Source organism: Halomonas sp. SS10-MC5, assembly GCF_015992245.1.
In the GTDB taxonomy this organism is placed as follows: Bacteria; Pseudomonadota; Gammaproteobacteria; order Pseudomonadales; family Halomonadaceae; genus Halomonas; species Halomonas sulfidoxydans.
In genome coordinates, this window is sequence record NZ_CP065435.1 from 4016158 (window position 1) to 4072954 (window position 56797).

A 56797-nucleotide genomic window follows, 5' to 3' on the forward strand; every position below is an offset into this window, starting at 1 on the left:
CGATCCGGCCGCCGCCATCCAGCGTCATGCCTGCAAGGAGTGCGGCGTACACATGTACGGCCGTATCGAGAACACCGGGCATCCTTTCCACGGGCTCGACTTCATTCACACCGAGCTCTCCTACGACGAGGGCTGGGCCGGCCCCGAGTTCGCCGCCTTCGTCTCGTCGATCATCGAGTCCGGCGCCGACCCGGAGAACATGGGCAACGTCCGTGCGCGGCTGCAGGAGCTGGGCCTGCCGCCCTACGACTGCCTCTCGCCGCCGCTGATGGATGCCATCGCCACGCATACCGCCAAGGCCAAGGGGGTGCTTTGAGCGGGACAGGGCGCCATCTCACAGCCACACACCATGGGCTCGCCGAGTGCGGGCCCATGGTGTCGCGACGCCTACTGACTGGCTGGTAACTCAGTCTCCCAAGTAGGAAAGTGCGCCTGCCACCATGGCCTCGATCCCGGTCCTGAGGGTTTTCCCGTTGCCGGGAAAGTAGTAGGGCGAGTGAGGCATCTCCAGGTGGCGCATCTTCTCCCCCACGCTGGTCCCCGGTGTCGATTGCCAGCGATCCTCCGGCGTGGCGCCGATGAACCAGTAAACGTAAGGGATGTCGCCGCCGCCGAATCCGCCGGCGTCGGCATTGCCGAAGAGCGGGAAGTCCTCGCTGCCGTTCAGACGCGGCATCACATAGAGGCACGCTTCGCCGAAGTGTTGCGCATGGGCCTGGCGTACATGGGCCACCGCCGTCGGGTCGTTGTGCATGGCGATGGTCTCGTTGAGCACGCGGAACGTCGGCGGCTGCGGCGAGCGCCCGGCCTCGCACTCGGCGCGCACGATGCGCTCGATGGCGGCTACCACCTGGCGGTGCAGGGCGTCATCAAAGCTGCGGATATTGATCTCGAGCTCCGCGGAGTGCGGGATGATGTTGGCCTGGGTGCCGGCATGCAGCTTGCCGACCGTGACCACCACCGTCTCCTCGGGCGGCACCTCGCGGGCGACGATGGTCTGCAGGCGGGTCACCACGTGGGCGGCGATCACCACCGGGTCCACCGTCTGGGCGGGCATGGAACCGTGGCCGCCGGCGCCGTGCAGGGTCACCGCCAGGTTGGTGCACGCCGCCATGGCGCTGCCGGTGATATGCCCGACCGTTCCCGCCAGGGCCGGCATGTTGTGCTGCCCCAGGATCACGTCGGGGCGGGCGAAGCGCGCATAAAGGCCGTCGTCGAGCATGGCCCTGGCGCCGCCAAAGATCTCCTCGGCGGGCTGGCAGACCAGCATCAGGGTACCGCGCCAGTGCTCCCTGAGCGCCGCCATCACGCCGGCGGCACCGACCAGGCAGCTGCTGTGCAGGTCATGGCCGCAGGCGTGCATCAGCGGGACGGCATCGCCCCCCTCCGTGGTGGCGGTTTCCCGGCTGGCGAACTCCAGTCCAGTCTCCTCCCGGATGGGCAGTGCGTCCATGTCGCCACGCAGCATCACGGTGGGCCCCTCACCGTTGCGCAGCAGCGCCACCACGCCGGTGCCGCCGACACCACGCGTCACTTCATAGCCCAGCCCCTCGAGGGCGGTCGCGAGTCGCTCGCCGGTGCGGTGCTCCTGGAAAGGCAGTTCTGGGTACTGATGCAACTGCCGATAGAGCGCCTGGAACTCCTCGAAGCCGGCCTCCACCTGGGCGCGCACGGCGCCCTTGAGATCTCGATCGGGGGTTAACGTCGTCATCATGGCCTCCTGGCGGTTAGTGACTGGGGGTGCTGGACACTGGGTGGCCATTGCGCGAGGCGTGGCCGAGCCCCTGCCATGCCGCCACCACGCCCACGTTGAGCAGCATGGCCCAGACGCCGGCATGCCAGCCCAGCGGCGAGCTCCAGGCGAACTCCATCAGCAGGTAGGCCACGCTTCCCGCCAGGGCGCCGGCCATCACGCTGGCACGGCGCAGGCTCGGCAGGAACAGCGCGCCGATGACCATCGGGAAGAGCTGCACGATCAGCCCGTAGGCGCCGAGCAGCAGCAGCACCAGCGAGGCGGGGTTGGCCAGGGCGAACAGGTAGGCGACCAGCGACAGGCCCAGCACGCTCCAGCGCGTCACGCTCACCGTGGTGTGCTCGCTGGCATGTTTCATCACGGTGGGCCCCAGCACGTCGCGCACCAGCACGATGGCGGCGGTATGCGCCAGATTGGCACCGGTGGACATCGCCGCCGCCAGCGCGCCGGAGAGCATCAGGCCGATGACCCAGGGCGAGAAGTCGGCCACGTCGATGACCATGCGCAGCAGCACGGTGTCGGCACGTGTCAACGGCTCGTCGGCAAACACCAGGATGCCGGCGAAGCCGATGAACAGAAGAGGCACCAGCAGGTAGGCGTAGAGCGGGTAGAAGACGCTGACCTTGCGCAGCGTCCGGCCGCTGTCGGCGGAATAGAACTTCATGAACAAATGCGGCCACATGGCACCACCGAAGGCGCTCACCAGCACCGCCGTGCTGAAATAGCCCCAGTGCATACCGGTGGCCCCCGGCATGGTGAGGTACTCCGGCGCCGCCTGCTGTAGCTGGGCAAACATCTCACCCACCCCGCCATAGAGGCGCTCCGGAATCGCCAGCCCCAGGAACCAGGCGATGGCGATCATCATGATGCCCTGAACCAGGTTGGTCCAACCGATGCCGCTCAGACCGCTGCAGAACACGTAGGCCGCCACTACCACGAAGGCCAGCAGGGCGCCGAGCCAGAAGGGGATCAGTCCGCCGGTGGCGGCCTGGAACAGAAGGCCGGCCCCGGCGATCTGGATGGTCAGGTAGGGCACCAGGGCCAGAACACCGATCCCCCCTGCGAGCATGCCCAGCGACTTGCTCCGGTAGTGGTCGGCGATCATGTCACCCTGGGTCAGGTAGCCCTTTTCACGGCCGAGCTCCGCCACCCGCGGCCCCAGCGCCCATATGGTGATCGGAATCAGCGCCAGGTAGGCGAGGATGTAGAAGGCCGGCGAACCGTGCTGGTAGGCCCAGCCCGGCGCGCCGAGGAAGGCAAAGGCGGAAAAGATCTCGGCCCCGAGGATGAAGAACAGGATCACCACGCCGACGTGTCGACCGCCGGCCACGTAGCCCTCCAGGCTGGAATCCGACTGGCCGCGCGCCCGCAGCCCCACCCACAGCACCATGGCGAGATAGGCCAGGGTGATACCGACCACGATCAGGGAATCAGTCATGGCGGTTCCCTCCATGGCGCACCACGAAAGCCACCCACATGCCGGCGAACAGCACCAGCATCCACAGGGCATACCAGAAGAACAGGAAAGGAAGCCCCAGCACGGTGGGCTCGATGCGATTGGCAATCAGGGCGCCGGGCCAGATCATGGCCAGGGTACACAATGAGAAGTGCAGGCCCGTCAGGCGTTGGTAGGTCTTGGTCATGGGATCGTCCAGCTCGCCGCAGCGAGTCTTGTTATGGGTTGTACCTTGACTATGGGCCAGGCCAAGCGATAGAAAAAATATCGATAGTGAATCCCAGCCATATCGTTTTGGTATGAGCTTACTGGAGCCCGCCCATGGAATTCCGTCAGCTCCATTATTTCGTCGCCGTGGTGGAAGAAGGCTCGATTTCGGCGGCGAGCCGCCGGGTGCATGTCGCCCAACCTGCGCTGACCCGCCAGATCCGTCTGCTGGAGGAAGATCTCGAGACGCGCCTATTCGATCGCCATGCCCGGGGCATGCGCCTGACGGTAGCCGGCCAGGCACTCTACGAGGAAGCGCAGGAACTGCTCGACCGGCGCACTCGGCTCAGGGCGCGCCTCTCTGCGCTTGGACAGGGCGTAATCGGCAAAGTCAGCCTGGGCGTGACGGTGACGCACCTGTGGGTGCCTGAGGTGGCAGGACTGCTCGGACGCTATCGCGACCGCTATCCACAGGTGGCCTTCGAGGTCTTCCCGCTGCTCTCGGGGCCGCAGCTGGATCGGCTGCGGGAAGGTAGCCTGGATGCCGGCATTCTCTACCTCGATGAAAGCGGCCCGCCGGGGCTCGAGACCCGCCTGCTGCAGCACGACCACCTGATCCTCGCCGTGCCGGAAGCCTCGCGTTGGGCATGCAAGCCGCCGGCAACACTCCCCGAGCTGGCCGATGCCGACTTCGTGTGGGGCTTCCGCAGCGCCTCACCGATCTACTTCGACCGCATCCAGGCCCACTTCCAGCGCCTCGACTTTCACCCCCGGGTCGTGCAGTACGGCGCGGACAATATCGCCATCCTCAGCATGGTGGCCGCAGGGCTGGGCATCGCCATCCTGCCGGCGGCCAGCAGCTGCCACCCCATGCCCGGCATTCGTTTCGTGAGCCTGCCGGAGCTCGATGCCTGCGCCATGCCGCTGTGGTTCGCCTGGCGACCGGACAACGACTCGCCGGCGCTCGACAACCTGATCGCGCTGGTCGAGAGCTTCGACGCGCCCGCCGGGATGGCCGATTAGGGCCCGTCAATCCGGCACCCCCAGCGCGGCAAACAGCTCGGCGAGTTCCGCCTCCTGGCGCCTGGCCTGCAGCAATTCGGCGTCCTCCACCGCGAAACGGCCCGAGCCGGCGCGCAGGTAGGTCTTGCCGCTCGTGGCGTCGACGAAGCGGACCTCCGATACCCTGGCGAGGCACTGCTTGAGGAAGGTGCAGTTGTTGGCCACCGCAAGCACGTCGCCGCCGGGATAGACCTCCGCCGGGCACGTCGCCGCGGTGTTGATCTTCTTGTAGCGCTCGATGTCGACCAGGCCCAGCGGGTCCAGGATGTGGAGTACCTCACGGGTGCCGTGGGCGATGACCTCGGGCGGGGTATGCCTGGGCACGCTGTTGTCGAGAAACACGTACTTGAAGCGCGGTCGCGGGCTGTCCAGCCACTTGAAGAACACCCTGGGCATGCCGTCGTAGGCCTCCACGCAGTGTCCCAGGAAGTCCGACACCGCCTTGTAGCGCCCGCGCTCCAGCCCCCGCTGCCAGCCCCTCTCCACCGTGGCCTCCGGCGGGGTGATGACGAAGTACATGTGCATGGTGGAGACATACTTGGCATAGGTGCCATCCAGCAATTGCGGCACCGTCTCCGACGAGAAGCTGTCGAAGCGAAAGCGGTCGATCAGCAGATGGGGAATGGTGCGATCCCGCTGCGCCTTGTCGCGGATGTAGCGATCGAGCTTGGCATCGATCAGCTTGACCTCCTTGCCCGCCAGGCGGCCGGCATACTTGTAGGCTTCCCCTAGCGCCTCATAGTCGAGCAGCAGGCGGCGCCAGATATCGGGAGTGATGGTGCCGTACCGATCCGGTGGCAGGCCCAGGTCCTGCAGCGTATGTCTCAGCAGGTGGCGCAGGGAGCTCTTGCCGGCCGCCGAGGCGCCCTTGAGGCTGACCAGGATCGGCTCGTCGGCAAGCGGCACCCGATCGTAGCCCTCCTGCTCGATGGCCCGCTCGACGTGCGGTGCCACCAGCTGGCCGATCAGGCGGCTGCCGTAGTCGTTGCCGGCATGCCGGGTGATCAAGCGCGCCAGCACCTCGCGGTCCATCCCGATATGGCCCTGGGCCGCGGCAATCGAACTCAGCACCCGATAGGCGCTCTTGTAGACGGCCTGCTCCAGCTCGTCCTGGGCCGCCAGCCCCCTCTGCTTGATGGCCTGGATGGCATCGTGGTGGCGCTCCTCCAGCGAGCGGCGATCCGGTGGCCGCGGCTGGGCAGGCCGCCTGCCCAGCCAACGCGCCAGCAAGGAGACGGGTTCGGGATCACCCGCCTCCGGTTCCGGGGCGAAGGCCTCCGCCAGGATCTCCTCCGCCCTGCCCCGTATCGACGCGCAGAGTCGGTCGAATGCCTGCTGGAACGCCGGCAGCTGGGGAGTGAGGTAGTCGGCCAGGATCCTGAGCACGATGCGGCGGAAGTTGTGCCCCAGCACCTCTTCCTGTTCGCCCTCGTGCACCAGGATGTCGGCGGTGACCCGCACGATCAGCTCGTGCAGCACCAGGCGCTCGGCGCGGAACGCGACCAGCTCCTCCTCCTCGAGCCCGGTGAGCACCCGCAGCTCGGGGATCTCGGCCAGGTCGGAAGAGACGTTGGCCGTGCGATGAATGGTCTCCAGGGGCCGGTAGCGCCTGGGCAGGTCGGCCTCGAGGCCGGGGTTCCACGCCGAGTACTCGGCAGCAGCTCGATCAAGCATAGGCGCCACGCACGTGCGGAGGTGTCAGGCCGATAGCCGGCGGTCATGCCTCGACATTGGCCGAATTTCTCATGCGGGGCAATCACGGCTCGATCACGGCTTCTCCTCGGCGGCAGCCGCCGCCCGCCGTACCGGCAACGCCAGGGGCCGGTGCAGCACCAGGTAGGCCGCGCCGCCGATCGCCACGCCCCAGAAGGCCGAGCCCAGGCCGAACAGGCTCATGCCCGAGGCGGTGGCCAGGAAGGTGATGATCGAGGCCTCGAGATGCTCCTTCTCGGCGGCCGCCGCGCTGAGGTTGCCGGCGATGGCGCCGATCAGCGCCAGCCCCGCCAGCAGGGCGACGAAGGTCACCGGCAGCGAGGTGAACAGCAGCACGATGCTGCCCGAGAACAGCGCGCCGAGCAGGTAGAAGAGACCATTGGCCACGCCGGCCACGTAGCGTTTGCCGGGGTCGGGGTGGGCCGCCTTGCCGGTGCACAGCGCCGCGGTGATGGCCGCCACTACCGTGGTGATGCCGCCGAACAGCGCCATCGGCAGCGATACCAGGCTGGTGACGGTGAGGATCGGCCGGGCCTGGGTGTCGTAGCCGGCGCCGCGCAGGATCGCCATGCCCGGCAGGAACTGGCCGGTAAGGCTGACCAGCGCCAGCGGCAGCGCCAGGCTCAGGGTCGCGCCCAGCGTCCACTCGGGGCGAATCGGCTCGGGCGACGCCAGCCGCCACGAGACACCCGCCAGGCTGGCGCCCTCCAGCCCCACCGCCAGCACGATCCCGACCAGCAGCAACAGCACCAGAAAGTAGCGCGGGAAGAGCCGCTTGAACCCCAGGTAGGCGGCGAGCATGCCCAGCGCCAGCAGCGGTGCCTCCTCCAGCGAGGTGAACACGCCGACGCCGAACTGGAACAGGATGCCGGCCATCATCGCCGCGGCGATGCCGGGCGGGATCAGCGCGACGATGCGGTCGAAGGCGCCGCTCACGCCGACCACGAAGACGATCAGCGCCGCGGTGAGATAAGCGCCCACGGCCTCGTTCAGCGACAGCTCGGGAAACAGCGTGACCAGCAGCGCCGTGCCCGGCGCCGACCAGGCGGTAACCACCGGCACCCTGAGCCACAGGCTCAGGCCGATGCCCGACACCGCGGCGCCGATGGAGATCGCCCACACCCAGGAGCTCATCATCGGGGGGGAGATATCCGCGCTCTGGGCGGCCTGGAAGAAGATCGCCAGCGGGCCGGCGTAGGAGATCAGCACCGCCACGAAGCCGGCCGTCACGGCCGACAGCGACCAGTCCTGGCGCAATGACATGTTTCACCTCGCATGGCAGAAAGAGGGGATTTCGAACGGATAAAAAAGGCCCGTAGCGAGGGATCGACCACGGGCCAACGGAGGAAGGTCTGACCGCCCGCTAGCGCGCCGTGGCGGTCTCCCCCTGCGAGCCGCGAGACTCGCGGGAGAAGTCGAAGTCGCGGAATTCCACCAGCATGGAGAGGCCCGCCCCCAGCACCAGTGCCCAGAAGGAGGAGCCGATGCCAAGGATCTGGATCCCCGAGACGGCGATCAGGAAGGAGAACATCGCCCCCACCTCATGCTTGCCGGAGAAGGTCATGTGCATGGCCGAGCTGATCACCCGCAGCAGCGCCAGCCCGGCGACGATGGCGATGAAGTAGCTCGGCATCGCCTCGATCAGGCTGAACACGAAGCCGTAGAAGGGCGCCGCCGTGACGAAGATGATGCCGACGATCACCGCCGCCACCCAGCGCTTGTCGTGGCTGCCGGCCTCCGGCCCCGAGCAGATCCCGGTCATCGGCGCGGCGATGCAGGTGCTGTGCAGGTTGAAGAAGGCCGAGACCATGGTGCCGAAGCCCCCCAGCGCGGTGATCGCGTTGGCCGGTGCGCTCTTGTAGCCCATGCCCTTGACCAGCCCCACCCCGGCGGGCGTCTCCATGCCGACGAGAATCAGTGCCAGCGGCAGGCCATAGGCCAGGAAGGCCTCCAGGGTGAAGGCCGGCATGATGAACTCGGGCAGCTTGAAGGAGAACGTCACGCTCGAGAAATCGGCGCCGGAGAGCGCCATGTAGCCGACGCCCACCAGCAGCGTGACCACCAGCGGCGGCACCCGGCGCAGGTAGCGCGCGGCGAAGAAGAAGGAGAGGATCATGATCGTCGCCGGCACCAAGGCATTCTGCAGCGGCATCACCATGTTGGTGCCGAACTTGAGCAGGATGCCCGCCACCATGCCCATCACGATGGGCATCGGAATCAAGCGCATGACCAGGCTCATCCACCCCGCCAGGCCCACCACCAGCGCGATGGCGCCCGCGATCAGCGTGGCGCCCAGCGCCTCGTTGAGGCCCACCAGGGGAATGACGGCGGCGAACAGCAGCGCGCCGGGAATCGAGTTGGCCATCGGCAGCGGCAGCCGGTAGTAAGCCGGCAGGAACAGCCCGAACAGGCCGTTGATCATCAGGTAGCTGATCACCCACAGCAGGGTGAACTCCTGGGGGAGCCCCGCCGCGGTGCCGGCGCTGATGTGGATGACGCCGGCGCTGAGGCCGAAGATCCCGGCCACCACGCCGGCACTCAGGTTGTCGGCGTTGAGGTCACGGAGGAAGTCGCGTGGCGCCGTGGCGAGTCCGGCGCCCTTCTCGATATGTTTCACGTTGTGCTCCAGGGGTTTTTTTATGATTGAAGTGTTGGTGCGAGTAGTGAACGTGTCGCGTGCGGCCGGTCAGCCGCTGTCACCTCCCGCCACCGGCACCACGCTGCCGGTGATGTAGCTGGCGTCGCGGGAGGCCAGGAACAGGATCGGGGCCGCCATCTCGTCCAGGGTGCCGTAGCGCCCCATCAGACAGCTGTTCTTGGTCTGGTCGATGTGGGCCTGGAACCAGGCTTGCTCCTGCTCGTTGCGTGGCTCGGGAGTACCGCGCGAGATCCGCCGGGGTGGCGCCTCGGTCCCGCCGGGGGCGGTGGCCACCACGCGAATGCCATGCTCGGCATATTCGAAGGCCAGGGAAGCGGTCAAGGCGTTGACGCCCCCCTTGGCCGCCGAGTAAGGAATCCGGTGGATACCGCGAGTCGCCGCTGACGACACGTTGACGATGACGCCACCACCCTGCTCCACCATGGGGGGCAGCGCCGCACGACAGCACCACAGGGTGGGCATCAGCGAACGGGTAATCTCGGCCGAGATCTGGCTTTCGGTGAACTCGGTGAAGGGTTTGAAGTTGATCGCTCCCCCCACGTTGTTGATCAGGATGTCGAGACATCCGTAGTGCTCGACGGTCCTACGCATCACTTCCTCGGCACCCTGCCAGGTCTCCAGGTCGGCCTGCAGCGCAATGGCCTCGACGCCCTGCTCGCACAGTCCCGCCACCACTTCATGGATAAGGTCGGAACGATCCACCAGCGCCAGCCGGGCGCCCTCGGCCCCGGCGCGCTCGGCGACGCGCCGGCCGATGCCCTGGGCGGCGCCGGTGATCACCATCGTCTGGTCCTGGAATCGGGCGCTCATGCCACCGCCTCCTTCTTCGCCTCTTCCGGCGCCAGGCTCGGGGTGAACTTCTCGTAGTGGAAGCTGGCCGGCGAGATGCCCTGCTCGCGGAAGTGGGTGAGTACCGCATCCACCATCGGCGGCGGCCCGCACAGGTAGACGTCGACCTCGCCGTCGTGGAGCAGCTCGGGGGCCATGTGGTGGGTCACGTAGCCCTTGCGAGGGTGCGCGCTGGCCGCGTCGGCCACCACCGTGGTGTAGGCGAAGTCGGGCAGCGCCTCAACGAAGGCGTCGAGCTCGTCGAGCTTGACCAGGTGGTCGTCGACGTTCACGCCGTAGAGCAGGCGCACCGGCTGGTCGCAGCCGCGCGCCTGCAGCTGGCGCAGCATGGAGAGGAACGGCGCCAGCCCGGTGCCGCCGGCCAGCATCAGCACGGGGCGCTCGACCTCGCGCAGGTAGAAGCTGCCCATCGGCCCGGTCAGGGTCAGGTCGTCCTCGGGCTTGGCCGCCCCGGTCAGGTAGCCGCTCATCAGGCCATTCGGCACGTTGCGGATGAGGAAGGTCGCGCGGCGCTCGCCGGGCAGCGAGCTGAACGAGTAGGAGCGGGTCTCGTCGCTGCCCGGCACCTGGATGTTGACGTACTGCCCCGGCAGGAAAGTGAGCCCCTCGCCTTCGTCGAGATCGACAACGAGCTCGAAGCTGTCCTCGGAGAGGCGCTCGACTTCGGCGACCCGGCCGGGGAACTCGCCGACGCCGGTCTTGCACAGGGTCGAGGCTACCGGCACCTGCACCACGCAGTCCGACGACGGCACCATCTGGCAGGTCAGCACCTTGCCTTCGGCGGCCTCCTCGTCGGAGAGCGCCTCGTCGAGGTACTCGTCGCCCAGGTCGAACGCACCCTGCTCGCAGGTGCCCTTGCAGGTGCCGCAGACACCGTCGGAGCAGTCCATCGGCAGATTGACCTTGTGGCGATAGGCGGCGTCGAGCACCGTCTCGCCTTCCTTGCAGCTGATGAAGCGGGTCACGCCGTCTTCGAAGTTGAGGGCTATGGTGTAGCTCATGCTCGTCTCCTCCCACCGGGATCGCGGTCGCTCAGACGTGGTAGACGTCGATGACCTGGTGGATGTAGTCGTTGTTCAGCACCACCTTCTTGTAGGTGATCAGCGGCGCGTCGCCGGACACGTCCAGGGTGTAGAACGACGTGCCGAAGTAGGCGTTGGTCTGCTGGTAGCGGTGGCTCAGGGTGTGCCAGTTGAAGCGCAGCTCGACCGTGTCGCCCTCCTGCGAGAGCACCTCCAGGTTGGAGACCTGGTGGGTGGTGCGCGGCTCGGGGATGCTGGTCGCCCCGGAGCGCTCGGTCTTGATGCGGTAGACGCGGTCCTCGAGCCCCTCGCGGTTGGGGTAGTAGATCAGCGAGATCTCGCTCTGCGGGTCCTCGGTCAGCCGGTCGTCGTCGTCCCAGGCCGGCATCCAGAACACCGCGTCCTTGTGGTAGCAGGTCAGCCACTCGTCCCACTGGCGGTCGTCGAGCAGCCGGGCCTCGCGATAGACAAAGGCCTGAATATCGAGATAAGTCATGACGGTGCCCTCCCTCAGGCCGACGCGGTGGCAATGAACTGGCTGCGCTCTTTCTCGATGGCGCGCAGCATCTCTTCGACCCAGTGCTTGTGATGCATCACGTAGAGACCCTCGTCCTCGGGCGAGGCGCCGCTGAGCAGCGGCTTCATGTCGATGGCGCGGGCGTTGTCGTCAGCGCCCTCGATCCACTGCCTGGCACCGCGGGAGAGATCGTTCCACTCGGCGTCGAGGCCGGCGTAGCCGTTCTGGCAGGCGCGGAACTCCTCCAGGTCGTCCGGCGTGCCCATGCCGCTGACGTTGAAGAAGTCCTCATACTGGCGGATGCGCAGGGCGCGGTTCTCGGCCGATTCGCCCTTGGGCGCGAAGCAGTAGATGGTGACCTCGCTCTTGTCCACGGCGATAGGCCGGATCACGCGGATCTGGGTGGAGAATTGGTCCATCAGGTAGACGTTGGGGTAGAGGCAGAGATTGCGGGTTTGGTTGACGATGGAGTCGGCGCGCGCCTCGCCGAGCTCCTGCTCGATGCGCTCGCGCTGGGCGTAGACCGGGCGCACCTCGGGGTTGAGCAGGCGCGTCCACAGCATCATGTGGCCGTTCTCATAGGAGTAGAAGCCGCCCATGCTCTTCGACCAGCCGTTGGCGTCCACCGCCTTGGTGCCGCCAGCATCGTAGTTGCGCCGCTCCATGGTCGAGGCGTAGTTCCAGTGCACGGTGCTGACGTGGTAGCCGTCGGCCCCGTTCTCGGCGCCCAGCTTCCAGTTGCCGTTGAAGGTGTAGGAGGAGGTGCCGCGCAGGATCTCGATGCCCTCCGGCGCCTGGTCGACGATGTTGTCGATGATCTTGGTGGTCTCGCCGAGGTACTCAGTGAGCGGGGCGACGTCGGCACTCAGGCTGCCGAACAGGAAGCCGCGATAGCTCTCGAAGCGCGCCACGCGCTTGAGGTCATGGGAGCCTTCCTGCTTGAAGCCCTCGGGGTAGGCGCCGGTCTTCTCGTTCTTGGCCTTGAGCAGCTTGCCGTCGTTCTTGAACGACCAGCCGTGGAACGGGCAGGTGAAAGTGCCCTTGTTGCCACGCTTCTTGCGGCACAGGGTGGCGCCGCGGTGGGCGCAGGCGTTGATCAGCGCGTGCAGCTCGCCCTGCTTGTCGCGGGTGATGATCACCGGCTGGCGGCCCATGGTGACGGTCATGTAGTCGCCCGGCTCGGCGATCTGGCTCTCGTGGGCCAGGAACAGCCAGTTGCCTTCGAAGATGTGCTTCATCTCCAGCTCGAAGAAGGCCGGGTCGGTGAACATGCTGCGGTGGCAGCGGAAGATGCCGTTCTCGGGGTCGTCGACGACGGCGCCGCGGACGCGTTTCTCGAGACGATCAAGCTGTGCGGTCATGGCTCCAACTCCTCGTTGCTCTTGTCTTGGGTCGTGAGGCTCCCCTACCCACCGGCCCGGGGCCGGCGGGGGAGCGCTGCATATTGGGATGGGGTCGGGACGCGGCGGGCGCTCAGACCTCGGCGGTGCCGGCCAGCTGGCTGGCCTGATCCTCGGCGTCTTCCAGGGCCCGCGGACGCTTGTGGCGAACCTGCAGCTCGGGGGCCTCGGTGCGCGCCAGCTCGACATCGAAGACCACCTCGGAGAACGGGCCGTCCAGTTCGCGCCGGGCGATCTCGGCCGGGTCCTCGATGCGGTTCGCCGGGACGACCAGCTCCTCACGGGTGGCGAAGGCGAAGTCGTCGAAGGTGTAGGGGTCGCCGGCCAGGTTGATCTGGGTGGTCAGGTGGCGATGCCCCGGCGCGGAAATGAAGAAGTGGATGTGCGCCGGACGCTGGCCGTGGCGGCCCAGGGCCTTGAGCACCTGGTCGGTGGGAGCGCCTTCCGGCACGCCGTAGCCGGAGGGGATGATGCTGCGCGCGGTATAGCGGCCCTGCGCATCGGTGACGATGGTGCGGCGCAGGTTGTATTCGCTCTGGGTCTTGTCGAAGAAGGAGTAGCCGCCCTTGGAGTCGGCGTGCCAGATCTCGACCTTGGCGCCGGCCACCGGCTTGCCGTCGACGTCACGCACCTGACCGGTCAGCCACATGGTTTCACCGTCCGGGTCCTGGCCGTCGTCCATGCGCGCGAAGCCCTCGGCCTCGGGGGCACCGGCGACATAGAGCGGGCCCTCGATGGTGCGCGGCGTACCGCCGTTGCGCTTGGCCTCGGCGTCGATGGCGTCCTGGCGCATGTCGAGGTAGTGGTCGAAGCCGAGCCCCGGCGAGAGCAGGCCGAACTGGGTCTGGCCGCCCAGCGCATTGAGCAGGCTGATGGTCGACCAGTACTCCTCCGGGGTGACGTCGAAGTCGTCGATCAGCCGGTACAGGTCGGAGAGCAGGCGATGCATGATCTGCTTGGCGCGGTGGCTGCCGCCCTGCTCGTCGAAGCCGGAGACGGCCTTCAGGAAGTTCTGCACCTCGGTGGTATCGAAGATCTTCACGGTCATGGGTCATTCCTCGTTGTCGTTGGTTGCCCTACGGGGCTGGCGTGATGCGTCGTGGCTCAGCTGTCGTCGTCGCGGATGGAGGACGGATGGCGGCACAGCGGCTTGACGCCGATCTCCATCCACGGGAAGAGCGGCAGGCCCGCGACGATCTCCTGCAGCTCGGCGTTGTCGCGCACGTCGAAGATGCTGACGTTGGCGTAGCTGCCGGCGACCCGCCACAGGTGGCGCCACTTGCCGGCGTGCTGAAGCTCCTGGGCGTACGCCTTCTCGCGCGCCTTGATCGCGGCGGCCTCTTCGGCCGGCATCGACGGCGGCAGCTTGACGGTCATTTCCACCTGGAAAAGCATGCGTGAGTCCTCCGGTTACTTGCGGGTGAAATGGGCGAGCTTGCCCTCATCCAGGGCGATGCCCAGCCCCGGCCCTTTCGGCAGCTCCACGCCGAACTCGCCGTAGGCGAGCGGCTCGGCGACGATGTCGTCCCTGAGCAGCAGCGGACCGAACATCTCGCTGCCCCAGGCCAGCTCGGGCAGCGTCGCCCAGGCGTGCAGCGAGGCGGCGGTGCCGATGGTGCCCTCGAGCAGGGTGCCGCCGTAGAGGCCGATGCCGGCCGCCTGGGCGACCTGGGCCAGCGCCAGGGCGCCGCGCGGGCCGCCGGCCTTGGCGATCTTCAGCGCATAGGCGCCATTGAAGCCGGCCGCGGCCAGGGCGAAGCCGTCGTGAGCGTCGGCCACCGCCTCGTCGGCCAGCATCGGCACCTCGAAGCGGTTGGCCAGGCGCACCAGGCCGGCATGCTCGCGGGCGGGAATCGGCTGCTCGACCAGGTCGATGCCGGCGGCCTGCAGCGCGGCGATGCCGCGCACGGCGGTGCTCTCGTCCCAGGCCTGGTTGACGTCGACCCTGACGCTTGCCCGCTCGCCCAGCGCCTCCTTGATCGCGGCCACGTGGCGCACGTCGTCGTCCACGGCGTTGGCGCCGATCTTGAGCTTGAAGTCGCAATGGCGGCGCTGCTCCAGGCGCTGGAAGGCCTCGTCGATGTCGCGAGCGGTATCGCCGCTGGCCAGGGTCCACAGCACCGGCAGGTGGTCGTGGCGCGCGCCGCCGAGCAGCTCGGCCACGGGCAGGCCCAGGCGCTTGCCCTGGGCGTCGAGCAGCGCGGTTTCCAGCGCCGACTTGGCGATGGCGTTGCCGCGGGCATGGCGGTCGAGCCGGGCCCGCAGCGCGGCGACGGCGCCCGCCGGCTGGCCGATCAGCAGCGGCGCCAGGTAGGCGTCGATGTTGCGCTTGATGCTCTCGGGGCTCTCGGGGCCGTAGGCGAGCCCGCCGATGGTGGTGCCCTCGCCCAGCCCCTCGATGCCGTCGGAGTCGCGCAGACGCACGATGACCAGCGTCTGGCAGGCCATGGTGGTCATGGAGAGCTTGTGGGGGCGGATGGTCGGCAGGTCGACCAGCAGCGTTTCGATGGACTCGATGACAGATGACATGCGCACTCCGGCGGTTCGGTGTTTCGATACCATGGCAGTCTGCTTGCCCCGGCGCGGCCGAACCAATATCGTTTAGGTCGTCAGCCATACCCTGGAGGTATCATGGAGCTGCGTCATCTGCGCTATTTCTGCGTCGTGGCAGAGGAGCTGAACCTGACCCGGGCGGCCGCCAGGCTGCACATGGCACAGCCGCCATTGTCACGCCAGATCAAGCAGTTGGAGGGAGAGATCGGCGCCGAGCTGTTCGAGCGGAGTGCCCGTGGGCTGCGCCTGACGCCGGCGGGCCAGCTCTTCCATGAGCATACCCTGCAGATAATGGAGAAGCTCGACACCACCATTGCCGCGACCCAGCGCCTGGCCCGCAGCAAGCGCGTGATGTTCGGCATCGGCTTCGTTCCTTCGGTGTTCTACGGGCAGTTGCCGCTGCTGGTGCGGGAATTACGACAAAAGGATAACGTCGAGCTGGTGCTGGCCGAGCTGACCACGGTGCAGCAGGTGAAGGCGCTCAAGAGCGGGCGCATCGACATGGGCTTCGGCCGCATGCGTATCGACGACCCCGACGTGGAGCAGGAGAACCTGTTCGACGAGCCGCTGATGGCGGCGCTGCCCGACGGCCATCCGCTGGCCGATACCGTGCCGACCCTGGCCCAGCTCGCCGAGTATCCGCTGGTGTTGTTCCCGGCCCAGCCGCGCCCCAGCCTGGCGGATATCACCCTGGGGCTGTTCCGCCGCCGCGGGCTCAAGGTCACCGTGGCGCAGGAGGCCAACGAGCTGCAGACTGCGCTCGGCCTGGTCGCCTCGGAGATCGGCATCACCCTGGTGCCGGAGCAGGTCAAGCGCGTCCGCCGCGACGGCATCGTCTACGTCTACCTCGCCGACCCGGGCCTGACCTCGCCGGTGATCTGCAGCCGGCGCAAGGGCGAGGCGCCCTCGCCGATCATGCAGGAGGCCAATGCCATTCTCGAGGTACTGGTGGAGAACCGCCGCAGCGGACGCTATCCCTAGGCGTCCCCCTGGGGCGCCGGCCGCGCTGGTGCCTGCACACGCCGCCGCCCCGCGAAAAAGCTACTGGGGCGTGGCCACGGCCAGGCACGACGCCCGGTTGCCGTGGCGCGACAGCACCCGGAACTCATCCAGCGCCAGGTCGGCGGCGTCGAGCTGCGCCTTGAAGACGTCCTCGTAGGTCACGCGGCCGAAGTCGATGCTGGTAAACCGCTTGAGCAGGGGCTTGAGGCGCTCCATCGTGGGCGAAGGGCGCAGTTGGATCGTCTGGGTGAAATAGAGCTGCCCGCCCGGCGCCAGCAGCCCGGCGCTGTGGCGCAAGGCCCGCTCGGGCTCGGGCAGCAGCATGAAGCTGGCGGAGAAATAGACCGCCTGATAGGGCCCGCCGCGATGATCGTAGACCGATTCGAGCCGCACCTCGGCGCGCTCTGCCAGAGCAGAGTCGTGCAGCCGCTTGCGGGCGCGCGCGACGTAATCGGCGTCGATGTCGATGCCAACGATGCGCAGCTCCTTGCGCTCGACCGCCTCGGCGTTGGCCAGCAGCGCGCCGGCGGTGCCGATACCGACGTCGAGCAGTGCGGCCCCCGCGGGCAGCCGCGCGAGCACTTCGGCGTACCAGCGGGCGGTGAGCCTGAGGATGAAGGTGTCGTAGACGATGCCTCTCATTGGCTCAGCCTATCATGTCTCGTTGGCAGGAAGTCGTCCCGGCGCGCACGGAGGGTTTGACGAAGGTCGGGTTGCGGCGCGAGGTCGGGAAGGCAAACATGTTAGCGAACGAAAGTACGCCATGCGTACACACGCCATCCGCCCGAACAAGGTCCCGACATGAGTGAACCCTGCGCAATCGTCACCGGCGGCGCTCGCAACATTGGTCAAGCGATCGCGCTGCGCCTGCAACAGGACGGCTATCGCACCATCGTGCTGGATATCGTCGAGCCCGAGGCCGAATCGCTGAGGGCCGATGCCCGCCTGGTCGACCTCGCCGAGGTGGAAGCCCCCCAGGCGGCGCTCGCGGAGATCGTCGAGAGCCACAGCGTGGATTGCCTGGTCAATAACGTGGGAATCGTCGCACCCGCGCTGCTCGACGAGACGCGAGTGGAGGACTTCGACCGCCTGATGCACCTCAATGTGCGCTCGGCCCTGGTCTGCACCCAGGCACTGCTGCCGGGTATGCGCGAACGGCGCCACGGCCGTATCGTCATCAACGCCAGCCGCGTGGTGCTGGGCAAGGAGGCGCGCAGCCTCTACAGCGCGACCAAGGGCGCGTTGCAGTCCATGGCCCGCACCTGGGCGCTGGAGCTGGCCGGCGACGGCATCACCGTCAACTGCGTCGCCCCCGGCCCCATCGCCACCAGCGCCTTCTGGGAGAACAACCCGCCGGACTCCGAACGCGCGCGGCGCATCATCGACAACATCCCGGCGCGGCGCATGGGCCAGCCCGAGGACGTGGCCCAGGCGGTGAGCTTCTTCTGCGACGCGCGCAGCGGCTTCGTTACCGGCCAGACCCTGTTCGTCTGCGGTGGCGTCAGCGTCGGCTGATGCGCGCTAAATAGCGCCGCGCCGGCGCAGCGCCTCGATCTCCTCCGGCGCCTTGCCGAGCAGCCGCGCCAGCACGGCGTCGGTGTCCTCGCCCAGCGCCGGCGGTGCCTTGCAATACTCGATCGGGGTGCGCGAATACTTGATCGGGTTGGCCACACCGGGCACCGGTCCGTGGCGCGACTCGAGCTCGATCTTCATCTCGCGCGCCTTGACCTGGGGGTCGTCGAAGACCTGGGCGATGTTCTGGATCGGTCCGCAGGGCACCGCGATCTCGCGCAGCAGTGCCATCCACTCGGTGCTGCTTCGGGTGCGGGTAATCTCGACCATGATCGGCACCAGCTCGAGGCGATGCCGGACCCGCTCGGGATTGGTCGCGAAGCGCGGATCCTCGGCCAGTTCGGGCCGCCCCACCGCCCGGCAGAAACGCTGGAACTGGCCGTCGTTGCCGATGGCGATGATCACCTTCTCGCCGTCGGCGGTGGGAAACGGCTGGTAGGGCACCAGGTTGGGGTGGTATTCGCCGGTGCGGGTAGGCGGCGTACCGCTGCAGAAGTAGTTCTGCGCCTGGTTGGCCAGCCAGCTCACCTGCACGTCGAGCAGGGCCATGTCGATGTACTGCCCTTCGCCGGTCAGGTGACGATGATGCAGCGCGCCGAGAATGGCAATGGTGGCGTTCATGCCGGTGGTCAGGTCCGCTACTGCCATGCCGACACGCTGAGGTCCCGCGCCGGGCTCGCCGTCAGCGGCTCCGGTGATGCTCATCAGGCCGCCCTGGGCCTGGATCAGGTAGTCGTAGCCGGCCATGGCGGCCATCGGCCCGGTCTGGCCGAAGCCGGTGATGGAACAGTAGATCAGCCCCGGGTTGATAGCCTCGAGGGTGACGTAGTCCAGGCCCTTGCGCGCCAGCCCGCCGCTCTTGAAGTTCTCGACCAGGATATCACTCTCGGCAGCCAGCTCGCGGATCAGCGCCTGGCCCTCGGGCTTGCCCATGTCGACGGTGACGGAGTGCTTGCCGCGGTTGGCCGAGAGGTAATAGGCCGACTCGCGGGTTGCGTTTCCCTCATGATCCGCGAGCCAGGGCGGCCCCCAGTGGCGCGTGTCGTCGCCGCTCGTCGGGCGCTCGATCTTGATCACCTCCGCGCCCATGTCGGCGAGCATCTGGGTGCACCAGGGCCCGGCCATGACCCGGCTCAGGTCGAGCACGCGCAGGCCTGTCAGTGGTCCCGCCATGTCAACGCCTCCCCGGGCTTGCGTTCCGTTCGTGGCCGGTGCTCATGGCGTCTCCTGTGTCGAAGCGGTGCGGGCGGACTGGCGGCGCGCCACGAAATAGCGATAGAGCGCCAGCACGATCGAGCCCAGCGTCAAGGCGATGAAGAACCATGTGATCGGACCGCGCGCGAAGATCGCCAGGTCGTTGCCGCCGATCAGCAGTGAGCGGCGCAAGTTGTCCTCGAACATCGGCCCCAGGATGAAGCCGATCAGAAACGGGGCAGCGGGGATCGCCGCGCGGTTGAAGACATAGCCGAGCACACCGAAGCCCAGCATCAGCCACACGTCGAAGGTATCGTTGTTGACCGCGTAGGCGCCGTAGACGCAGAACATCAACACGATGGGGAAGAGGATCTCCTTGGGAATGTCGGCGATCAGCGAGAAATACTTGATCGCGCCGTTGCCCACCACCAGCAGCACCAGCGAACTGAACATGATGCCCATGAACAGGGCGTAGATCAGCGGCAGATTCTCCTGGAACAGGATCGGCCCCGGCGTCAGGCCGTGCACCATGAAGGCACCGAGGATGATCGCGGTGATCACGTCGCCAGGAATGCCCAGTGACAGCAGCGGAATCATGGTCGCACCCGCCACGCCGTTATTGCCCGCCTCCGAGGCGGCTACGCCTTCCACTTCGCCTTTGCCGAAGTTGTCGCCCCGCGGCGAGCGGCGCCGGGCGTCGCTGTAGGAGATGAAGGCCGCGGCGGTCGCACCAGTACCGGGGATGGCACCGATGATCACGCCGATCAGGCTGCCGCGGATGATGCTTTTCATGCAGCGCTTGAGTTCGGCCAGTGAGAGGCCGGCCCCGCTGGCCTTGGCCTTGATGTGCGGCAGCGCCTTCTTGCGGTAGAACTCGATGATCTCGGGGATGGCGAACAGCCCGATCAGCAGCGGAATGAACGAGATCGAGTCCATCAGGTTGTAGTTGCCGAAGGTGAGCCGCTGGGAGCCGTAGACCTCGTCCAGCCCCACCAGCGAGAGCAGGATCCCCATCAGCGCCGCCAGCAGCCCCTTGATCATCGAGCCGCTGGCCAGTGAGATGATGATGGTCAACGAGAAGCAGATCAGCCAGAAGAACTCCGGGGCGCCGAAGTTCAGGGCGATCTTGGCCAGGTAGGCGGCGAAGAAGATCAACGCGATATTGGAGATGAAATCGGCGATCACCGACGAGTAGAGGGCTGTCTTCAGCGCCTTCTTGGCGTGCCCCTGCTGGGCCATGGGGTAGCCGTCGAGAAGGGTGCAGGCCGAGGCGGGCGAGCCCGGCGTACGGATCAGGATGGCGGTGATCGAGCCGCCGTACATGCCGCCCTTGTAGATGCCGACCAGCAGCAGGATGGCCGCCACCGGCTGCATGGAGAAGGTGAACGGCAGGGCCAGTGCCACCGCCATGGTGGCAGTCAGACCGGGGATGGAGCCTACCACCACGCCGATGACGACGCCCAGCGCGATGGCCAGGAAATTCTCCGGATGGAGGAAGAGCTGCAGGACTTCCGAAACGATTTCCATACGTCACCTAGTAGCAGGTTGTGCGATCTGCCATCAGAAAGGCATCACCGGTAGCGGCACGTTCATGACCTTGACGAAAAGAAAGGTGACGACGACGGGAAAGACAATGGCCAACCCATAGACCCACCAGGTACGCACCGGATGGGCGACGAACAGGATCAGGGTGGCCAGGATACCGCTGATCACCGCACCCAGCGCCTCGAACAGGGCCACGTAGACCACCAGCGCCACGACCATCAGGGCAAAGCGGCGTCGCGGCCCCTTCTCGATGCGGCGACCGTCCTCCTTGCCAGTGCTATCGACCATCAATCCCTGCACGATCAGCAGAAGAGAGAAGCCGAGCAGCAGCCCGCCCACGATGCGCGGCAGCCAGCGCGGCGACATCATGGGGTTCTGCAGGATGGGCGGCTCATTGATGTAGTTGGGCACCAGATAGAACAGCAGTATCACGGAAGCAATCAGCAGCACGCTCCCTGCCAGGACGTCGCCCGGATCGCGGATCGGTCCACCGCGCTTGTAAACGGGTGTCGACATAACCACCTCGCTGGAGAAACAGGTGAGGCGAGGACAAAGCCCTCGCCTCGACGATCGCTGGGTCGTTTCCGGTGTTACTGGCTGATGCCGGCCTGCTCGGCCACGTCCTGCCAGCGCTCCACCTCTTGGGCGATGAACTGCTTGAACTCCTCGCCGGCCACCTGGCCCGGCTCGGCGCCCAGCTGATCGGCGAAGTTGACGAACTCCTCGCGCTGCATCACGGCGCCGAGCGCTTCATGCATGGCATCCTGCGCTTCCTCGGGGAACGACTCGTGGGCGATCAGGCCGAACCAGGCGGTGGTGACGAACTGGTCGAGGTTGTAATCGCCCACTTCGCGCAGGGTCGGCACGTCGGGCAGATGTTCGGAGCGCTCGGCGGAGGTGACGGCCAGGGCCTTCAGGTCGCCGGACTGAATGTGCGAGAGCACGGTCGGCATGTTTTCGAACGACACGTCGACATCGCCGCCCAGCAGGGCCGGCAGGGCCGCGCCGCTGCCGGCGAACGGCACCGCCGTCATGTTGGTCTCGGTCAGGGTCTTGAACAGCTCGCCGGACATATGGATGGAGCTGCCCACGCCGCTGTGGCTGAAGGTCATGTTCTGCTCCTTGGCCGCCTCGACGAACTCGGCCACGCTGTCGTAAGGGCTGTCGGCCGGCACGACCATGACATTGGGAATGTCGATCAGGTTCTGCAGGAAGACGAAGTCCTCGACCGGATCGTAGGCCAGGTCCGGGTAGATCGCCGCGCCGATGGTGTGGCCTGGGGAGGCCATCAGGATCGTGTGGTCGACATCGTGGCCACCCCGCGCCAGGCGCCCGGTGGCCACGGTGGAACCCGCGCCGGGGCGATTCTCGACCACTACGTTGGCATCCAGCTCCTCTTGCAGCAGGTCGGCGACGCGGCGCGAGAGAACGTCGGTGGTACCACCCGGCGCATAGGGAACGACCAGACGCACGTCGTCGGTCGGCCACTCATTGGCATGGACCGTCGAGACGGATACTGCCATTGCCAGACCACTACCGCATGCCGCCAGGCACGCCTTTTTCAGGAAGTCTCTCATTACGCCACCTTCGTTGTCGTCAACCGGGTTGTTCGCTAAGCGTACATGTATTCGCGATGACAACGAGAGTACTTTGTTAGCCCACCCCCCCAAACCCGACCTTAGTCTTACCTTGCCCCCTCCTCGCCCAAGAAAAACCCGGGCCAGCCATCAGCGCCCGGGTCAAGGAGGGGATCAGGAAGGAAGACGCCGCTACTCCAGCGACTCGTAGGGCAGCCCGACGTAGTTCTCGGCGATGGTCGTGAGGCCCGCTTCCGACGAGGTGAGGTAGTCGAGTTCGGCCTCGCGCATGCGGGTCTCGAAATCCGCCTCGTCGGAGAACTTATGCAGCAGCGAGGTCATCCACCAGGAGAAGCGCTCGGCCTTCCAGATCCGCTTGAGGCAGGTCTGCGAGTAGCGGGGAATCAGGTCGGTGCGGCCCTCTTGGTAGACCTTGACCATCAGCCGGTAGAGCGTATTGACGTCGCTGGCCGCCAGGTTGAGTCCCTTGGCGCCGGTGGGCGGCACGATATGGGCGGCGTCACCCACCAGGAACAGCTTGCCGTACTGCATCGGCTCGACCACGAAGCTGCGCAGCGGGGCGATGCTCTTCTCCAGCGAAGGCCCGGTAACCAGCTTGGCCGCCACGTCCTCGGGCAGGCGGCGCTTGAGCTCCTCCCAGAAGCGCTCATCGGACCAGTCTTCGACCTTCTCGTCGAGCGGCACCTGCACGTAGTAGCGGCTGCGTGTGGGCGAGCGCATGCTGCACAGGGCGAAGCCGCGCTCGTGGCGGGCGTAGATCAGCTCGTCGGCGACCGGCGGGGTATCGGCGAGCAGGCCCAGCCAGCCGAACGGATAGACCTTCTCGAATGCCTTGATGCGGTCCGCCGGGATCGACTGGCGCGACACGCCGTGGAAGCCGTCGCAGCCGGCCACATAGTCGCAGTCGAGGCGCACGGTCTCGCCGTCCTTCTCGAAGGTGACGTAGGGAGTATCGGTTTCGAGGGCATGGGGCCGGACGTTGTCGGCCTCGTAGATCGTCGTGCCGCCGATCGCCTCGCGGGCTTCCATCAGGTCGCGGGTGACCTCGGTCTGGCCATAGACCATCACCGTCTTGCCGCCGGTCAATCCGGCCAGATCGACCCGCACGCGGCGGTTGTCCAGGGCCAGCTCGACGCCGTCGTGCACCTCGCCCTCCTCCTCCATGCGCTTGGCGACACCCGCCTCGCGCAGCAGGTCGACCATGCCCTGCTCCAGCACGCCGGCGCGGATACGGCTGAGCACGTAGTCGCCGCTCTTGCGTTCGAGAATCACGTTGTCGATGCCGTGGCGGCTCAGCAGCTGGCCCAGCAGCAGCCCCGAGGGGCCGGCACCGATGATGGCGACTTGGGTCTTCATGAGCAATGCCTCATTGTCTCGTCCGGGGTGACATGAGTTGCATTTTTCAATGAAAAGATTCGGATTTTAAGGCAAGATTCTTTTCATCATTTGGACTTTTCGAGCCAAAACGATCGACTTTAGTCGTATCCGGCGAGCAGGAGACGTACATGTCCCAGCCAACGAAGACACCCGTTCCGATCTTCAAGCTCTACGGCGAGACCCGCCACTGGCCGACGCCGGACCTGCTCCACTGCGAGTCGATCCCCGAGCGCAGCCGGCTGCACGACTGGCATATCCGCCCTCATCGACATGCCGACCTGGTGCATGTGCTGCACGTTGCCCACGGCCAGGTCGAACTCGAGCTGGAGGGCATTCGCCATGCGCTTCGAGGGCCATTGATCATCGTGGTGCCGGCGCTGGCCATTCATGGCTTTCGCTTTTCGCAGGACATCGAAGGGCATATCGTCACCCTGGCGCAGCCGCTGGCCGAGCGGCTGGGGCAGCGGCTCGGGGAGCAGGCCAAGGTGCTGCGCCATGCCGACTATCACCCTCTGGCGCGCTCGCCCCAGGCCCGGCGCCTGGCCACCCTGGTCGAACAGATCGATGCCGAGTATCGCCAGCCCGCGCCGGGGCGCGACCGTATGCTGGGCGCGCTGGTCGAGGCCCTGGCGGTGGCGCTGGCGCGACTGGCCGAACCCCACGGACCGTCCGCGACCCCCACGGGGGTGCGCCAGCGCGACCGTGGACACGAGCACCTGGCGAGCTTCCAGGCGCTGATCGAGGCGCAGTACCGCCAGCAGCCGAGCATCGAGCGGTTTGCCGAACAGCTCGGCATGAGCAGCGCGCACCTCAACGCCCTGTGCCGCCGCCTGGCCGATCGCAGTGCGCTGCAGCTGCTTCACGAACGCCTGCTGCTCGAAGCCAAGCGTCAGCTCACCTACACCAACATGACCATCAGCCAGGTTGCCGATAGCCTGGGCTTCTCCGAACCGGCCTATTTCACCCGTTTCTTCAAGCGCAATACAGGCTTCTCGCCGCGTGACTTCCGGCTGCGCCAGCACGCAAGCGAAGCCTCGAAAACGTGACGCCCCCGGCTCGGGCATGCCGAGCCGGGGGCGTCACGCGTCGCCGCGCTCAGATCAGGAACAGCGTCGTGAGCACGGGGAACGCCACCAGCAGCGCCAGGCGGATGAAATCCGAGACGATGAAGGGCGCCACGCCGCGGAAGATCTCGCCCAGCCCCACGTGGGGGGCCATTGCCTTGATCACGAAGACGTTCATCCCCACCGGCGGAGTGATCAGCCCCAGCTCCACGGTCAGCACCGTGATGATGCCGAACCATACCGGGTCGATGCCCAGGGACTGGATGATCGGGTACACCACCGGCACGGTGATCACCAGCATGGCGATGGAATCCATGAACATCCCCAGCACGAAGTAGAGCAGCAGGATGCACAGCACCACCACCATCGGGGTCAGGTCCGCGCCGTAGAGAAAGTCGCTGATCGAGAACGAGATCCGCGACACCGAGATGAAGTAGCCCAGGGTCTCGGCCCCCACCAGCATGAAGAACACCACCGCGGAGAGCGCCAGGGTCTCCTGCACGCTGTGCCACAGCCCGCTCCAGCGCATGCCCTTGGCCAGGGCGTAGAGCAGCGTGGCGAAGGCGCCCACGCTGGCCCCTTCGGTGGGGGTGAAGGCGCCGAAGTAGATGCCCAGGATCATCACCAGGAACACGGCGAAGAAGGGCACCAGCCCGCCCATCGAGAGCAGCTTCTCCTTCCACGGTGTCGGCTCGCCGGCCACCGCCAGCGAGGGGCGCAGGCGCATCACCACGCTGACCGTCAGCGCGTACATCACCAGCCCCATCAGCCCCGGCACCAGCCCGGCCATGAACATGTCGCCCACCGACTGCTCGGTGAGGATGGCGTAGATCAGCAGTGCGATGGAGGGCGGAATCATGATGCCGAGCGTGCCGCCGGCGGCCAGGGCGCCGGTGGCGAGGCCGCGGTGGTAGCCGTAGCGCTCCATCTCCGGCAGCGCGACCCGGGTCATGGTGCTGGCCGTGGCCAGCGACGAGCCGGAGATCGCCGAGAAGATGCCGCACGAGCCCACCGCGGCGATCGCCAGGCCGCCCTTCCAGCCGCCGCAGATCACGCGGGTCGAGTGGAACAGCTTGCCAGCCATGCCGGAGTGCGCCGCCAGCACGCCCATCAGGATGAACATCGGCACGGCGCTGAAGCTGTAGTTGGAGAGGACTTCCACCGGCACCGTCTTGAGCTGGGCAATCGCCGCCCCCCAGCTGATCACCTGGGCGAAGCCCACCACCCCGACCGCCAGCATGGTCAGCGCCACCGGCACGCGCAGCACCATCAGCACCAGCAGCATGCAAAGCCCAATGGCTCCGATCATCTCACTCCCCATGGGAGACCTCCTGTTCGGCGCCGAACATCGCGCCGAGCAGCGCGTGAATCAGGCTGCGCAGCCCCAGCAGCAGGCTGAGTGCCGCGGCCGCCCAGTAGATGGGCCCCATCGGCAGGCGCAGATCCTGGGTGACCTCGCCATGGCGGGTCGCCGCCGCGGCCGAGTCGAGCAGGCCGAGAAACAGCACCAGGCCGAGGGCGGCGAAGCCCAGCAGGTAGACACCGTGCAGGCGCGCCTTGATGGCAGGCGAGAGGCCATGAGAAAAGGCCTCCACCACCACCTGACTCTTCTCCACGCTGGCCGCCATGGCCGCCAGCAGCGCACAGAGCATCAGATAGCTCACCAGTTCCACGCTGCCGGAGACGCGCAGAGCAATGGCGCCCTCGGTGAGACGGTAGAGATAACGCGTGCCGACGTCGGCGATGGTCACCGTCAGCAGGGCCAGCAGGGCCACACCGGCGACGACTCGACAGACGAGGGCCAGCCAGTGGCTGGCCCGTTCGAGGAGCGCCTGCATGGCTTACCCCTGGTCGCCCGCGCAGGATTCGCTGGCGGCGAGCGCCGCCTCGTAGACCTCTCGGGCCGGCAGGCCGCGCTCCTCGACCTGGGCCAGGTAGCTCTCGATACCCTGCTGCAGCGGCGCCTGCCAGTCCGGGTTCTCCAGCGGGTTCTCGATCTCGCGGATGGTGTGGCCGGCGTCCCTGGCCTCCTGCTTGCCCTCGACGTCGAGCCGGTCGAAGACGGCACCGGCGTTCTCGGCCCACTTCATGCCGGAGTTGGCGTCGATCACCGCCTGCTGTTCGGGGCTCAGGCCGTCATAGGTGCGCTGACTCATGGTGGCGACGAAGATCAGCGTGTAGAACGGCACCTCGGTGTGGTACTCGACCAGCTCGTTGATGCGGAAGCCCTTGAGGCCTTCCCACGGGAAGCTCAGGCCGTCGACCACGCCGCGCTGCATGGCGGTATAGATCTCCGGCGCCGGCATGCCCACCGGGTTGGCACCCATGGCCTCGAGCATCTCGCCGGCCACAGCGGTGGGCCGGCGAATGCGCAACCCCTCGAGGTCGGACGGCACCTGCACGTCGGTGTCGATGGTGTGGATCCCACCCGGCCCGGTGGTGAACATGAACAGCGGCCGCGTGTCGCCATACTCCTCGTCGAGGTGGCCTTCGTCGTAGAGCGTCTGCAGCACGCAGGCGCCCTGGGTCGCGTTGGTCGCCACCCCCGGCAGCTCGACGATCTGCGACAGCGGGAAGCGCCCGGCGGTATAGCCCTGGGCCGTGGCCCCGATGTCGGCGATCCCGTTGCCTACCGCCTCGTAGATGGCGTCGGGCTTGGCCAGGGTACCGGAGGGGAACATCTCGACGCGCAGCTCGCCGCCGGACTCCTCCTCGATGGTCTTGGCCCAGGCCTCGAAGATCTCCTGGTTGATGCCCGAAGCGCCCGGCCAGAAGTGGGCCATGCGCAGGGTGGTCGCGGCTTGGGCCGAGGCAACGGTGAGGCTGGCAATGGATGCCGCCAGCAGACAGCGCGTCAGGATACGGTTCATGGGGTGCCTCCGAGTATCGTTATAATGATCAGCGCATTTGTTCGGCATCCGAATATACGTTCGGATTTAGGGATAAGCTACCCCACCAATACGCATTCCGATAATCGACATTAGTCTAGGGTGCTTGGATTTTTCACTTATCCAACTAGTTGATTCAAAGCATAATGTTTGCTTAAACAAGGATTATTCCCAGCCTCTTCTTGGACTTTTCACGCACCCAACAACTCCCCGTAGCGCAGTCCAATGAAGGCGTGCTCGCGCATCAGCATCTCGGCTCGGGCACCCTCGCCGTGGCGCAGTGCCTGGACCACCAGCTCATGCTGGGTCTGGGCCAGCTGCAGCTTGCGGTATTCGCGATCGAGCGCCTCGCTGTCGATGACGATGGAGTCGGCGGCCGCGAAAGGCAGATGATTATTGCGGGCAATGGCGTCGCCGATCACCGGGCTGCCGGACGAACCGACGATGGTTTGGTGAAAGTGGCGGTTGAGTTCGCTCCAGACGTCGACATCGCGCTCCTCGAGGTAGCCCTTGGCCAGCAGCTCCCGCCCTCGTTGGATCCAAACCAGCAGCTCGGCCTCCAGCGCGCCGGACAAGCCCTGTTCGGCCACGCGCCGCGCCGCCAGCCCCTCGAGCACCCCTCGCACTTCCACCGCACAGAGCACGTCGGCCTCGGTGAACTCCCGCACCATGAAGCCGCGCTTGCCGGCCCGCTGCAGCAACCCCTCCTGCTCCAGGGTGCGGAAAGCCAGGCGCACCGGCGTCCGTGAGACGCCCAGTTGCTCCGATACGGCCACCTCGCCGAGACGCTCGCCCGGCCCGTAGGCGCCCTCGCCGATCAGCTTGCGCAGCCGGCTCACCACGCTCTTGTCGGTGTTGCTCACAGGTGCTCCCCGTTATCTCTGCGATTTTCGCCACGAAAGAAATGGATCCAACTAAAGCATAAGTTGACCAATTGCATGCCTCAGGTCTCTACTTTGGATCCAAACATAACATTTTCGACCCAAGAGGGTAAGGCGGTTCCATGTCGAGTGCAGGAACCCGAGACCCCGAGGAGAGCACCGTGACACTCCAAGCCCCCTTCCCCAAGAATACCTGGTACGTCGCCTGCACCCCGGACGAGATCGAGGACAAGCCGCTGGGGCGCACCATCTGCAACGAGCCGATCGTTTTCTTCCGCGGCGATGAGGGCCGCGTGGCCGCGGTGGAGGACTTCTGCCCCCACCGTGGCGCCCCGCTGTCGCTGGGCTTCGTGCGCGACAGCAAGCTGGTGTGCGGCTACCACGGCCTCGAGATGGGCTGCGACGGCAAGTGCGCCAGCATGCCGGGCCAGCGGGTGCGTGGCTTCCCGAGCATCCGCGCCTACCCGGTGGAGGAGCGCCACGGCTTCGTGTGGCTCTGGCCGGGCGATCCGGAGAAGGCCGACCCGAGCCTGATTCCCGAGCTGCTCTGGGCCAATAGTCCCGACTGGGCCTATGGCGGCGGGCTCTACCACGTCCGCTGCGAATATCGCCTGATGATCGACAACCTCATGGACCTGACCCATGAGACCTACGTGCACGCCTCCAGCATCGGCCAGCCGGAGATCGAGGAGGCAGCGCCCGAGACCTCCGTCAACGGCGAAGAAGTCATCACCAGCCGCCACATGGAGAACATACCGGCGCCGCCGTTCTGGCAAGCCGCCCTGCGCGGCTGCGGCCTGGCCGATGACGTGCCGGTGGATCGCTGGCAGATCTGCCGCTTCACCCCGCCAAGCCACGTGCACATCGACGTGGGCGTGGCCCATGCCGGCCACGGCGGCTATGACGCCCCGGCGGAGGTCAAGGCCTCGAGCATCGTGGTCGATTTCATCACTCCCGAGACCGACACCTCGATCTGGTACTTCTGGGGCATGGCACGCAACTTCAAGCCGGAGGACAGCGAGCTCACCGACAAGATCCGCGAGGGCCAGGGCAAGATTTTCGCCGAGGACCTGGAGATGCTCGAGGCGCAGCAGCGCAACCTGCTGCGCTATCCCGAGCGCCAGCTGCTCAAGCTCAACATCGACGGCGGCGGCGTGCAGGCCAGGCGCATCATCGATCGCATTCTCACTGAGGAGCGCGAAGACAGCCAAGCGGGAGCGACGGTATGAGCAGCAGCGTTCCCCTTTCGCTGATCGTCGAGGTCAAGGCGCGTCACGACGAAGCCCGGGATATCGTCACCTTCGAGCTGGCCGATCCCCACGGCCGGCCGCTGCCGGCATTCAGCGCCGGGGCACATATCGACGTGAGGGTGAAGGATGGAGTGATCCGCCAATACTCCTTGTGCAACCACCCCGAGGAGCGCGACCGCTACCTGATCGGGGTACTGCGCGACCCCGCTTCCCGGGGCGGCTCGCTGGCCATGCACGAGGAGATCCAGGTGGGCGATCTGGTCCAGGTCAGTGCGCCCAAGAACCACTTCGCGCTCAAGCCGGCCGGGCGCACCCTGCTGCTGGCCGGCGGCATCGGCATCACCCCCCTGCTGTGCATGGCCGAGCGCCTGGCTCATACCCAGGCCGAGTTCGAGCTGCACTACTGCACCCGTTCGCCCGAGCGCACCGCCTTTCGCCAGCGTATCGCCGCCTCCGGCTTCGCCGAACGCGTCCACTTCCACTTCGATGATGGCGAGCCGGACCAGCGGCTGGATCTCGAGGCGCTGGTCGCCACCCCGGATCCCGACGCCCGGGTCTATGTCTGCGGCCCAACTGGTTTCATCGAGGCGGTGCTGACGGCCTGCAAGGCGGCAGGCTGGCCCAGCGAGCGGCTGCACACCGAGTACTTCGCCGGCGCCGTGGCCGACACCGCCGACGACGACAGCTTCGAGGTCAGGATCGCCAGTAGCGGCGCCAGCTTCGCCGTGCCCGCCGACAAGACGGTGCATCAGGTGCTGGCCGAGAACGGCATCGAGATCATGGTCTCCTGCGAACAGGGGGTCTGCGGCACCTGCCTGACCCGGGTGCTGGAGGGTGAACCCGACCACCGCGACCTCTACCTGGACGACGACGAGCACGCCGCCAACGATCAGTTCACCCCCTGCTGCTCGCGGGCCAAGAGCCAGATGCTGGTGCTGGACCTATAAGCGTTTCAACAACATAACGACAAGAGGAAGACCCCATGACACCCAGCAAGACCGTGAACCGTATCGCCCTTTCCAGCGCACTGGCCGCCGCACTCGTCGCCACGCCCTCCCTGGCCGAGGCGACCACCCTGCGCATCGCCCATGTCTGGCCCGGCGGATCGTTGATCGACCGCGAGCTGTTCCAGGCCTGGGCGGAGAGCGTCGAGGCAGCCTCCGAAGGACGCCTCGAGGTGGAGGTCTACCCCAGCCAGACCCTGGCCAAATCCGACAAGACCTACGAGAGCGCCGTCACCGGCGTCGCCGACATCGGGGCCTCGGCGCAGGGCTACAACGCCGGGCGCTTTCCGCTGACCCAGGTGGCCGAACTTCCCGGCGTCTCGGCCAGCAGCCGCCAGGGCTCCTGCATCCTGCAATCGCTCTACGACCAGGGGCACTTCGACGAGGAGTACTCCGACACCCGGCCGCTGTTCCTGTTCACCACCGGCCCCGGCTACCTGCATACCAAGGAGCGCCTGATCGAGACACCTCAGGACCTGGAGGGGCTGCGCCTGCGCCGTCCCACGCCGGTGGTCGGCGACATGTTCAACCGCCTCGGCGCCCAGGCCGTGGGCATGCCGGCCCCGGATGTCTTCACCGCCATGCAGCGTGGCGTGGTGGATGGCCTGAGCTTCAACTGGGAGGGCATGAAGACCTTCCGCCTCAACGAGCTGGCCAACTACCACACCGAGGTGCCGCTCTACGACCTGTCGCTGTTCGCCACCATGAGTCAGCGTACCTACGACAGCCTGCCCACGGACCTGCAGCAGGTGATCGACGACCATAGCGGCCTGGAGTGGTCGCTGCGCGCGGCGGCGGTCTACGACGAGCTGATTCGCCAGGGGCGCCAGGACGCCGAGCAGGCCGGCCACGAGTTCCTGGTCATCGACGACGCGCTTGAGCATCCCGAGTGGGGCCCGGTACTGCAGCAAACCATCGACGGCTACCTGGAGGAAGTCGGCGGCGAGGCCGGCAATATCTACGAGGCGGCAATGGCTCTGCGGGCCGAGTGTGCTGCCTGACTGTCACGTCGAACGTCTTATCCCTCCCATTACGGCGGCCCTCGGGCCGCCGTTTTTCGTTTCGTCCCACGCCGAAGCTCACACTAGACCAAAGACGTATCAACCAGAGAATGATCCGCTGGGGGTAGTGCTGTAGCCTCTATACTGTTTATACTCACAACAGTATCTAAGGACAACAAGCGCTCAGCCTGCCGAATGACTGCCGAGGCCCTCATGACCGAAACACTCGTCAAGACGACTCTGGACGACACCATCTACACCATCACGCTGGCGCGGCCCGAAAAGCGTAACGCGATCAGCGACCGCCTGCTCGGCGCTCTGGAAGAGGCACTAAGTGCCATCCCCAAGGAGACCCGGGTCATCATCCTTGCCGCCGAGGGCAAGCACTTCTGTTCCGGCCTCGACCTGGCGGAGCACCAGCATCGCGAGCCCTTCGGCGTGGTGCAGCACTCCCGCAGCTGGCATCGCATCTTCGATCGGTTGCAGCACGGCGGCCTCCCGGTGGTCACCGCCATGCAGGGCGCGGTGATCGGGGGCGGCCTGGAGCTGGCCAGCGCCACCCATGTGAGGGTCGCCGAGAGCAGTACCGTTTACCAACTGCCCGAGGGGCGCCACGGCATCTTCGTCGGCGGCGGCGCTTCGGTGCGGGTCGCCGGCATCATCGGCGCCAGCCGCCTGTGCGAGATGATGCTGACCGGCCGCGTCATGGCAGCCGAGGAGGGCCAGCGCCTCGGGCTTTCCCACTACGTGGTCGGTGACGGCGAGAGCCTCGACAAGGCCCGTCAGCTGGCCTCCCGCATCGCCGAGAACGCGCCCATGGCCAACTGGGCCATGGTGTCCGCCATCTCGCGCATCGACAACATGGCCAGCGACGACGGCCTGTTCGTCGAGTCGCTGACCGCCGCCCTGACCCAGACCAGCCCCGAGGTCGCCGAGCGCATCGGCAGCTTCTTCAAGCGGAAGGGCCAGGGACCACGCACCTGAGGAGAGCATCATGAAATTTCAGGACAATACCTTCATCGTCACCGGCGGCGCCTCGGGGCTTGGCGAGGCCACCGCGCGCGCCCTCCACGATGCCGGCGGCAACGTGGTGATCGCTGATCTCAATGCCGAACGCGGCGAGGCGTTGGCGAAAGAGCTGAACGCCAGGAGCGCCACCGACCGCTCGCTGTTCCAGCGCACCGACGTCACCAGCGAGGCCGATGCCCAGACCGTGGTGGCGTTGGCCGTTGACACCTTCGGCGGCCTGCAGGGGCTGGTCAACTGCGCCGGGGTCGGCGACCCCGCCAAGGTGGTCGACCGCCACGGCGAGCCCCTGCCGCTCGAAGCCTTCTCCCGCATCGTCAACATCAACCTGCTGGGCAGCTTCAACATGCTGCGCCTGGCCGCCGCCGCCATGGCCAAGGGCGAGCCCCAGGCCGACGGCGAGCGCGGGGTGATCATCAACACCGCCTCGGTGGCGGCCTTCGACGGCCAGATCGGCCAGCCCGCCTATGCGGCCTCCAAGGGCGGCATCGTCGCCATGACCCTGCCCATCGCCCGGGAGCTGGCACGCCACGGTATTCGCGTCATGACCATCGCCCCGGGGCTGTTCAAGACCCCGCTGATGGAGGCGCTGCCGGAAGAGGCGCAGCAGTCCCTGGCCGCGTCCATTCCCTTCCCCAACCGGCTGGGCGAGCCTGGCGAATTCGCGCGCCTGGCCTGCCATATCGTCGACAACCCCATGCTCAACGGGGAGACAATTCGGGTGGATGGGGCAATTCGTATGGCCCCACGTTAACCATGCTCGATTACCAAGCGCCGCTGCGCGATATGCAGTTCATCCTCGAGGAGCTGGCCGGTCTCGAGCGGATCGGCGAGCTGCCCGGCTGCGAGGACGCCTCGCCGGATCTGGTCAGCGCCGTGCTGGAGGAGGCCGGCAAGTTCGCCGCCGGCGTGCTCGCGCCGCTCAACCCGGTCGGCGACCGCCAGGGCTGTCGCCTGGAGGATGGGCAGGTGGTCACCCCCGAGGGCTGGCAGGCGGCCTATGACCGGTTCCGCGAGGCCGGCTGGATCGGCTTATCCCTTCCCCCTGAGCATGGTGGCCAGGGACTGCCCAAGCTGGTCTCCACCCCGGTGTGGGAGATGTGGTTCTCCGCCAACATGGCCTTCGCCATGCTGCCCCAGCTCAACGTGGGCCAGACCGAGGCGCTGATGATCGCCGCCAGCGAGGAACAGAAGGCCACCTGGCTCGCAAAGATCGTCAGCGGCGAGTGGGCCGCCACCATGAACCTCACCGAGCCCCAGGCCGGCTCCGACCTGGCGGCGACGCGCATGCGCGCCGAGCCCGAGGGCGACGGCGCCTACCGCCTGTTCGGCCAGAAGATCTTCATCTCCTACGGCGAGCACGAGCTCACCCCCAACATCGTGCACCTGGTGCTGGCCCGGCTGCCCGATGCCCCGCCCGGCATCAAGGGACTGTCGCTGTTCCTGGTGCCCAAATATTTGCTGGATGATCAAGGCGAGCCGGGGCAGCGCAACGACATCCGCTGCATCGCCATCGAGCACAAGATGGGCATCCACGGCAGCCCCACCTGCACCCTCAGCTACGGCGACGACGGCGGCGCCCTGGGCTATCTGGTGGGCGAGCCGCACCAGGGCCTGGCCACCATGTTCGTGATGATGAACGAGGCCCGCTTCAACGTGGGCATCCAGGGCGTGGCCATCGGGGAGCGCGCCTATCAGGCCGCCCTCGCCTACGCCCGGGAACGCGTTCAAGGGCGCGATATCGTCACCGGCGAAGTCGGCCTACCGATCCTCGCCCACCCCGACGTCAAGCGCATGCTGGTCTCGATGCGCGCCCGGCTGATGGCCATGCGCGGCCTGCTTTACACTGCTGCGGGCTGGTTCGTCCTCGCCCGCCACCACCCCGATGCCGAGGTCGCCGACAAGCATCGCCGCTACGTCGACCTTCTGATGCCGGTGGCCAAGGGCTGGTGCACCGAGGTGGGCAACGACCTGTGCGACGAGGCGATCCAGGTGTTCGGCGGCATGGGCTTCGTCGAGGAGACCGGGGTCGCCCAGCTGTTCCGCGATGCCCGCGTCATCACCATCTACGAGGGCACCACCGGCATCCAGGCCAACGACCTGCTAGGGCGCAAGATCCTGCGTGAGGACGCCGTCACCCTGCGCGAGCTGATTGCCGATTTCCGTGCGACTGCTGGCCAGCTCGACGGTCATCCCACGCTCGGCGGCCTGGCGCAGCCGCTCCACGACCAGGCCACTCTGCTCGATGAAACCGCCGACTGGCTGCTGGCCCACCGCAGCGACACCGCCGAGCTCTACGCCGGCGCCGTGCCGCTGCTGCACCTGCTCGGCATCGCCTGCGGCGCCTGGCAGATGGCCCGCCTGGCGCTCGCCGCCGAGGCCCGGTACGAGAAAGGAGAGGGTGATGCCGAGTATCTGCAGGGCCTGATCGAACTGTCGCCCTTCTATATGGCCACCCAAGCCCCCCAGGCCCATGCCCACGGCAAGACCCTGCGCCAGGCCGGAGCAATGCTGAGCCGCTTCCCAGCAGCAGCACTCTAGGCCCGCGATTGCGCTTGAGGCTGCTCCAAGACTCGCAGGGGAACTCCCGCCTTTCTCACAACGAAAAGAGGCGAATCATCGAAGGAAGGATGATTCGCCTCAAAGAAACGATCGAAACCGAGCGAAGGAGCCGGCGACAAGCTCCCCTAGAACTTGTACATCGCCATCAACTCCACCTGCTGCCCACCCGGACGCAGCGGCATCGTCGTCGCATTGCGGTCGCGCCATTCGATGCCAAAGTCCAGGTTGGGCAAGTACGTATAGATCAGATTGACGTTGATCATTTCGAGCGTGTCGTCAGCAACGGTCGGCGCCACCTCGTCCGCTTCCACCTGGGCATAGCGGATATTGCCGCGGAACTGCTCATTGAAGCGATGGCTCACCCCCGCCGAATAGCCGGTCGTGCTCACCAGGTCGCCATCGGCATTGACCTCTCCACTCGCAGCCATGCTGATAGGGCTCGTCGCGCCGTTGTAGCCCCAGCCGGAGTAGACGTTGTTGCCTTTCCCCGTGTAGCCGCTCAGGGCAAGCGAGGTAGCACCGAAGTTGAGCTTAGCGGCCAGGGAGAACGCGGCGCCGAATTCCGAATCGTCGATGCCGGTCTCGACCTCCCGCCCGGTGACGGCGGCATTGAAGGCGTGTCCCGCCTCGGTACGATGCGTGTAGGAGGCGACCATGTCCGGGAAGTCGGCATCCTGGTAGACCGGGTCCTGCAGGCTGAAGCGGAATCCACCCGGGGTATAGTGCAGGACCAGATCCGGCCTTACGACCGCGCCGCTGCCGGAGACAGTACCGACACCGGTACCGTAGAAGTCGAGGATCTCCACATCGAATGGCGCGTTGGCAAAGAACTGGCCGGTCCAGGTCTGACCGAGGGTGAAGTCGTCGACCTGGATGTAGGCATGGCGCAGTCGCATGGCGTAACTGGTGTCCGATGTATCCGTCGCATTGTCCCAGAAATCGCCCTCGATGAAGCCCGTCACGCTATGGCCCTGAACGTCCTTGTCGACTTTGAAGTTGATGCGCGACTGGCGAGCGCTCGCATCGAAGTTCCTGTCTCCCCCATCGGGATCGGTAAAGATTCCCTCCGCCTTGACATAGCCTCCGATGCTGAGATTCGCACCGCCGAATTCACCCAGCTCGAGGGCATAGGCCTGTGCGGAAATGGCTGAAAGCGCGACCGCCATGGCCAGTCTTTTTTTATTCATCATCTTGTTCAGTCTCCGTGTTGTTCTAGTTCGATAAATGCTGCTTTCTACTTCATGTCCCTTGCGCTCTTGCTTGCACACCCGCCGATCCCTCGGCGGGCGCTCCCGGTTGGAATGACCGGAAAGAACTCAGCCCACCTTGACGATCAGGGCCGCCGCCGAATCGCCGGCCGCACAGCCGGTGACCAGGGCGTAGCCGCCGCCCTTCAGCGCGGTTTCCTCGATGGCCTCGATCAGCAGGCGTGCCAGCGTCGGCGCCTGGGGGTGCCCGTAGACCAGCGAGGTGCCGTAGTTGTTGAAGGTGTTGGCGTCGAGCCCCAGCGCCTTGGCCAGGTGCAGGTCGTTGGCGATGAACGGCGAGTGGTTCTTGATCGTCTTGATCTGGTCGAGGGTCAGGCCGGACCGCTCGAGCGCACGCTTGACCGAGGTGGCCGGCGCCATGGGCATGTGGGCCGGCTTGGTCCGGGCATGGCCGTAGGCCACCACCTGGACGGCCAGTCGGGGATCGGTGCTGAGCTCGGCGGCGCGCTCGCGGGTGGTGACGACGATGCCGGCGTTGGCATCGGCCGGGTGGGTCTGGGCCCCATAGGTATGAATGCCGTCGGGTTGCACCGCTCGCAGCCTGGCCAGGCCCTCGGCACTGGTCGCGGTCACGCCCTCGTCGGCCTCGACGAGCTTGGTCTCCTTGCGCGAGACCGCGACCTCAACGGGGAACATGTAGCGCTTCTGGAAGGCGCGGTCGTCGGCCAGCGCCTCGGCGTACTGCTCGTAGCGGCGCAGGGTCAGTTCGTCGGCCTGCTCGCGGCTGAAGCCATGCTCGCGCGCCACGTTCTCGGCGGTGGTCAGCATGTCCTTGCCGGTGGCCGGGTCGGCGGCGATGTTGTCCATGTTCCAGTTCTCGGCGATCACCTCGCCGCCCGGCCCGTTGGGGTTGGGCCAGATGGTATGCGGGCCGTTGGAGGGGCGGTCGGCGAGCAGGCAGTAGGTGGTGTCGAAGCTGCCGGCGTCCACCGCCAGGGCGGCATTGAACACCGCCGTGGTGGCGGTGGCGCAGGCCTGGGTGATGTTCTGGCCCGGCGCCTGGCCGGCGCCCATCATGGCCGCGGCCCAGGGCGCGCCGTAGAAGATCGATTTCTGCCCCACCGACACCCCCAGGTAGAGGTAGTCGATGAGCGTGGGGTCGATGTCGCGGCTGGCGAACCAGCGCTTGCTGGTGGCCGCGCCCAGCTCGATGGCATTGACGTTGGCCAGGCTGCCCATCCACTTGCAGAAAGGCGTGGTGTAGTAGCCGCCGTAGGGAATGTAGGCGTTCTTGAACATGTCTTTTCTCCTCAATGCTCAGTCGCGTGCAGATGCTCGCGCAGGCCACCCCACCGGGGCTGGAAGAGCGCCGCCGGCATCTCGCGCAGCTCGCTGGCGATGCGCGGCACGAAGTCCATGGCCGCCAGGATGTCGCGCTCGACGTCGAGGCCCGGGGCGATCTCGGTGAGGGTGATTTCGCCGTCGATCAGTTCGAAGACGCAGCGCTCGGTGACGAACAGCACCGGCTTGCCGGTCTCCTGGGCATAGCGGCCGCTGAAGGTGATCTGGTCGACGCGCTGAACGAACTTGCGGCGGTGACCCTCCTGGCGAATGGCGAGGCGGCCGTCCTCGATCGCCAGCTCGCCGCCGTTGGTGAAGGTGCCGCAGAACACCACCTTGCGGGCGTTCTGGCTGATGTTGATGAAGCCGCCCGGCCCCACCACCTTGTCGCCGAACTTGCTGACGTTGAGGTTGCCCTCGTGGTCGGTCTGGGCCAGGCCGAGGAAGCAGACGTCCAGCCCGCCGCCGTCGTAGAAGTCGAACTGGTAGCCGTGGTCGATGATCGCCTCGGCGTTGTAGGAGGTGGCGAAGTCGCCGCCACTGGCGGGCACACCACCGTAGGTGCCAAGCTCGGTGGTCAGGGTCATCAGGTCGCTGACACCCTCCTCGGCGGCCACGCTGGAGACCCCTTCGGGCATGCCGATGCCGAGGTTGACGATGCCCCCCGGCACCAGCTCCATGGCGGCACGCCGGGCGATCACCTTGCGCGGATCCAGCGGCAGCAGCTTGATGCCGCCCAGCGGCATCCTGAGGTCGCCGGACAGCGCCGGGTTGTAGGTGGTGGTGATGGTCTGCATGTGATGCTCGGGCTCGGCCACCACCACGTAGTCGACCAGGTCGCCCGGCACCTTGACCTGCTTGGGGTGCAGGCTGCCCTGGGTGGCCAGGTACTCCACCTGGGCGATGACAATGCCGCCGCTGTTCTTGGCCGCCTGGGCCATGGAGAGCTGCTCGAGGAGCAGCGCCTCGCGCTCCATGCTCAGGTTGCCGCGCTCGTCGGCGGTGGTGGCGCGAATCACCGCCACGTCTACCGGAAAGGTGCGATAGAGCAGCCACTCCTCACCTTCGAGTTCGACCCGCTTGACCAGCTCCTCTTCGGCGGCGGCGTTGGCCTTGCCCCCCTCGAGGCGCGGGTCGACGAAGGTGCCCAGCCCCACCTTGCTGATCACGCCGGGCTTCTTGCCGGCGATGTGACGCCACAGATGCGCCAACACGCCCTGAGGCAGCAGGTAGCCCTCGACGCGGTTCTCGCGGATCAGCTCGCCCATGCGCGGGGCCTGGCCGGTGTGGCCGCTGATCAGCCGCTTGACCAGGCCGGCATGGCCCAGGTGATTCATGCCGCGGGTCTTGCCGTCGCCGCAGCCGCAGCTGTGCGCCACGGTGAGGTCGCGGGGCGCGCCGGTCTCCAGGAAGCGCCGCTCCAGCGCGATGGCTACGGCCTCGGCGAAGCCGCTCAGGCCGGCGGTCGTCCAGATGACGGTGTCGCCATCCCGAATCAGGCCCGCCGCGGTGCTGCTGTCGATGATCTTGTTCACTCTCTCGGCCCTCCTTGGGGAGGCATTTAACATTGAAGATTAAATATATTGTTATATAAACAAACAAATTGATTCGAATTTAGCCCGCCAGTGGCGAGCGTCAGACGCTCGCCCTCTTGCGTATCAACCGCCGGTCAATACCAGTACGATCTGGGGATAGAAGACCACCAGCGCGACGACCACGATGTCGGCCACCAGAAAGGTCGACACGCCACGGAAGATATCCATCAGCGAGGCGTACTGTCCCGCCACGCCCTTGATCACGAAGATGTTCATGCCCACCGGCGGGGTGATCATGCCGATCTCGAGCAGCTTCACCAGCAGCACGCCGAACCAGATCAGGCTCACGTCGTAGAGTTCGAATACCGGCAGCAGTACGGGCAGGGTCACCAGCATGGCGCCGAAGGGCTCCATGAACAGCCCCAGGAAGAGGTAGATCAGCACCACCACCAGCATCAGTTCGAGATAGGAGAGCTCCCAGCCGGTCACCGCTCCGGTGATAAAGCCGGCGAGGCCGCTCAGACTCAGGAAGAGAGTGAACATGCTGGCCCCGACGCCGATGATCAGCAGCGCCGAGGTAGTGGAAAGGGTCTCGAGCAGCGCGGCCTTCATCGCCCGGCCGTTCAGGCGCCCCAGCACCAGGCCGATGAGGATCGCCCCGGCGGCCCCCACCGCCCCCGCCTCGGTGGCGGTGAAGAAGCCCGAGAAGAGGCCGCCGAACACCAGCACGCCCAGCACCAGCACCGGCCAGATGTCGAGCAGTGCCTGTCGGGCAGTGATATCGCGGGCCCCCACGGCCTCCCGCGGTACGATGTCGGGTCGCCACCAACTGACCAAGAGAATCACCAGGCTGTAGCTCAGCGCCGTCAGCAGACCGATGGTGATGCCTCCCAGGAACACCTGCGTGATCGAGACCTGGGCGAACACGCCATAGACGATCATCAGGATGCTGGGCGGGATCAGCGCGCCGATGGTACCGCCGGCGGCGATGGTGCCGCAGGCGAAGCTAGGCTTGTAGCCACCGTTGACCATCTCGGGAATGGCGATGCGCCCCATGGCCGCCGAGCAGGCCACGCTCGAGCCGCTCACCGCGGCGAAACCGGAGCTGGCCACGATGCTAGAGATCGCCACCCCACCGGGCAACCAGCGAAACACTACCTTGGCGGCACTGAACAGCCCGTTGGTAAGGCCGGTGTGGTAGCAGACGAAGCCCATCAGCAAAAACATCGGCACCGCGCTGAGCGTCCACTTGGCGATGAACTCGTAGGGCGTCGAGGAGAGCATGCCGATGGCGGTGCTCCAGCCGAACATCACCGTCATGCCGCCCAGCGCAACCACGACCAGCGAGAGCGCCACTGGCACCCGCAGCGCCAGTAGCAGCATCAGGATGGCGAGGCCGTAGAAGCCGACGTCAACGGACATGGAAATCACCTTTCATCTGGCGTACCGGAAGGAGGGGCTGTCTCTCTGAGCAGGAACGGCAGGCGCACCACACAGACCACCGCCGCCAAGGCAAAGGCGACGGGCAGGGCGAAATAGGTCGGCCAGACCGGCATGGGGAAGTTCAGCGACATCACATAGGCGCCGATGTCGTACTGCTCCATGGCCTTGCCCCAGGTGGCCACGGCCAGCACGGCATAGACCGCGGTCGAGAGCAGCGACACCAGCACATCGGACAGGCGCACCAGCCAGGGCTTCATCAGTCCCTCCAGGGCCTCCACGGCAATCATCTCCCGGCGCCACTCCACCCACCCCAGCGGCAACAATGCCAGGGTGATCAGGTAGTAGCGGGTCACCAGCTCCACGGTGGCGGGGATCGACACGGACAGCGTGGCGCGCAGCAGCACATCGAGGGTGATGTGGATCACCATCAGCAGGATGCCGAGCGTCCCCAGCAGGGCCAGACCGACGGCGGCCCGATTGGTGAAGCGGTAGAGCGCATCCATGACGAGTCTCCGTGAGAGGCGTTACCGAATGCCGGCATGCCGGCATTCGGAGACGTGGTATCAGGTCCCGTAGGTGGAGAAATCCACCCCGTCCCAGATCTCGCGGTTCATGGCCTCGGCCACCGCCTCGGGGTCCGCGCCGACCTCCTCGACGATAGCAGTCCACTTCTCCACCAATGATTGGAAGCGCTCGATCTTGGCCGCCGCATCCTCTACACCGTGGCGGCTCTCCGCCTGTTCAGCGGCATAGGCCAGGTCTTCCTCGAGGAACGCCTCGATGGCCTCCAACAGTTCGGGCTCGGGCTCCAGCATCTCGATACCGTTTTCGAGTGCGACCTCGCGAGCCTCGTCGGCCATCTCGTAGCCCCAGCGCTGGGTGATGGCGGCGGATGCCTCGACCGAAGCATGCACCAGGGCCTCACGCTGCTCGGCAGAGAGAGAGTCCCAGGCCTGCTGACCGACCGCATGGGAAATGGTGCTATGGAACGTGCCCAGCTCGACATCAGTGACATAATTCAGCACATCATCCAGCCGGAAGGAGATGATGTCGGCAATGGAAGCGATGGTGCCTTCGATCACCCCTTGGGAGAGCGATTCGTAAGTCTCCCCTACGGGGATAGAGGCCGGTGACACGCCCACCGATTCGGCCCAGCGGGAATACTGGGGCCCGCCCACTCGCATGCGCAGCCCCTGGAGATCATCGAGGGAGCGTACCGGCTCGGTGCTCAGTATGCGGTAGAGATCCGAGGCATGGGAGCTGGTGTAGACGATGCCCAACTGTTTGAGCTCTTGCTGACATTCGTCGCAAGTGACGATGTACTCGGTCACCGCCGCGCCCATGGCATGGGGATTGGTGCCCAGGAAAGCCAGGTCGCCGACCAGGTTGATCTCTGGCAGGTCGGCCGGGAAATAGGCCGGCAGGAAGAGCCCCACCTCTACCAAGCCACTCTTGATGGCATTACGCATGTTGCCGATGTTGGCCACCTCGGTTCCCAGCAGGTTGCCCGTCAAGTCGCCATCGGTCTTCTCGGCCAGACGCTCGGCGAATTCGGTGAACATCGGATCGTAGGCAGGATGCGCCGGCGGCACCCCGGGGGCCATGCGCAGATCACGGGCCTGGGCCTGGACGGTCAGCGCCAGGCTACCGGCGGTAGCGACGACGGCAAGAGACTTGAGCAGCGTGCGACGTGTCATGGGGATACCTCAGCGGCTTATATTTGTTTGTGTACAAAACAATGGTCTTCATCATCTATCTGACGGGCGATTATAGTCCAGTCAGCAACCTCTCTCGATACCCGACTTTGGTATAGGCATCGTTACTCGCCGGCTAGCGCGTTTCACCAGACACAGGGGGTCCATCCCAGACCTTGGCATTGGGAACATTTGCGGCTAGGGCGCGCCGCGCGGGGTAACTGAATGAATCGGCTTTCAATCCAACCGCAGCACACTCGGCGGCGGTGGCTCGCGATAAAGCGCCTCGACGATGGCGGCCCGGTTCTCCAGCACGGCCCGCTGGTTGATCGAGCCCTTGTCGGTGATCTCGTGGGCATCCAGGCGCGGCGGCTCGTCGAGCAGCACCAGGCGCCGCACCCGGGTGGAGCTGCCGGTGCTGTGGGCGTCCAGGTCCCGCAGCATCTGCAGGAAGCGCTCGTGCACCGGCTCGCTGGCCAGCACCGTGGCGGCATCGATTTCGCTGCCCAGCCCCGCCAGCTCACGGCACTTCTCCAGGTCCGGGAACACCATGACCGCCACATAGGGCCGGTCGAGCCCGGCGATCACCACGTCCTTCACATAGGGAGCACCGGCTTCGATGATGCGCGCCCGCAGCGGCCCGACGCTGACCCAGGTGCCGGTATCCAGCTTGAAGTCCTCGGAGATGCGCCCGTCGAAGCGCATGCCGCGCTGGGGGTCGTCCGGGTCGATGAACTTGACCGCATCGCCCAGGCAGTAGAAGCCCTCTTCATCGAAGCTCCTGGCGGTGACCTCGGGCTGGCGCCAGTAGCCCGGCATCACGCTGGGCCCTTTCACCCGGCACTCCAGCTTGCCGCCGTTGGGCACCAGCTTGATCGTCACCCCGCGCGCCGGCAGGCCCACCACGCCGGAGCGGGACTCCTCCAGCGAGGCGAACATCGCCGAGGGCGCGGTCTCGGTGGCGCCCAGGCCGGTCAGCATGCCTACCTTGCAGCCCAGAGTCTGGATGGCCAGACGGTCGAGTTCGTCCCAGATGTGCTGGGAGAGCCCCGCCGCGGCGAAGAACATCAGGTTGAGCCGGGAGAAGAAGGTCTCGCGCAGGGCATCCTCGCGCTTCAGGTAGTCCACCAGGATCTCGAAACCCTTGGGCACGTTGAAGTAGACGGTGGGGGCGATTTCGCGCAGGTTGGCGATGGTCTTCTCGAACTCGCCCGGCACCGGGCGGCCGTCGTCGATATAGAGGCTGCCGCCGTTGTAGAGCACGATGCCGACGTTGTGGTTGCCGCCGAAGGTGTGGTTCCACGGCAGCCAGTCGACCAGAACCGGTGGCTCGTCGCGCATGAAGGGCATCAGCGAGGCCAGCATCTCCTGGTTGGCGCAGAGCATGCGGTGGGTATTGATGACACCCTTGGGCATGCCGGTGGAGCCGGAGGTGAACAGGAACTTGACGATGGTGTCGGGGACGACGGCCGCACGGGCCTCCTCCACCGCCGCCGTCACGGGGGTATCCAGCAGTTCGTCGAAGGTGCCCATGGGGAAGCCTTCGGCCTCTACCGCCACACAGCCGCAGTCGGCCGGCTGCACCGCCGCCAGGGCGGGGGCGAAATCCTCTGCCTTGTCGACCATCAGCAGGCCCGGCGTCAGCAGCTCGACGATATGGCGCAGCTTGCCGTAGTCCCGGCTGACCAGCGAGTAGGCCGGCGAGACGGGGGCGAAGGGAATGCCCACATACATTGCCGCCAGCGACAGCAGCAGGTGCTCGATGGAATTACCGCTGAGGATGGCCAAGGGCCGCTCGACGCTCAGGCCGTGGTTCAGCAGCCCTTGCGCCAGGCGGCGTACCCGCGCCAGGGTCTCGGCATAGCTCAGACGCTGCCACTCGCCGGCACCGTCGCGCCGCGCCACGAAGGTACGCTCCGGCGTCTCGTCGGCCCAGCGCTCCAGGCACTCGAGCAGCGTATCGGGGTAGTCGCCGAGGGGTTCCTCGACAGTGAGAAGTCGGGTTCCATCATCGCGCAGGATCAGCTTGGCAGTGGCAGTGCCCAGACGGACATCGCGAAAGGAGGAAGACATGGGCGCTCCTGCTGTTTGTGATCGTTGTCAGGATCGAAAGGGGCATCTCGCTACCCTCGGCATGGGAGCCTTGGTAACATGGACTCCAGTATTTTTTTAAACTGTTGGCATGTCAAACATTTTGCCACAATAACATTATTCTCGGGGAACCGAAGTAAGGCGAAATAAGCATTCAGCATCAAAAAGATACGACCATAACGCCGTGTCGCCGTGACGATTCTCACGGCCGAGACACGACTAAAGTTGGAGATCGTGACAGGCCTCGCCGTCCGGTATCCGATAGGCTGTTTGCTGCTTGCCGCCTCGTGGCTCACCCAACCTCAGGGCCGACCAACCTATGAGCAACGACGACCAGAACGGTATCGATTACTCCATGCTGCAGTCCCGCCTCGGCTACAAGCTACGCCGGGCGCAGCTCGTCTACTTCGACGTGTTCTTCGAGGCTTGCGCCCAGGAGGGCATCACACCCGGGCTGTTCAGCATCCTCGCCATCATCTATCACAACCCGGGGCTGACCCAGTCGGCGGTCTCCACCGCCCTGGACGTGGACCGTTCCGCCATGGTGGCGGCCATCGACAAGCTGGAGAGCATGGAGGTGGTGGAACGGCGCAAGTCGAAGAACGATCGGCGCTCCTATGCCCTCTACCTCACCGACAAGGGCAAGGAATTCACCGAGCGGCTCAACCGCAAGGTCGCCGCGGGCGAAGACAACTTCGACAGCTTCATGAAAGAAGGCGAGCGCGAGTGGCTGCTCGACCTTCTCGACCGTATCATCGCGGCCCGCAAGGGAGGCTGATGCCCACTGCAAGCGCCCGGAGAGACACAAGGCTCTGTCTGAAAACTCGGCGAGCTAAGGCCAGGGCTAGGCCCGTTCCCTACGGGCCAACGCACTTCCCACATCCATGTGGGTCGCAAGGCAAAAATCGGCGAAAAGACGGAGTTTACGTGCTGTAAATGAGTACTTTGAGCCGATTTTTAACGCCGTATGGCCGAGCGCAGCCATTTTTCGGGCGAGCCTAGATGGGATAGTGCCGCGGCCCCAGCTGCACCGTGATCCAGCGCAGCTCGGTGAACTCCTCGATACCCGCCTTGCCGCCGAAGCGCCCGTAGCCGCTGGCCTTGACGCCGCCGAAAGGCATCTGCGGCTCGTCGTGCACCGTCGGCGCATTGATATGACAGATGCCCGACTGGATGCGCCCGGCGACCTTGATCGCCCGCGCCGTGTCGCGACTGAACACCGCCGCCGAGAGGCCGTACTCGCTGTCGTTGGCGATACGGATGGCCTCCTCCTCGCCCTCGACCCGGATCACCGCCACCACCGGCCCGAAGGACTCCTCGCCGTAGAGGCGCATGGCCGGTGTCACGCCATCCACCACCGTGGCCGGCATGATCACCCCATCGGCCCGGCCACCCGCGGCCAGGCGCGCGCTGTGGCTCTCGGCATCGTCGAGCAGCGCGTTGAGCTTCTCGCCCGACTCGGCATTGATCAGGGTGCCCAGGGCGTTGCCCTCGCCGCGCGGGTCGCCCGCCTTGAGCGCCGCGGCACGCGCGGCCAGCTTGTCGACGAAGGCGTCGGCCACCGAGGCATCGACGATCAACCGCTCGGTGGACATGCAGATCTGCCCCTGGTTGAAGAAGGCACCAAAGATCGCTGCGTCCACGGCAGCATCCAGGTCGGCATCGTCCAGCACCAGCAGCGGCGCCTTGCCGCCCAGCTCCAGCAGCACCGGCTTGAGATGGTGCGCCGCCTTCTCGGCAATGATCCGGCCCACCGCGGTGGAGCCGGTGAAGTTGATGCGCGCCACCTCGGGATGCGCGATCAGCGCCTCGACCACCTGCGGAGCGTCGGCCGGCGCATTGGTGATCACGTTGACCACGCCCTCGCCGAGCCCGGCCTCGACCAGCACCTCGCCGATCAAGTGGTGGGTCGCCGGGCACTGCTCCGAGGCCTTGAGGATCACCGTATTGCCACACGCCAGCGGCGTGGCCACGGCCCGGGTGCCGAGGATGATCGGCGCGTTCCACGGCGCGATGCCGACCACCACGCCGCAGGGCACGCGCACGCCCATGGCCAGGTTGTCGGGCACGTTGGAGGGAATCACGTCGCCCTGGATCTGGGTGGTCAGCGACGCCGCCTCACGCAGCATGCCGGCGGCCACCATCACGTTGAAGCCGGCCCAGCCCGGCGTGGCGCCGGTCTCGTCCACCATTCGCTCGATGAACTCCGTCTGGCGCGCTTCCATCAACTCCGCCGCCTTGAGCAGCTTCATTCGCCGCTCGCCGGGGCCCGTTTGCGACCAGGTCGCGAAGGCGCGGCCCGCGGCATCCGCTGCCGCCTTGGCATCCTCCACCGAAGCGGCCGCCGCCGTGGTGGTGGCCTGGCCCGTAAAGGGGTTGGCGCGTTCGAAGGTGCGCCCTTGGGACGCAGCCTTGGCCCGGCCGTCGATCAGCAGTTCGAGGGTCGTCATGGGTCTCTCCTTGGCGTTGTTGTTGGCGTCGGCTGTTCTCATTTTCGCCGAAGCCAACCGCCGCATAAGGCAAAATCAGCGGGATTACTTGGACTTTTCCGGGATCCTGCCAGAACTTTAGTCGTGTACGGCACCAGCAATGCCACCCAGGGATGGCGACCTGGCCTGGGCCGGTTGCGGCTCAGCGGGGCTCCACGGGACACTCGTCGCGCAGTTCGAGCGCACGCTGGTAGATCTTGCGCGCATTGTCGAGGCCTCGCTCCTCGAGCCGCTCAAGGTAGTTCTCGGTGCCCTCCTCGAGCGGACCTGACCATTCAGGGTCATTGAGTGGGTCTTCGACGACGTGGATGGTATCGCCCTGGGCCACGGCTTCCTCGCGCCCGGCCTCGTCGAGCGCGTCGAAGACCCGCCCCGCCTGCTGAGCCCAAGCCATGCCGCTGTTCTCGTCGATCACCGCCTGCATCTCGGGAGAGAGTCGTTCATAGCTCGCCTGGCTCATCGTCGCCACGATGGCACCGGCGTAGTACGGCACCTGCAGGTGATAGTTCGTCAGCTCGTTGATGCGAAACACCTTCATCGCCTCCCAGGGAAAGCTCAGGCCATCCATCACACCGCGCTGCAGGGAAGTGAAGATGTCCGGCGCCGGCATGCCCAGCGGCTGAGCGCCCATGCTGGCGAGCATCTCGCCGGCCACCTCGCTGGGTCGACGGATGCGTAGCCCCTCGAGGTCGGCCGGCGTGCGGATCTCGGTGTCTCGGGTATGCAGGTAAGCCGGCCCGGTGGTGAACAGGAACAGCACGCGGGTGTCGTCGTATTCACCGGCGATGTCGCCCTCCTCGTAGAGCGTCTGCAGGATGCACGCGCCCTGGGAGGCGCTGTTGACGATACCGGGCAGCTGCACGATCTCGGTGAGCGGGAACCGCCCGGCGCTATAGCCTTGCAGCGTAACGGCGATATCGGCGATGCCGTTGACCGTCGAATCATAGGCCTGATCGGCCTTGCTCAAGGTCTGCGAGGGATAGATCTCGACCTTGAGCTCGCCGCCGGAATCCTGCTCCACCCGTTCCGCCCAGGCCCGGTAGATCTCCTGGTTGACCGCCGAACCCTCCGGCCACAGATGCGCCATGCGCAGGGTGGTTTCCGCGCCGACCGAGGCGCACAGCCCCAGCGCGGAAGTGGCGAGCAGCAGGCGTGAGATGGCGTGTTTCATATCGGTGTCCTCTTTGTCGTTGTATTGGTTAGGTGATGGGGCTTAGGTGGGCAGGGTCGGCACCTCGATCAGCAGCGGTCGGTCCATGGCGAAGCCTTCTTGCAGCGCTGCGACCAAGGCCTGCCGCGAGTCGGCCAGGCGCGCCTCGACCCCGTAGCCGCGGGCCAGCGCGCAGAAGTCGATGCCCGGCACGTCGAGCCCGGGGGCGTCGTCCACGGCCATGTGCCGGGCGAAGCCGCGCAGGGCGCCGTAGGTATCGTTCCTGAGGATGATCAGCACCGCCGGAATGCGGTACTGCGCGGCGCTCCACAGCGCGGTAATGGCGTAGCTGGCCGAACCGTCACCAATCACGCCGATCACCTGGCGCTGCGGCTGGGCGAGCTGCACACCGAGCGCCGCCGGCAGGCCGAAACCGAGCCCGCCCGCGGCGGGAAAGAAGTAGCTGCCGGGCTGGCGAATCTCGACGCGCTCCCAGAAGTTCTCCACCGTCGAGGTCGACTCCTTGACGTAGATGGCGTCCTCCGGCGCCAGCGCATCGAGGGTATCGAACACATTGGCCGGCGCCAGGCGCCCCTCGCCATCTTCTGCCGCCGCCGGCTTTGGGAGCGGTTCGGGCATGGCCCGCTCGCTCGGCACGATATGCGGCAGCAGCGCCTCGAGGGTGGCATGAACGTCGCCCACCAGGGCATCGCCCATGGGCGCCCGGGCCGCCTCGTTGGCATCCCCGGTCACGTGCACCAGCCGCGCCCCTTCGGGCAGGTAACGCCCCGGTGCGTACTTGTGATAGCGAAACACCGGGGCACCGATGACCACGATCAGGTCGTGCCCTTCCAGTTGCGCTGCGATGCCCGCTATGGCCGCCGGCAGCACGCCGCGGAAGCAGGGGTGGCGATTGGGGAAGGGGCAGCGCGAGGCGGAAGGCGCCACCCACACCGGCAGGCGCAGGCGCTCGGCCAGCTCCACGGCCAGCCCGTTGGCCTGGCGCGCATCGACCTCAGGCCCCAGCACCAGCACCGGGCTCTCGGCGGCATTGAGCCGCTGGGCCAGCCGCTCGAGCTGCGCGGTAGACGGCACGCCGGCATGGTCGATCTCGCGCTCGACCACCAGCGCGGCGTCGTCACCCGCTTCGTGGTCCCAGTCGTCATGCGGGATCGAGACGTAGACCGGCCCCCGCGGCGGCAGCGAGGCGCTGTGGATCGCCTGGCTCAGCGCACGCGGCACGTCCTCGGGGCAGGCGGGCTCGTAGCTCCACTTGACCAGCGGCTTGGGCAGCTGCGGCGCCTCCACGTTGGCCAGCATCGACTCCACGCCGATCATCGAGCGCGCCTGCTGCCCGGCGGTGATCACCAGCGGTGAGTGCGAATACCAGGCGTTGGTCAGCGCGCCCATGGCGTTGCCGGTGCCCGCCGCGGCATGCAGGTTGATGAATGCTGGCCGGCCGCTGGCCAGCGCGTAGCCGTCAGCCATGCCGGCCACCACCCCTTCATGCAGCCCCAGCACGTAGCGAAAATCCTCGGGAAAGCCCTTGAGAAAGGGCAACTCGTTGGAGCCGGGATTGCCGAAAATGGTGGTAATGCCCTGGCGACGCAGGAGCGAATAGGTGACGGCGTGGACGCTCGGCATGCTTGATTCCTTGCTCTTGTGCAGTACGTGTCTTCACGCTAGTCGCCGCTGCTACAATCAAGCAAATCGATATTCTTTCTATCTAAAATAAAGAGTGTCTATGCGATGAATCACATCGACCTCAACCTCATGCGCACCTTCGTGCTGCTGTACGAAACAGGCAGCGTCACCCAGACGGCCGAGCGGCTATACGTCACCCAGCCCTCGGTCAGCTATGCGCTGGCCCGGCTGCGCGACCTCTTCGAGGACCGCCTGTTCATGCGCACCCGCCAGGGCATGGAGCCCACCATTGCCGCCCGCCAGCTCTACCCCTCGCTGCGCGACGCCCTACAGCAGCTCCAGGACACCATCGAGAGCAGCCGCGACTTCGACCCGGCGACCTGTATCCGCCGCTTCCGATTGGCGCTGACCGACCTGGGTGAAATGGCGCTGCTGCCGAAGCTGATGCGCCACCTGCACGAGCAGGCGCCCCAGGCCGAGCTGGAAGTGGTACCGCTGGAGATCGAACACGCCGAGGAGTGGCTCGCCGCCGGCAGGGTCAACGCGCTGATCTGCAGCCGGCCGCTGACGAGCACGGCCATTTCACGCCATGTGCTGTTGCAGGACCGCTACGTATGCCTGCTCAACCAGGAACGCTTCGGGAAAGGCCCCCTGACTCGCGAACGCTTCATCGCCGCGCGCCACGTCGCCGTCACCTCTTCGTCCGGGCATGGCATGGTCGAAGAAGTGATGCGCCAGGAGGGTATACAGCGCAAGGTGAGCCTGGAGATCCCACACTTCTCGGTACTGCCACGAGTGCTCCACGACAGCGACCTGATCGCCATCATGCCGCTGCAGGTCGCCGCCAGCTTCACCGAAGGTTCGCCGCTGGTCATTCATGAACTGCCCTTTCACGTGCCCGAGTTCGAGGTCGCGCTGCACTGGCAGGCCCAGGCCAGCCGCTCCCCGTCACAGCGCTGGTTCTGCGAGAGCATCATTGCGGCGATCGGGGATAGCGAGAGGTGAGGGCAAGAGTTACTCGTTTATTGCTTCCTCTCGCTCCTGTTCATATTCACTATACGTCTTGCTGGCATCCTCCATGCATTCGTCATATTGAGAGTGCGGAAGCTTAGAACATTCATAACGGTTGCTCGCCTGAATGCCCTCATAAGCCCCTCGGCTTGTACAGCCAGCCAGAATGCAAAGCATGATAAATAGAAGTCCTTTCTTCATCGCTTTATCCGATTTCCATTTTCGCGTAACGCCGCCCGCAGGCGTCGAGGCCCGAGCGGCAGCTGTGGGTGAAGGTGCCCAGGCTTCTCGGATCCGCGTAATGGGAAGCCACCCGCTGCTGTAGCAAGAACACACTGGATGGATAGCAGGAGGTCATAGGTCTGTCGAGACATCCCCTAGACCTGACGATACCGCCGCCGCCTGACAGAGCCCTCCTAACCCTGGACGAAGGACGAGAGGCCATCACGGTATACCCGCCCATGGTCGTGTTATCGCGCCACCTCCGCGCGCGTTATCTCAAAGCCCGATTTCGACCTGCTCGTCCATCGGGACCGTGCAGCAGGTCAGCACATGGCCCTCGGCCGGACTGATCAGCGGCTTGCGTGGATAGTGAACATTTCCCGAGAGCAGCCGTGTGGCGCAGGTACCGCACTTGCCCGAGCGGCAGTTGTGGGAAGGCTTTAGGCCGGCCGCCTCGGCGGTTTCCAGCAGCGTGCCGCTCTGTGCGGTCCATTCGGTCTGGACCTTCGAATGGGCGAAGGAAACCGTTGCGCGCTTTGGCAGTTGCACGGTCGCCGCTAGTTCATCGGGCGCTTCAAGTTCGCCCGTGCCAAAGAACTCATAATGGATATGCGAGCGATCGATGCCCATGTCGCGCAAGCCGGTATACAGCGCTCGCATGAAGCTCTCGGGGCCGCATAAGTAGAACTGGTAGCCGCCGAAAGGGAGCAGCCCAGCGAGAACCTCCATGCTCAGCCTCGCCTCGATGTCGTGCGTGTGGCCCAGCCTGTCTTCCGTGCCCGGCGCCGAATAGGCGGTGAAGAGATGCAGCCAGTCGTACTGGCGGGCGAGCGCCTCGAGCTCGCCGCGAAATGCCCGGCTGGCGCTGTTCCGGGCGGCATGGATGAAATACACCTCGCGCCGAGGTGCCCCGTCGCGCCGCGCACTCACGAGCCCGTCGAGCATTGCCACCATGGGCGTGATGCCGACGCCGCCAGAGAGCATGACGATGGGCTGGGCACTGTCATCCAGCAAGAAATCGCCCGTCGGCGAGGCGGCTTCGATCGTATCCCCACGCCCTAGCCGGTCGTGCAGCAGACGAGAGGCCCGGCCATGCGCTTCCCGCTTGATGGAGAGGCGGTAGTCGCGCCCGTTTGGCCCTTGCGAGATCGTGTAGCTGCGCAGAATCGGTCCGTCATCGTCATGAAGCCGGATCGGCAGGAACTGCCCTGCCACATGCGGCGCGATCGGGCCACCGTCTGCGGGGGTCAGATAGAAGGAGGTGATGGCGTCGCTTTCCCTATGCTTCGATACGATCCGGAAGCGGCGATAGCCGTCGCGCCTGAGCGCGGCCAAGTGCACCTCATCCCAGGTGCCGGTGGCCTCGAGTGCGGGCCAGGGTTCGGCAAGCGTTGCGGTCAACGGCAAGGTGGCGGTGGCATACCAGATCGCTTCCGGCCGCACATCGACGATGCGCTCGGCCCCGGTGAAAGCGCCGGCGCGTTCAGCGCTCCAGTCGATGCTGGCACGGCCGGTCAGCACGACCGCCTCGCCGGTTTCGAAGTCCGGCACAAACAGGCCTATGCGGCCATCGCTCTCGATGTTGCCGAGCGTGTTGAACATGCGATTGCCGGAAAAATCGGGAAAGGAGAGCGAGCCGTCGTCGTTGATGCCGAGAAACCCCGGCCGCCCGCCGCGGTGCGAGGCATCGACCCCGGCGCTGCCCCCCTCGAGCGGACCGGCGGCCCGGGAGGCGATGAAGAAGGTGTCGGCTGATTCGATGATGCGACGGACCGCCGGGTCGGCCAGGCTGCTGCTTCGCCCGGCGGCGGCCGAAGGCTCGGCCCTGGCAACGGTCTGGGAGCGGGTCTGGATGTACTGCGGGCAGTTCCCGAAGCTCTGGTCGACCGCGAGAGTGATCCCGCCACCCGAAGTGTGTCGCACCCGGCCATTCATCCGATTGCGGCGCCGGTTGGTGAGGTCGACCCCGACGAGCCCAACGCTCGACCCGGGCGTCAGCATCAGCCCGAGTTCGTCGACGAGTACCGGCGCGCGTTGCAATACCAGCGTCTCCGGGGAGGGAGAGGCCGAGTAGCCAGGCGGCCCGAAGACGGGAACGCACCAGGGGCGACCCGCCGGATCGAGCAGGCCGAGAAACAGCATCGGCAGGTTCTCGAAGAAATCGCGGTGCTGCTGCGGCATCGCAGGGCGCACGAAGCCTGCCGCACTCTCGAGCCAATCGCTGGCGACTTCGGCACGCCGCTGTACCGCTCGCTCGCCGGCGTGAAAGGTGTGATCGCGCTGCGCCATGCGATGCCCCTCTCGATCAGGCGGTTTCAGGAAGCGGCGTACGGACCATGCCGACGAAGCCTTCCTGCGCTTCGACTCTTGTCAACCAAGACCGAATCGCGGGATAGGCATCGAGACTCACGCCGCCTTCGGGCGCATGGGCGATATAGCTGTAGCCGGCGACATCGGCGATGGTGATGGCCGGTCCGGCCAGGAAATCGCGGCGTTCCAGTATCGGTTCCAATTGGGCAAGCAAGCGATGCGCCGCCGCCTTGGCGCCGTCGTGATCCAGCGAGGCGCCGAAGACCGTCACCAGCCGTGCCGCGCAAGGGCCACGCGCGATCTCGCCGGCGGCCACCGACAGCCAACGCTGCACTTCCGCGGCGCCCGCGGGGCTTTCAGGCAGCCAATCGTGGCCGGTGGGATAGGACTTCACCAGATAGACCAGAATGGCGTTGGAATCCGACAGCATCACGCCGTTGTCATCGATGACAGGGACCTGCCCGAAGGGGCTGATAGCGAGAAACGCGGGCGCCTTGTGCGCGCCGTTCTTGAGATCGATATCGACGGTCTCATAGGGCAGGCCGAGCAGTGCCATCATGAGTTCGACACGATGGCTATGACCCGATTTCGGGTGACGGTACAGCTTGATCGGGGCGGCATGAGAGGGAAAGTTCGAGTTCATGCTTGGGCTCCTGTGAACGAGGCATGGGACTTTCGAGCTCGAGTTGGTGAGCTGTTCACGAGGATATGGCTTTCCAAAAACACGCAGTAGATGGCAAAGTTGAAACTCTAACTTCCATTTTTTGGAAAAAAGGTAACCCTGGACGAGTGGCCCATGCCCGACAGACTCCAGACGATGGCCATGCTGGTCAAAGTGGTCGACGAAGGCAGCATCACGTCGGGCGCTCGAGCCCTGAGGATGCCCATCGCCACCGTTAGCCGCAGGATTTCCGAGCTGGAGGCCGACTTGAACGCCGAGCTGGTTCAGCGCTCTCCTCGTGGGCTGACGTTGACCGAGGCGGGAACGGCCTACGTGGCGGCGTGCCGAAGGATCCTGGAAGAGGTGGCCGAAGCGGAGCGTGGCGCCTCCGGTGAGTTTACCGCGCCTCGGGGTACGCTGACCCTGACGGCGCCGATCGTCTTCGGGCGTCTGTATGTCCTGCCGGTGGTCACGGCTTTCCTCCAGTGCCATCCGGAGGTGAACATTCAGCTGCAACTCACCGACCGTCCGATGAGCATCGGTGAGGAGCACATCGATGTGGCTGTGCGTATCGGCCCGCTACCGGATAGCGGCCTTATCGCTCGGAAAGTCGGCGAAGTACGCCAAGTCGTCTGTGCGAGCCCCGCCTATCTCGACAAGCACGGCAGGCCCTCTACGCCAAGCGATCTCGAGAGGACCTCCTGTATTACCTTCGATCAGCTGCTGGCCATCCAGGCCTGGCGTTTCGAAGCGGAGGGGGAGTCGCTGAGGATTCCGGTTCAGGCACGCCTGACCGTGAACACGGCCGAAGCGGCATTGGATGCTGCCGAGGCGGGTCTCGGCTTTACCCGGGTTCTCTCCTATCAGTCGGCACCGAGGATCCAGGCCGGACGCCTGGAAACGGTACTGCAGGCGTGGGAACCAACGCCCTGGCCGATCCACCTGGTTTACGAGCGTCGGCCGCTGCTCCCGCAGAAGCTGCGCGCCTTCATCGATTTCGCGGTGCCATGTATCGCGCAGAGCGTGAAGGCCGGGTTTGCTGGGGCTGACCGCTGATCATCCACGAACGGCCACCGCCGATTAGCGGCCCCGATGAGCAGCCAACACGGCCGCGAGGCCTTCCTGCAGGTCCTTGACGAAAGATTCGGGCACCTCCAGCGACGGAAAGTGCCCGCCCTTTTCGGCAGTTCTCCACCGGACGATCTGCCGGTACCGCTGCTCGGCCCAGGGGCGCGGGCACTTCTCGATGTCGCGGGGGTATATCGTGATGGCAGAGGGAACATCAACCCGCAGCCCGGGGTCGAGCGTGTTAACCCCGCCGTGGCTTTCGTAGTAGATGCGGGCCGCCGAAGCGCCGGTTCGTGTCAGCCAGTAGAGGGTGACGTCGTCCAGAATGCGATCTCTGGAAATCGTCTCGAACGGGCTATCGTCGGTATCCGTCCACTCGGCAAACTTGTCGAGAATCCAGGCCAGAAGCCCGACGGGTGAGTCGACGAGCGAGTAGCCGATGGTCTGCGGTCGGGTCGCCTGCTGCTTCGCATACGCCGCGCGGTAGAGCCAGAAGTCGCGAGTGTCCTCGGCCCATTTTCGTTCTTCCGCCGTCAGCCCCTCCATGGCCAGACCGGGCGGTGCCTGCGCCAGCGTCGAGTGGATGCCGAGAACCTGCGCCGGGAACCTGCCGCCGAGGACGGTGGTGATGACACCGCCCCAGTCGCCGCCATGGGCGACGAACTTGTCGTAGCAGAGCCTTCCCATCAGCTCCACCCAGGCGGCCGCGATCTTCCCCGCGCCCCAACCGGTGGTAGCCGGCTTGTCGCTGTAACCAAAGCCCGGCAGCGACGGAGCCACGACGTGGAATGCCGGCGCGTCTGGCTCTTTCGGATCTGCCAGCTCGTCGACGATATCGATGAACTCGGCGATGCTGCCCGGCCAGCCATGCGTCAGGATCAGGGGAGTGGCATCGGCGCGTGCGGATCGGCGGTGCAGGAAGTGGATGCCGAGGCCGTCGATCACCGTGCGGAACTGGCCGATACGGTCAAGGCGCGCCTCGAACGATCGCCAGTCATACTCGTTGCGCCAATAGTTGACGACATCGACGAGGTCGGCGAGAGGAACACCCTGATCCCAGCGGCGAGGATCGGGCGCGGCGCGACAGACCGTCTCGGTCTCCGGTAGCCGCGCCGCGGCCAGTCGCGCGCGCAGGTCGTCGAGGTCGGCATCGGTTGCACGGGCTTCGAATACTTGAACATCCCTGTCTAGGCGATTCATGCGTTTGTCCCTTCAGCCTCGATGTTGACGCCGACGGTGACGGAGCCGAAGGCACGACATCGCTCTGCGAAATCCGCGCCTGGCACCGCCAAACAGTTTGGCAACGAAATCGGCGCGCAACCGGGCATTGCGCCGCTCGATGTCACGCATTTTTGGGTCGGGGTTATGGAAGGCCATCGCCACCTCTGCAGTCACTGAGTAAGCGTAGCAAGCTCGGCGCAGTTGCTCCCGGTCCGGCACCGCATCTGCTGTACACAAGACGCGTTCATGTGATGCCCAAAAAGACGAGAGCCAACGCAATGGCTGGCTCTGTGCTGACAGCCGAAACGGTCTCCTGAGGGCGGTCTAGCTCTCCATCGCCGCGAACGCTACGGCGATTGTAGGCGGTGCCGTGGGTCGGGCGTACATCGCCTTGAGGTACTCTCTCAGCCTCGGTGCGTCGCCAAGCATTTCCTCTTCGTTGGCCCAATCCAGGGTGTAGGCGGCGTTGAAGTCGGCGACGCTGAGCCGGTCGCCGACGAGGTACTCGCGCTCCTGCATGTGGCGTTCGAGCACCGTCAGCATCCCCCTGCATT

At 66.1% G+C, this 56797-nt stretch carries 50 protein-coding genes and 1 pseudogene (2 of these 51 running past the window's edge); 14 read left to right on the top strand and 37 right to left on the bottom strand.

Translation table 11 applies throughout. From position 1 onward, the window contains the following. A protein-coding gene (gene gfa / locus I4484_RS18760; RefSeq protein ID WP_197448687.1) for an S-(hydroxymethyl)glutathione synthase crosses the window boundary here: on the top strand, window positions 1-316 show its 3' portion. 260 nt of this gene lie to the left of the window's left edge; 316 of the gene's 576 nt are visible here — the last part of the coding sequence; the start codon falls outside the window, past its left edge; it ends in the stop codon at window positions 314-316. 90 nt (window positions 317-406) lie between these two features. Here the strand turns inward: gfa and I4484_RS18765 are convergent, their stop codons facing one another. From I4484_RS18765 to I4484_RS18775, 3 genes are read right to left on the bottom strand one after another with little or no spacing between them, the layout of a single operon-like run. Beyond that, window positions 407-1711: an amidohydrolase gene (locus I4484_RS18765; RefSeq protein WP_197448688.1), complete on the bottom strand. Its 1305-nt coding sequence runs from the start codon at window positions 1709-1711 to the stop codon at window positions 407-409. Between the two features lie 16 nt (window positions 1712-1727). Beyond that, entirely contained in the window at window positions 1728-3191 is a 1464-nt protein-coding gene (locus I4484_RS18770; protein WP_197448689.1) for a sodium:solute symporter, read from the bottom strand. After that, window positions 3184-3396 (bottom strand): hypothetical protein, encoded by a 213-nt coding sequence (locus I4484_RS18775; RefSeq protein ID WP_197448690.1) that lies wholly within the window; start codon window positions 3394-3396, stop codon window positions 3184-3186. The genes I4484_RS18770 and I4484_RS18775 overlap by 8 nt, the downstream gene beginning before the upstream one ends. Window positions 3397-3530: 134 nt before the next feature. Between I4484_RS18775 and I4484_RS18780 the strand changes: the two genes are divergently transcribed. Then, window positions 3531-4439, top strand: a complete 909-nt coding sequence (locus I4484_RS18780; protein WP_197448691.1) for a LysR family transcriptional regulator — start codon at window positions 3531-3533, stop codon at window positions 4437-4439. Between the two features lie 6 nt (window positions 4440-4445). On the opposite strand, the gene I4484_RS18785 is transcribed toward I4484_RS18780, so the two are convergent. From I4484_RS18785 to I4484_RS18830, 10 genes are all read right to left on the bottom strand, one after another. Continuing rightward, entirely contained in the window at window positions 4446-6152 is a 1707-nt protein-coding gene (locus I4484_RS18785) for a hypothetical protein (RefSeq protein ID WP_197448692.1), read from the bottom strand. A 93-nt stretch (window positions 6153-6245) separates the two neighbouring features. Further along, on the bottom strand, window positions 6246-7454 hold the full coding sequence (locus tag I4484_RS18790) for a benzoate/H(+) symporter BenE family transporter (RefSeq protein ID WP_197448693.1): 1209 nt from the start codon (window positions 7452-7454) through the stop codon (window positions 6246-6248). 100 nt (window positions 7455-7554) lie between these two features. Then, a complete protein-coding gene (locus tag I4484_RS18795; RefSeq protein WP_197448694.1) occupies window positions 7555-8808 on the bottom strand; it encodes a benzoate/H(+) symporter BenE family transporter in 1254 nt (417 codons plus the stop codon). Between the two features lie 69 nt (window positions 8809-8877). Continuing rightward, window positions 8878-9660: a benzoate diol dehydrogenase BenD gene (benD, locus tag I4484_RS18800; protein ID WP_197448695.1), complete on the bottom strand. Its 783-nt coding sequence runs from the start codon at window positions 9658-9660 to the stop codon at window positions 8878-8880. Next, window positions 9657-10700 (bottom strand): benzoate 1,2-dioxygenase electron transfer component BenC, encoded by a 1044-nt coding sequence (benC, locus tag I4484_RS18805; protein WP_197448696.1) that lies wholly within the window; start codon window positions 10698-10700, stop codon window positions 9657-9659. The genes benD and benC overlap by 4 nt, the downstream gene beginning before the upstream one ends. A 31-nt stretch (window positions 10701-10731) precedes the next feature. After that, window positions 10732-11217 (bottom strand): benzoate 1,2-dioxygenase small subunit, encoded by a 486-nt coding sequence (gene benB, locus I4484_RS18810; RefSeq protein WP_159554959.1) that lies wholly within the window; start codon window positions 11215-11217, stop codon window positions 10732-10734. Window positions 11218-11231: 14 nt separating this feature from the next. Next, window positions 11232-12599 (bottom strand): Rieske 2Fe-2S domain-containing protein, encoded by a 1368-nt coding sequence (locus tag I4484_RS18815; protein WP_197448697.1) that lies wholly within the window; start codon window positions 12597-12599, stop codon window positions 11232-11234. A 112-nt stretch (window positions 12600-12711) separates the two neighbouring features. Next, on the bottom strand, window positions 12712-13686 hold the full coding sequence (gene catA, locus I4484_RS18820; RefSeq protein ID WP_197448698.1) for a catechol 1,2-dioxygenase: 975 nt from the start codon (window positions 13684-13686) through the stop codon (window positions 12712-12714). A gap of 56 nt (window positions 13687-13742) precedes the next feature. Continuing rightward, complete coding sequence (gene catC / locus I4484_RS18825; protein WP_197448699.1) at window positions 13743-14033, bottom strand: muconolactone Delta-isomerase; 291 nt, start codon at window positions 14031-14033, stop codon at window positions 13743-13745. A 15-nt stretch (window positions 14034-14048) separates the two neighbouring features. Then, window positions 14049-15167, bottom strand: coding sequence for a muconate cycloisomerase family protein (locus I4484_RS18830; RefSeq protein WP_197448700.1), 1119 nt, complete (start codon window positions 15165-15167; stop codon window positions 14049-14051). Between the two features lie 102 nt (window positions 15168-15269). On the opposite strand from I4484_RS18830, the gene I4484_RS18835 reads away from it, so the two are divergent. Next, window positions 15270-16172, top strand: a complete 903-nt coding sequence (locus tag I4484_RS18835) for a LysR family transcriptional regulator (RefSeq protein ID WP_197448701.1) — start codon at window positions 15270-15272, stop codon at window positions 16170-16172. Between the two features lie 60 nt (window positions 16173-16232). Here I4484_RS18835 and I4484_RS18840 read toward each other — a convergent pair whose 3' ends face one another. Beyond that, entirely contained in the window at window positions 16233-16835 is a 603-nt protein-coding gene (locus I4484_RS18840; RefSeq protein ID WP_197448702.1) for a bifunctional 2-polyprenyl-6-hydroxyphenol methylase/3-demethylubiquinol 3-O-methyltransferase UbiG, read from the bottom strand. Between the two features lie 159 nt (window positions 16836-16994). Between I4484_RS18840 and I4484_RS18845 the strand changes: the two genes are divergently transcribed. Then, a complete protein-coding gene (locus tag I4484_RS18845) occupies window positions 16995-17708 on the top strand; it encodes an SDR family NAD(P)-dependent oxidoreductase (RefSeq protein WP_197448703.1) in 714 nt (237 codons plus the stop codon). 6 nt (window positions 17709-17714) lie between these two features. Here the strand turns inward: I4484_RS18845 and I4484_RS18850 are convergent, their stop codons facing one another. From I4484_RS18850 to pobA, 5 genes are all read right to left on the bottom strand, one after another. Further along, window positions 17715-18938: a CaiB/BaiF CoA-transferase family protein gene (locus I4484_RS18850; protein WP_197448704.1), complete on the bottom strand. Its 1224-nt coding sequence runs from the start codon at window positions 18936-18938 to the stop codon at window positions 17715-17717. Between the two features lie 42 nt (window positions 18939-18980). Beyond that, complete coding sequence (locus tag I4484_RS18855) at window positions 18981-20486, bottom strand: tripartite tricarboxylate transporter permease (RefSeq protein ID WP_197448705.1); 1506 nt, start codon at window positions 20484-20486, stop codon at window positions 18981-18983. Between the two features lie 33 nt (window positions 20487-20519). Beyond that, complete coding sequence (locus I4484_RS18860) at window positions 20520-21020, bottom strand: tripartite tricarboxylate transporter TctB family protein (RefSeq protein ID WP_197448706.1); 501 nt, start codon at window positions 21018-21020, stop codon at window positions 20520-20522. 74 nt (window positions 21021-21094) lie between these two features. Then, window positions 21095-22027 (bottom strand): tripartite tricarboxylate transporter substrate binding protein, encoded by a 933-nt coding sequence (locus tag I4484_RS18865; RefSeq protein WP_234283754.1) that lies wholly within the window; start codon window positions 22025-22027, stop codon window positions 21095-21097. Between the two features lie 246 nt (window positions 22028-22273). After that, window positions 22274-23458, bottom strand: a complete 1185-nt coding sequence (gene pobA / locus I4484_RS18870) for a 4-hydroxybenzoate 3-monooxygenase (RefSeq protein ID WP_197448708.1) — start codon at window positions 23456-23458, stop codon at window positions 22274-22276. 149 nt (window positions 23459-23607) lie between these two features. Here pobA and I4484_RS18875 point away from each other — a divergent pair, with 149 nt between their 5' ends. Further along, window positions 23608-24525: a helix-turn-helix domain-containing protein gene (locus tag I4484_RS18875; protein WP_197448709.1), complete on the top strand. Its 918-nt coding sequence runs from the start codon at window positions 23608-23610 to the stop codon at window positions 24523-24525. A 49-nt stretch (window positions 24526-24574) separates the two neighbouring features. On the opposite strand, the gene I4484_RS18880 is transcribed toward I4484_RS18875, so the two are convergent. The 4 genes from I4484_RS18880 to I4484_RS18895 all read right to left on the bottom strand — a co-directional run bounded on the left by I4484_RS18880 (window position 24575) and on the right by I4484_RS18895 (window position 28294). Then, window positions 24575-25864, bottom strand: a complete 1290-nt coding sequence (locus I4484_RS18880) for a TRAP transporter large permease (RefSeq protein WP_197448710.1) — start codon at window positions 25862-25864, stop codon at window positions 24575-24577. Then, complete coding sequence (locus I4484_RS18885; RefSeq protein WP_197448711.1) at window positions 25854-26381, bottom strand: TRAP transporter small permease subunit; 528 nt, start codon at window positions 26379-26381, stop codon at window positions 25854-25856. The genes I4484_RS18880 and I4484_RS18885 overlap by 11 nt, the downstream gene beginning before the upstream one ends. 3 nt (window positions 26382-26384) lie before the next feature. Beyond that, the gene (locus I4484_RS18890; protein ID WP_197448712.1) at window positions 26385-27413 is read right to left on the bottom strand and encodes a TRAP transporter substrate-binding protein; all 1029 of its coding nucleotides are present in this window, start codon (window positions 27411-27413) and stop codon (window positions 26385-26387) included. A 209-nt stretch (window positions 27414-27622) separates the two neighbouring features. Then, entirely contained in the window at window positions 27623-28294 is a 672-nt protein-coding gene (locus I4484_RS18895; RefSeq protein ID WP_197448713.1) for a GntR family transcriptional regulator, read from the bottom strand. A 179-nt stretch (window positions 28295-28473) separates the two neighbouring features. Here I4484_RS18895 and I4484_RS18900 point away from each other — a divergent pair, with 179 nt between their 5' ends. The 6 genes from I4484_RS18900 to I4484_RS18925 all read left to right on the top strand — a co-directional run bounded on the left by I4484_RS18900 (window position 28474) and on the right by I4484_RS18925 (window position 35134). Further along, window positions 28474-29541, top strand: coding sequence for an aromatic ring-hydroxylating dioxygenase subunit alpha (locus tag I4484_RS18900; RefSeq protein WP_234283753.1), 1068 nt, complete (start codon window positions 28474-28476; stop codon window positions 29539-29541). After that, window positions 29538-30509 carry a PDR/VanB family oxidoreductase gene (locus I4484_RS18905; RefSeq protein WP_197448715.1) on the top strand — a complete coding sequence of 324 codons (972 nt, stop codon included), beginning with the start codon at window positions 29538-29540 and terminating at the stop codon, window positions 30507-30509. Before I4484_RS18900 ends, I4484_RS18905 begins: the two co-directional genes overlap by 4 nt. A 35-nt stretch (window positions 30510-30544) precedes the next feature. Further along, complete coding sequence (locus I4484_RS18910; protein WP_197448716.1) at window positions 30545-31567, top strand: TRAP transporter substrate-binding protein; 1023 nt, start codon at window positions 30545-30547, stop codon at window positions 31565-31567. A gap of 213 nt (window positions 31568-31780) precedes the next feature. Next, the gene (locus I4484_RS18915; protein ID WP_197448717.1) at window positions 31781-32551 is read left to right on the top strand and encodes a crotonase/enoyl-CoA hydratase family protein; all 771 of its coding nucleotides are present in this window, start codon (window positions 31781-31783) and stop codon (window positions 32549-32551) included. A 10-nt stretch (window positions 32552-32561) separates the two neighbouring features. Beyond that, window positions 32562-33347, top strand: a complete 786-nt coding sequence (locus I4484_RS18920) for a 3-hydroxyacyl-CoA dehydrogenase (protein ID WP_197448718.1) — start codon at window positions 32562-32564, stop codon at window positions 33345-33347. A 2-nt stretch (window positions 33348-33349) separates the two neighbouring features. After that, window positions 33350-35134, top strand: coding sequence for an acyl-CoA dehydrogenase (locus I4484_RS18925; RefSeq protein WP_197448719.1), 1785 nt, complete (start codon window positions 33350-33352; stop codon window positions 35132-35134). A 146-nt stretch (window positions 35135-35280) separates the two neighbouring features. On the opposite strand, the gene I4484_RS18930 is transcribed toward I4484_RS18925, so the two are convergent. From I4484_RS18930 to I4484_RS18960, 7 genes and pseudogenes are all read right to left on the bottom strand, one after another. Next, window positions 35281-36345, bottom strand: a complete 1065-nt coding sequence (locus I4484_RS18930) for a hypothetical protein (protein WP_197448720.1) — start codon at window positions 36343-36345, stop codon at window positions 35281-35283. Between the two features lie 126 nt (window positions 36346-36471). Then, on the bottom strand, window positions 36472-37662 hold the full coding sequence (locus I4484_RS18935) for a thiolase family protein (protein WP_167117837.1): 1191 nt from the start codon (window positions 37660-37662) through the stop codon (window positions 36472-36474). A gap of 11 nt (window positions 37663-37673) precedes the next feature. Then, window positions 37674-39239: an acyl CoA:acetate/3-ketoacid CoA transferase gene (locus I4484_RS18940; protein ID WP_197448721.1), complete on the bottom strand. Its 1566-nt coding sequence runs from the start codon at window positions 39237-39239 to the stop codon at window positions 37674-37676. 123 nt (window positions 39240-39362) lie between these two features. Beyond that, window positions 39363-40661: a TRAP transporter large permease gene (locus tag I4484_RS18945; protein ID WP_197448722.1), complete on the bottom strand. Its 1299-nt coding sequence runs from the start codon at window positions 40659-40661 to the stop codon at window positions 39363-39365. Between the two features lie 5 nt (window positions 40662-40666). Next, window positions 40667-41185 carry a TRAP transporter small permease gene (locus I4484_RS18950; protein WP_197448723.1) on the bottom strand — a complete coding sequence of 173 codons (519 nt, stop codon included), beginning with the start codon at window positions 41183-41185 and terminating at the stop codon, window positions 40667-40669. Between the two features lie 60 nt (window positions 41186-41245). Further along, window positions 41246-42379 (bottom strand): TRAP transporter substrate-binding protein DctP, encoded by a 1134-nt coding sequence (dctP, locus tag I4484_RS18955; RefSeq protein WP_197448724.1) that lies wholly within the window; start codon window positions 42377-42379, stop codon window positions 41246-41248. 234 nt (window positions 42380-42613) lie between these two features. Beyond that, window positions 42614-44452 (bottom strand): annotated as a pseudogene (locus I4484_RS18960) (feruloyl-CoA synthase); the annotation flags it as partial. 334 nt (window positions 44453-44786) lie between these two features. Between I4484_RS18960 and I4484_RS18965 the strand changes: the two are divergent. Beyond that, window positions 44787-45245, top strand: a complete 459-nt coding sequence (locus I4484_RS18965; protein WP_111414999.1) for a MarR family winged helix-turn-helix transcriptional regulator — start codon at window positions 44787-44789, stop codon at window positions 45243-45245. A 220-nt stretch (window positions 45246-45465) separates the two neighbouring features. Here I4484_RS18965 and I4484_RS18970 read toward each other — a convergent pair whose 3' ends face one another. From I4484_RS18970 to mdlC, 3 genes are all read right to left on the bottom strand, one after another. Further along, window positions 45466-46917, bottom strand: a complete 1452-nt coding sequence (locus I4484_RS18970) for an aldehyde dehydrogenase (RefSeq protein ID WP_197448726.1) — start codon at window positions 46915-46917, stop codon at window positions 45466-45468. Window positions 46918-47098: 181 nt separating this feature from the next. Then, window positions 47099-48127: a TRAP transporter substrate-binding protein gene (locus I4484_RS18975; RefSeq protein ID WP_197448727.1), complete on the bottom strand. Its 1029-nt coding sequence runs from the start codon at window positions 48125-48127 to the stop codon at window positions 47099-47101. A gap of 42 nt (window positions 48128-48169) precedes the next feature. Beyond that, window positions 48170-49750, bottom strand: a complete 1581-nt coding sequence (gene mdlC, locus I4484_RS18980; protein ID WP_197448728.1) for a benzoylformate decarboxylase — start codon at window positions 49748-49750, stop codon at window positions 48170-48172. 105 nt (window positions 49751-49855) lie between these two features. Between mdlC and I4484_RS18985 the strand changes: the two genes are divergently transcribed. Continuing rightward, window positions 49856-50755 carry a LysR family transcriptional regulator gene (locus I4484_RS18985; protein WP_197448729.1) on the top strand — a complete coding sequence of 300 codons (900 nt, stop codon included), beginning with the start codon at window positions 49856-49858 and terminating at the stop codon, window positions 50753-50755. Between the two features lie 504 nt (window positions 50756-51259). Here I4484_RS18985 and I4484_RS18990 read toward each other — a convergent pair. Both I4484_RS18990 and I4484_RS18995 read right to left on the bottom strand, forming a co-directional pair. After that, on the bottom strand, window positions 51260-53272 hold the full coding sequence (locus I4484_RS18990; RefSeq protein ID WP_197448730.1) for a pyridoxamine 5'-phosphate oxidase family protein: 2013 nt from the start codon (window positions 53270-53272) through the stop codon (window positions 51260-51262). A gap of 16 nt (window positions 53273-53288) precedes the next feature. Next, window positions 53289-53936 (bottom strand): glutathione S-transferase family protein, encoded by a 648-nt coding sequence (locus I4484_RS18995; RefSeq protein WP_197448731.1) that lies wholly within the window; start codon window positions 53934-53936, stop codon window positions 53289-53291. Window positions 53937-54089: 153 nt separating this feature from the next. Here I4484_RS18995 and I4484_RS19000 point away from each other — a divergent pair, with 153 nt between their 5' ends. Next, complete coding sequence (locus I4484_RS19000) at window positions 54090-55010, top strand: LysR family transcriptional regulator (protein ID WP_197448732.1); 921 nt, start codon at window positions 54090-54092, stop codon at window positions 55008-55010. A 24-nt stretch (window positions 55011-55034) separates the two neighbouring features. Here the strand turns inward: I4484_RS19000 and I4484_RS19005 are convergent, their stop codons facing one another. Together I4484_RS19005 and I4484_RS19010 are read right to left on the bottom strand one after the other, a co-directional pair. Next, a complete protein-coding gene (locus I4484_RS19005; protein ID WP_197448733.1) occupies window positions 55035-56222 on the bottom strand; it encodes an epoxide hydrolase family protein in 1188 nt (395 codons plus the stop codon). 345 nt (window positions 56223-56567) lie between these two features. Beyond that, a protein-coding gene (locus I4484_RS19010) for a glutathione S-transferase family protein (RefSeq protein WP_197448734.1) crosses the window boundary here: on the bottom strand, window positions 56568-56797 show its 3' end. Its footprint extends 397 nt past the window's final position; only the last 230 of its 627 coding nucleotides appear in the window; its start codon lies beyond the right edge, outside the window; its stop codon occupies window positions 56568-56570.

Excerpts from the sequence above, each read along its gene's own strand:
- I4484_RS18765 (WP_197448688.1), bottom strand. The coding sequence starts at position 1,711 with ATGACGACGTTAACCCCCGATCGAGATCTCAAGGGCGCCGTGCGCGCC.
- I4484_RS18770 (WP_197448689.1), bottom strand. The coding sequence starts at position 3,191 with ATGACTGATTCCCTGATCGTGGTCGGTATCACCCTGGCCTATCTCGCC.
- I4484_RS18775 (WP_197448690.1), bottom strand. The coding sequence starts at position 3,396 with ATGACCAAGACCTACCAACGCCTGACGGGCCTGCACTTCTCATTGTGT.
- I4484_RS18780 (WP_197448691.1), top strand. The coding sequence starts at position 3,531 with ATGGAATTCCGTCAGCTCCATTATTTCGTCGCCGTGGTGGAAGAAGGC.
- I4484_RS18785 (WP_197448692.1), bottom strand. The coding sequence starts at position 6,152 with ATGCTTGATCGAGCTGCTGCCGAGTACTCGGCGTGGAACCCCGGCCTC.
- I4484_RS18790 (WP_197448693.1), bottom strand. The coding sequence starts at position 7,454 with ATGTCATTGCGCCAGGACTGGTCGCTGTCGGCCGTGACGGCCGGCTTC.
- benD (WP_197448695.1), bottom strand. The coding sequence starts at position 9,660 with ATGAGCGCCCGATTCCAGGACCAGACGATGGTGATCACCGGCGCCGCC.
- benC (WP_197448696.1), bottom strand. The coding sequence starts at position 10,700 with ATGAGCTACACCATAGCCCTCAACTTCGAAGACGGCGTGACCCGCTTC.
- benB (WP_159554959.1), bottom strand. The coding sequence starts at position 11,217 with ATGACTTATCTCGATATTCAGGCCTTTGTCTATCGCGAGGCCCGGCTG.
- I4484_RS18815 (WP_197448697.1), bottom strand. The coding sequence starts at position 12,599 with ATGACCGCACAGCTTGATCGTCTCGAGAAACGCGTCCGCGGCGCCGTC.
- catA (WP_197448698.1), bottom strand. The coding sequence starts at position 13,686 with ATGACCGTGAAGATCTTCGATACCACCGAGGTGCAGAACTTCCTGAAG.
- catC (WP_197448699.1), bottom strand. The coding sequence starts at position 14,033 with ATGCTTTTCCAGGTGGAAATGACCGTCAAGCTGCCGCCGTCGATGCCG.
- I4484_RS18830 (WP_197448700.1), bottom strand. The coding sequence starts at position 15,167 with ATGTCATCTGTCATCGAGTCCATCGAAACGCTGCTGGTCGACCTGCCG.
- I4484_RS18835 (WP_197448701.1), top strand. The coding sequence starts at position 15,270 with ATGGAGCTGCGTCATCTGCGCTATTTCTGCGTCGTGGCAGAGGAGCTG.
- I4484_RS18840 (WP_197448702.1), bottom strand. The coding sequence starts at position 16,835 with ATGAGAGGCATCGTCTACGACACCTTCATCCTCAGGCTCACCGCCCGC.
- I4484_RS18845 (WP_197448703.1), top strand. The coding sequence starts at position 16,995 with ATGAGTGAACCCTGCGCAATCGTCACCGGCGGCGCTCGCAACATTGGT.
- I4484_RS18850 (WP_197448704.1), bottom strand. The coding sequence starts at position 18,938 with ATGGCGGGACCACTGACAGGCCTGCGCGTGCTCGACCTGAGCCGGGTC.
- I4484_RS18855 (WP_197448705.1), bottom strand. The coding sequence starts at position 20,486 with ATGGAAATCGTTTCGGAAGTCCTGCAGCTCTTCCTCCATCCGGAGAAT.
- I4484_RS18860 (WP_197448706.1), bottom strand. The coding sequence starts at position 21,020 with ATGTCGACACCCGTTTACAAGCGCGGTGGACCGATCCGCGATCCGGGC.
- I4484_RS18865 (WP_234283754.1), bottom strand. The coding sequence starts at position 22,027 with ATGGCAGTATCCGTCTCGACGGTCCATGCCAATGAGTGGCCGACCGAC.
- pobA (WP_197448708.1), bottom strand. The coding sequence starts at position 23,458 with ATGAAGACCCAAGTCGCCATCATCGGTGCCGGCCCCTCGGGGCTGCTG.
- I4484_RS18875 (WP_197448709.1), top strand. The coding sequence starts at position 23,608 with ATGTCCCAGCCAACGAAGACACCCGTTCCGATCTTCAAGCTCTACGGC.
- I4484_RS18880 (WP_197448710.1), bottom strand. The coding sequence starts at position 25,864 with ATGGGGAGTGAGATGATCGGAGCCATTGGGCTTTGCATGCTGCTGGTG.
- I4484_RS18885 (WP_197448711.1), bottom strand. The coding sequence starts at position 26,381 with ATGCAGGCGCTCCTCGAACGGGCCAGCCACTGGCTGGCCCTCGTCTGT.
- I4484_RS18890 (WP_197448712.1), bottom strand. The coding sequence starts at position 27,413 with ATGAACCGTATCCTGACGCGCTGTCTGCTGGCGGCATCCATTGCCAGC.
- I4484_RS18905 (WP_197448715.1), top strand. The coding sequence starts at position 29,538 with ATGAGCAGCAGCGTTCCCCTTTCGCTGATCGTCGAGGTCAAGGCGCGT.
- I4484_RS18910 (WP_197448716.1), top strand. The coding sequence starts at position 30,545 with ATGACACCCAGCAAGACCGTGAACCGTATCGCCCTTTCCAGCGCACTG.
- I4484_RS18915 (WP_197448717.1), top strand. The coding sequence starts at position 31,781 with ATGACCGAAACACTCGTCAAGACGACTCTGGACGACACCATCTACACC.
- I4484_RS18920 (WP_197448718.1), top strand. The coding sequence starts at position 32,562 with ATGAAATTTCAGGACAATACCTTCATCGTCACCGGCGGCGCCTCGGGG.
- I4484_RS18925 (WP_197448719.1), top strand. The coding sequence starts at position 33,350 with ATGCTCGATTACCAAGCGCCGCTGCGCGATATGCAGTTCATCCTCGAG.
- I4484_RS18930 (WP_197448720.1), bottom strand. The coding sequence starts at position 36,345 with ATGATGAATAAAAAAAGACTGGCCATGGCGGTCGCGCTTTCAGCCATT.
- I4484_RS18935 (WP_167117837.1), bottom strand. The coding sequence starts at position 37,662 with ATGTTCAAGAACGCCTACATTCCCTACGGCGGCTACTACACCACGCCT.
- I4484_RS18945 (WP_197448722.1), bottom strand. The coding sequence starts at position 40,661 with ATGTCCGTTGACGTCGGCTTCTACGGCCTCGCCATCCTGATGCTGCTA.
- I4484_RS18950 (WP_197448723.1), bottom strand. The coding sequence starts at position 41,185 with ATGGATGCGCTCTACCGCTTCACCAATCGGGCCGCCGTCGGTCTGGCC.
- dctP (WP_197448724.1), bottom strand. The coding sequence starts at position 42,379 with ATGACACGTCGCACGCTGCTCAAGTCTCTTGCCGTCGTCGCTACCGCC.
- I4484_RS18965 (WP_111414999.1), top strand. The coding sequence starts at position 44,787 with ATGAGCAACGACGACCAGAACGGTATCGATTACTCCATGCTGCAGTCC.
- I4484_RS18970 (WP_197448726.1), bottom strand. The coding sequence starts at position 46,917 with ATGACGACCCTCGAACTGCTGATCGACGGCCGGGCCAAGGCTGCGTCC.
- I4484_RS18975 (WP_197448727.1), bottom strand. The coding sequence starts at position 48,127 with ATGAAACACGCCATCTCACGCCTGCTGCTCGCCACTTCCGCGCTGGGG.
- mdlC (WP_197448728.1), bottom strand. The coding sequence starts at position 49,750 with ATGCCGAGCGTCCACGCCGTCACCTATTCGCTCCTGCGTCGCCAGGGC.
- I4484_RS18985 (WP_197448729.1), top strand. The coding sequence starts at position 49,856 with ATGAATCACATCGACCTCAACCTCATGCGCACCTTCGTGCTGCTGTAC.
- I4484_RS18990 (WP_197448730.1), bottom strand. The coding sequence starts at position 53,272 with ATGGCGCAGCGCGATCACACCTTTCACGCCGGCGAGCGAGCGGTACAG.
- I4484_RS18995 (WP_197448731.1), bottom strand. The coding sequence starts at position 53,936 with ATGAACTCGAACTTTCCCTCTCATGCCGCCCCGATCAAGCTGTACCGT.
- I4484_RS19000 (WP_197448732.1), top strand. The coding sequence starts at position 54,090 with ATGCCCGACAGACTCCAGACGATGGCCATGCTGGTCAAAGTGGTCGAC.
- I4484_RS19005 (WP_197448733.1), bottom strand. The coding sequence starts at position 56,222 with ATGAATCGCCTAGACAGGGATGTTCAAGTATTCGAAGCCCGTGCAACC.